This window comes from Lysobacter sp. DMC97, assembly GCF_056313745.1.
The window spans coordinates 56,059-113,502 of record NZ_JBQUZR010000004.1 but is presented as its reverse complement, the minus strand read 5'-3'; the positions used below and the strand labels follow the sequence as shown (position 1 = coordinate 113,502).

The 57,444-nt window shown below is 69.5% G+C and carries 48 protein-coding genes, 1 tRNA gene and 1 pseudogene (2 of these 50 cut by a window edge); 31 read left to right on the top strand and 19 right to left on the bottom strand.

Annotated elements, in window-relative coordinates; genetic code table 11:
• On the bottom strand, positions 1–351 hold the 5' portion of the coding sequence (locus ACT53Q_RS09705; RefSeq protein WP_476186448.1) for an energy transducer TonB. The gene continues 312 nt to the left of window position 1, outside the view; only the first 351 of its 663 coding nucleotides appear in the window; it begins with the start codon at positions 349–351; its stop codon lies off the left edge, out of view.
• Positions 352–485: 134 nt separating this feature from the next.
• On the opposite strand from ACT53Q_RS09705, the gene serS reads away from it, so the two are divergent.
• The 10 genes from serS (at position 486) to ACT53Q_RS09655 (ending at position 12,469) form a co-directional block, all read left to right on the top strand.
• Positions 486–1,886 carry a serine--tRNA ligase gene (gene serS / locus ACT53Q_RS09700; RefSeq protein ID WP_476186447.1) on the top strand — a complete coding sequence of 467 codons (1,401 nt, stop codon included), beginning with the start codon at positions 486–488 and terminating at the stop codon, positions 1,884–1,886.
• A gap of 16 nt (positions 1,887–1,902) precedes the next feature.
• The gene (locus ACT53Q_RS09695) at positions 1,903–2,295 is read left to right on the top strand and encodes a nuclear transport factor 2 family protein (protein WP_476186446.1); all 393 of its coding nucleotides are present in this window, start codon (positions 1,903–1,905) and stop codon (positions 2,293–2,295) included.
• Positions 2,296–2,427: 132 nt separating this feature from the next.
• Positions 2,428–3,450: a LysR family transcriptional regulator gene (locus ACT53Q_RS09690; RefSeq protein ID WP_476186445.1), complete on the top strand. Its 1,023-nt coding sequence runs from the start codon at positions 2,428–2,430 to the stop codon at positions 3,448–3,450.
• 304 nt (positions 3,451–3,754) lie between these two features.
• Positions 3,755–3,844, top strand: a tRNA-Ser gene (locus ACT53Q_RS09685).
• A 50-nt stretch (positions 3,845–3,894) separates the two neighbouring features.
• A complete protein-coding gene (locus ACT53Q_RS09680; RefSeq protein ID WP_476186444.1) occupies positions 3,895–4,830 on the top strand; it encodes a ParA family protein in 936 nt (311 codons plus the stop codon).
• Positions 4,827–5,291 carry a hypothetical protein gene (locus ACT53Q_RS09675; protein ID WP_476186443.1) on the top strand — a complete coding sequence of 155 codons (465 nt, stop codon included), beginning with the start codon at positions 4,827–4,829 and terminating at the stop codon, positions 5,289–5,291. The genes ACT53Q_RS09680 and ACT53Q_RS09675 overlap by 4 nt, the downstream gene beginning before the upstream one ends.
• Before the next feature lie 260 nt (positions 5,292–5,551).
• Positions 5,552–6,742, top strand: coding sequence for a beta-aspartyl-peptidase (iadA, locus tag ACT53Q_RS09670; RefSeq protein ID WP_476186442.1), 1,191 nt, complete (start codon positions 5,552–5,554; stop codon positions 6,740–6,742).
• A 163-nt stretch (positions 6,743–6,905) separates the two neighbouring features.
• Entirely contained in the window at positions 6,906–7,748 is an 843-nt protein-coding gene (locus tag ACT53Q_RS09665) for a cyanophycinase (protein ID WP_476186441.1), read from the top strand.
• Positions 7,749–7,853: 105 nt separating this feature from the next.
• On the top strand, positions 7,854–10,649 hold the full coding sequence (gene cphA / locus ACT53Q_RS09660; protein WP_476186440.1) for a cyanophycin synthetase: 2,796 nt from the start codon (positions 7,854–7,856) through the stop codon (positions 10,647–10,649).
• A 5-nt stretch (positions 10,650–10,654) separates the two neighbouring features.
• Positions 10,655–12,469 (top strand): Mur ligase family protein, encoded by a 1,815-nt coding sequence (locus tag ACT53Q_RS09655; protein ID WP_476186439.1) that lies wholly within the window; start codon positions 10,655–10,657, stop codon positions 12,467–12,469.
• A 6-nt stretch (positions 12,470–12,475) separates the two neighbouring features.
• On the opposite strand, the gene ACT53Q_RS09650 is transcribed toward ACT53Q_RS09655, so the two are convergent.
• A complete protein-coding gene (locus tag ACT53Q_RS09650) occupies positions 12,476–13,384 on the bottom strand; it encodes a M28 family metallopeptidase (RefSeq protein WP_476186438.1) in 909 nt (302 codons plus the stop codon).
• 199 nt (positions 13,385–13,583) lie between these two features.
• On the opposite strand from ACT53Q_RS09650, the gene ACT53Q_RS09645 reads away from it, so the two are divergent.
• Positions 13,584–14,231 (top strand): response regulator, encoded by a 648-nt coding sequence (locus ACT53Q_RS09645; RefSeq protein ID WP_476186437.1) that lies wholly within the window; start codon positions 13,584–13,586, stop codon positions 14,229–14,231.
• 119 nt (positions 14,232–14,350) lie between these two features.
• On the opposite strand, the gene rne is transcribed toward ACT53Q_RS09645, so the two are convergent.
• Positions 14,351–17,626, bottom strand: coding sequence for a ribonuclease E (rne, locus tag ACT53Q_RS09640; protein WP_476186436.1), 3,276 nt, complete (start codon positions 17,624–17,626; stop codon positions 14,351–14,353).
• Between the two features lie 475 nt (positions 17,627–18,101).
• Here rne and ACT53Q_RS09635 point away from each other — a divergent pair, with 475 nt between their 5' ends.
• Positions 18,102–19,079 (top strand): RluA family pseudouridine synthase, encoded by a 978-nt coding sequence (locus tag ACT53Q_RS09635; RefSeq protein WP_476186435.1) that lies wholly within the window; start codon positions 18,102–18,104, stop codon positions 19,077–19,079.
• 33 nt (positions 19,080–19,112) lie between these two features.
• Here the strand turns inward: ACT53Q_RS09635 and ACT53Q_RS09630 are convergent, their stop codons facing one another.
• The gene (locus ACT53Q_RS09630; RefSeq protein ID WP_476186434.1) at positions 19,113–19,523 is read right to left on the bottom strand and encodes a hypothetical protein; all 411 of its coding nucleotides are present in this window, start codon (positions 19,521–19,523) and stop codon (positions 19,113–19,115) included.
• 39 nt (positions 19,524–19,562) lie between these two features.
• Positions 19,563–19,904, bottom strand: a complete 342-nt coding sequence (locus ACT53Q_RS09625) for a 4a-hydroxytetrahydrobiopterin dehydratase (protein ID WP_476186433.1) — start codon at positions 19,902–19,904, stop codon at positions 19,563–19,565.
• A gap of 96 nt (positions 19,905–20,000) precedes the next feature.
• On the opposite strand from ACT53Q_RS09625, the gene ACT53Q_RS09620 reads away from it, so the two are divergent.
• Complete coding sequence (locus tag ACT53Q_RS09620; RefSeq protein ID WP_476186432.1) at positions 20,001–20,594, top strand: NfuA family Fe-S biogenesis protein; 594 nt, start codon at positions 20,001–20,003, stop codon at positions 20,592–20,594.
• 16 nt (positions 20,595–20,610) lie between these two features.
• Positions 20,611–22,380: a hypothetical protein gene (locus tag ACT53Q_RS09615; RefSeq protein WP_476186431.1), complete on the top strand. Its 1,770-nt coding sequence runs from the start codon at positions 20,611–20,613 to the stop codon at positions 22,378–22,380.
• 120 nt (positions 22,381–22,500) lie between these two features.
• Here the strand turns inward: ACT53Q_RS09615 and ACT53Q_RS09610 are convergent, their stop codons facing one another.
• Both ACT53Q_RS09610 and ACT53Q_RS09605 read right to left on the bottom strand, forming a co-directional pair.
• Complete coding sequence (locus ACT53Q_RS09610; protein WP_476186430.1) at positions 22,501–22,950, bottom strand: c-type cytochrome; 450 nt, start codon at positions 22,948–22,950, stop codon at positions 22,501–22,503.
• Positions 22,951–22,960: 10 nt separating this feature from the next.
• Complete coding sequence (locus ACT53Q_RS09605) at positions 22,961–23,302, bottom strand: c-type cytochrome (protein WP_476186429.1); 342 nt, start codon at positions 23,300–23,302, stop codon at positions 22,961–22,963.
• 252 nt (positions 23,303–23,554) lie between these two features.
• On the opposite strand from ACT53Q_RS09605, the gene ACT53Q_RS09600 reads away from it, so the two are divergent.
• From ACT53Q_RS09600 to ACT53Q_RS09585, 4 genes and pseudogenes are all read left to right on the top strand, one after another.
• Positions 23,555–24,718, top strand: coding sequence for an efflux RND transporter periplasmic adaptor subunit (locus ACT53Q_RS09600; protein ID WP_476186428.1), 1,164 nt, complete (start codon positions 23,555–23,557; stop codon positions 24,716–24,718).
• A gap of 86 nt (positions 24,719–24,804) precedes the next feature.
• Positions 24,805–26,334, top strand: a pseudogene (locus ACT53Q_RS09595) (efflux RND transporter permease subunit); the annotation flags it as partial.
• A 15-nt stretch (positions 26,335–26,349) separates the two neighbouring features.
• A complete protein-coding gene (locus ACT53Q_RS09590) occupies positions 26,350–28,284 on the top strand; it encodes an efflux RND transporter permease subunit (protein WP_476186828.1) in 1,935 nt (644 codons plus the stop codon).
• Positions 28,281–31,394, top strand: a complete 3,114-nt coding sequence (locus ACT53Q_RS09585; RefSeq protein WP_476186427.1) for an efflux RND transporter permease subunit — start codon at positions 28,281–28,283, stop codon at positions 31,392–31,394. Before ACT53Q_RS09590 ends, ACT53Q_RS09585 begins: the two co-directional genes overlap by 4 nt.
• 103 nt (positions 31,395–31,497) lie before the next feature.
• Here ACT53Q_RS09585 and ACT53Q_RS09580 read toward each other — a convergent pair whose 3' ends face one another.
• From ACT53Q_RS09580 to ykgO, 9 genes are all read right to left on the bottom strand, one after another.
• On the bottom strand, positions 31,498–32,778 hold the full coding sequence (locus tag ACT53Q_RS09580; protein WP_476186426.1) for a TraB/GumN family protein: 1,281 nt from the start codon (positions 32,776–32,778) through the stop codon (positions 31,498–31,500).
• A gap of 95 nt (positions 32,779–32,873) precedes the next feature.
• Positions 32,874–33,800 (bottom strand): alpha/beta fold hydrolase, encoded by a 927-nt coding sequence (locus tag ACT53Q_RS09575; protein ID WP_476186425.1) that lies wholly within the window; start codon positions 33,798–33,800, stop codon positions 32,874–32,876.
• Between the two features lie 26 nt (positions 33,801–33,826).
• Entirely contained in the window at positions 33,827–34,465 is a 639-nt protein-coding gene (locus ACT53Q_RS09570) for a TetR/AcrR family transcriptional regulator (protein WP_476186424.1), read from the bottom strand.
• 135 nt (positions 34,466–34,600) lie between these two features.
• A complete protein-coding gene (locus ACT53Q_RS09565) occupies positions 34,601–35,017 on the bottom strand; it encodes an N-acetyltransferase family protein (RefSeq protein ID WP_476186423.1) in 417 nt (138 codons plus the stop codon).
• A 3-nt stretch (positions 35,018–35,020) separates the two neighbouring features.
• On the bottom strand, positions 35,021–35,908 hold the full coding sequence (locus tag ACT53Q_RS09560; protein ID WP_476186827.1) for a carbon-nitrogen hydrolase: 888 nt from the start codon (positions 35,906–35,908) through the stop codon (positions 35,021–35,023).
• A 5-nt stretch (positions 35,909–35,913) separates the two neighbouring features.
• The gene (locus ACT53Q_RS09555) at positions 35,914–36,597 is read right to left on the bottom strand and encodes a hypothetical protein (RefSeq protein WP_476186422.1); all 684 of its coding nucleotides are present in this window, start codon (positions 36,595–36,597) and stop codon (positions 35,914–35,916) included.
• Positions 36,598–36,679: 82 nt separating this feature from the next.
• A complete protein-coding gene (locus ACT53Q_RS09550; RefSeq protein ID WP_476186421.1) occupies positions 36,680–37,720 on the bottom strand; it encodes an agmatine deiminase family protein in 1,041 nt (346 codons plus the stop codon).
• Positions 37,721–37,738: 18 nt separating this feature from the next.
• Positions 37,739–38,068: a hypothetical protein gene (locus tag ACT53Q_RS09545; protein ID WP_476186420.1), complete on the bottom strand. Its 330-nt coding sequence runs from the start codon at positions 38,066–38,068 to the stop codon at positions 37,739–37,741.
• 230 nt (positions 38,069–38,298) lie between these two features.
• Complete coding sequence (ykgO, locus tag ACT53Q_RS09540; RefSeq protein WP_010342887.1) at positions 38,299–38,424, bottom strand: type B 50S ribosomal protein L36; 126 nt, start codon at positions 38,422–38,424, stop codon at positions 38,299–38,301.
• A gap of 178 nt (positions 38,425–38,602) precedes the next feature.
• Between ykgO and cmk the strand changes: the two genes are divergently transcribed.
• From cmk to ACT53Q_RS09485, 11 genes are all read left to right on the top strand, one after another.
• On the top strand, positions 38,603–39,295 hold the full coding sequence (cmk, locus tag ACT53Q_RS09535) for a (d)CMP kinase (RefSeq protein ID WP_476186826.1): 693 nt from the start codon (positions 38,603–38,605) through the stop codon (positions 39,293–39,295).
• A 193-nt stretch (positions 39,296–39,488) separates the two neighbouring features.
• Entirely contained in the window at positions 39,489–41,180 is a 1,692-nt protein-coding gene (rpsA, locus tag ACT53Q_RS09530) for a 30S ribosomal protein S1 (protein WP_476186419.1), read from the top strand.
• Positions 41,181–41,269: 89 nt separating this feature from the next.
• The gene (locus ACT53Q_RS09525; protein ID WP_476173082.1) at positions 41,270–41,572 is read left to right on the top strand and encodes an integration host factor subunit beta; all 303 of its coding nucleotides are present in this window, start codon (positions 41,270–41,272) and stop codon (positions 41,570–41,572) included.
• A gap of 201 nt (positions 41,573–41,773) precedes the next feature.
• Complete coding sequence (locus ACT53Q_RS09520) at positions 41,774–42,049, top strand: hypothetical protein (protein ID WP_476186418.1); 276 nt, start codon at positions 41,774–41,776, stop codon at positions 42,047–42,049.
• A gap of 1 nt (position 42,050) precedes the next feature.
• On the top strand, positions 42,051–43,229 hold the full coding sequence (gene lapB / locus ACT53Q_RS09515) for a lipopolysaccharide assembly protein LapB (RefSeq protein ID WP_476186417.1): 1,179 nt from the start codon (positions 42,051–42,053) through the stop codon (positions 43,227–43,229).
• On the top strand, positions 43,229–44,239 hold the full coding sequence (locus ACT53Q_RS09510) for an MraY family glycosyltransferase (RefSeq protein ID WP_476186416.1): 1,011 nt from the start codon (positions 43,229–43,231) through the stop codon (positions 44,237–44,239). The genes lapB and ACT53Q_RS09510 overlap by 1 nt, the downstream gene beginning before the upstream one ends.
• The gene (locus tag ACT53Q_RS09505) at positions 44,236–46,149 is read left to right on the top strand and encodes a polysaccharide biosynthesis protein (protein WP_476186415.1); all 1,914 of its coding nucleotides are present in this window, start codon (positions 44,236–44,238) and stop codon (positions 46,147–46,149) included. The genes ACT53Q_RS09510 and ACT53Q_RS09505 overlap by 4 nt, the downstream gene beginning before the upstream one ends.
• 33 nt (positions 46,150–46,182) lie before the next feature.
• A complete protein-coding gene (gene galU / locus ACT53Q_RS09500) occupies positions 46,183–47,097 on the top strand; it encodes a UTP--glucose-1-phosphate uridylyltransferase GalU (protein WP_476186414.1) in 915 nt (304 codons plus the stop codon).
• 222 nt (positions 47,098–47,319) lie between these two features.
• Entirely contained in the window at positions 47,320–48,177 is an 858-nt protein-coding gene (locus ACT53Q_RS09495; protein WP_476186413.1) for a hypothetical protein, read from the top strand.
• On the top strand, positions 48,174–48,698 hold the full coding sequence (locus ACT53Q_RS09490) for a MauE/DoxX family redox-associated membrane protein (protein ID WP_476186412.1): 525 nt from the start codon (positions 48,174–48,176) through the stop codon (positions 48,696–48,698). Before ACT53Q_RS09495 ends, ACT53Q_RS09490 begins: the two co-directional genes overlap by 4 nt.
• Before the next feature lie 10 nt (positions 48,699–48,708).
• Positions 48,709–49,314 (top strand): TlpA family protein disulfide reductase, encoded by a 606-nt coding sequence (locus tag ACT53Q_RS09485; protein ID WP_476186411.1) that lies wholly within the window; start codon positions 48,709–48,711, stop codon positions 49,312–49,314.
• Between the two features lie 10 nt (positions 49,315–49,324).
• Here the strand turns inward: ACT53Q_RS09485 and ACT53Q_RS09480 are convergent, their stop codons facing one another.
• Positions 49,325–51,088: an ABC transporter transmembrane domain-containing protein gene (locus tag ACT53Q_RS09480; protein WP_476186410.1), complete on the bottom strand. Its 1,764-nt coding sequence runs from the start codon at positions 51,086–51,088 to the stop codon at positions 49,325–49,327.
• A gap of 341 nt (positions 51,089–51,429) precedes the next feature.
• Between ACT53Q_RS09480 and ACT53Q_RS09475 the strand changes: the two genes are divergently transcribed.
• Entirely contained in the window at positions 51,430–52,887 is a 1,458-nt protein-coding gene (locus ACT53Q_RS09475; protein WP_476186409.1) for a GGDEF domain-containing protein, read from the top strand.
• Between the two features lie 656 nt (positions 52,888–53,543).
• A complete protein-coding gene (locus tag ACT53Q_RS09470) occupies positions 53,544–54,521 on the top strand; it encodes a GGDEF domain-containing protein (RefSeq protein WP_476186408.1) in 978 nt (325 codons plus the stop codon).
• Positions 54,522–54,599: 78 nt separating this feature from the next.
• Here the strand turns inward: ACT53Q_RS09470 and ACT53Q_RS09465 are convergent, their stop codons facing one another.
• Positions 54,600–55,808 (bottom strand): acetyl-CoA C-acyltransferase, encoded by a 1,209-nt coding sequence (locus tag ACT53Q_RS09465; protein ID WP_476186407.1) that lies wholly within the window; start codon positions 55,806–55,808, stop codon positions 54,600–54,602.
• 121 nt (positions 55,809–55,929) lie between these two features.
• Positions 55,930–57,444, bottom strand: the 3' portion of a protein-coding gene (locus ACT53Q_RS09460; protein ID WP_476186406.1) for a 3-hydroxyacyl-CoA dehydrogenase/enoyl-CoA hydratase family protein. Its footprint extends 858 nt past the window's final position; 1,515 of the gene's 2,373 nt are visible here — the last part of the coding sequence; its start codon lies off the right edge, out of view — the gene reads right to left on this strand; the stop codon is at positions 55,930–55,932.

Below are 57,444 nucleotides of genomic sequence, written 5' to 3'. Positions count from 1 at the left end.
CGGGGCGCTGGCCTGCGCCGGGGTGGGCGCGGGGGCCTGCGATGCCACCGGCGGCGGTGCCGGGCGCGGGTTGCGCAGCGCGGCCTCGGCGGCTTCGGTCAGGCCGCTGGCGCTCTGGCCGCCGCTGGTTTGCGGGGCGGGCAGGGGCTCGAACACCTGGCCGTCGCCGCCCGCGGGATGGTCCGGCGCGCGGTAGAAATCGCCGTTGTCGCGCATGTCCAGCCACAGCAGGAAGAACAGCAGCAGACCGACGCCGAAGCCGGCGCCGGCGATCCACCAGACGCGGCGCGAGAGACCGAAACGGCGGCCCGGCGACGGGCCCTGCGGCGGAACGGAACCGGCAGTCGACATGCGGAAAGGGGACGTTCGCGGGGGAGCCCGATTGTGGCACACGCCCGCGGCGCGTCATGGCGCAGTGGCTGAACCGCGGATCGCGGCCGGATTCGGGCGATAATCCCGATTCCCTCACGCCGCCACGCCTCCCCATGCTCGATCCTGCCCTGCTGCGCCAACAGCCCGCCGACCTGGCCGCCCGCCTCAAGGACACCCGCGGCTACGACCTCGATGTCGCCGGTCTGATGCTGCTCGAATCCGAGCGCAAGCAGCTGCAGGTGCGCACGCAGGAGCTGCAGAACCTGCGCAACACCCGCAGCAAGCAGATCGGCATGCTCAAGGCCAAGGGCGAGGACGTGTCGGCGGTGATGGCCGAAGTCGCCGGCTTCGGCGACGAACTGAAGGCCAGCGAGGCCCGCCTCGACGAGATCAAGGCCGCGATCGACGCCATTGCCGCGACCTTGCCGAACCTGCCGCACGAATCGGTGCCGCTTGGTGCCGACGAGCACACCAACGTCGAGCAGCACCGTTGGGGCACGCCGCGCACGTTCGACTTCGCGGTGAAGGACCACGTCGAACTCGGTGCCCGCCACGGTTGGCTGGACGCCGAGACCGCCGCCAAGCTCAGCGGCGCCCGCTTCACCGTGCTGCGCGGCCAACTGGCCCGCCTGCATCGCGCGCTGGCCCAGTTCATGCTGGACCTGCACACCAACGCGCACGGCTACGAGGAAACCAACGTCCCGCTGCTGGTGAACGCCGATTCGATGCGCGGCACCGGGCAGTTGCCGAAGTTCGAGGAGGATTTGTTCGCGACGTTCAAGCTTCCCGATGAACATACAAAGGCGCAATTTGTTGCGGATGTAGTTGATTGGGAAGAGCTAAAAAACAAGATCGATTGGAATGAATACGGCGCGATTCTCGCTCTTGAGAAAATTATATCTACGCATAAAGATCGATACCTCATCCCCACCAGCGAAGTCCCGCTCACCAACATCGTCCGCGACGAGATCGTCGACGCCGAGCGCCTGCCGCTGCGGATGACCGCGCATTCGATGTGCTTCCGCGCCGAGGCCGGCAGCGCCGGGCGCGACACCCGCGGCATGATCCGCCAGCACCAGTTCGAGAAGGTCGAACTGGTGTCGATCGCGAAGCCCGACGAGAGCGACGCCGAGCACGAGCGCATGACCCGCTGCGCCGAGACCGTGCTGGAGAAGCTCGGCCTGCCGTACCGCAAGGTGCTGCTGTGCACCGGCGACATGGGTTTCTCGGCGCGCAAGACCTACGACCTCGAAGTCTGGCTGCCGTCGCAGAATACCTACCGCGAGATCTCGTCGTGCTCGAACTGCGGCGATTTCCAGGCGCGGCGCATGCAGGCGCGCTGGCGCAACCCCGCGACCGGCAAGCCGGAGCTGGTGCACACCCTCAACGGGTCGGGCGTGGCCGTCGGCCGCGCGCTGATCGCGGTGATGGAGAACTACCAGAACGCCGACGGCTCGATCACCGTGCCCGAGGCGCTGCGCGGTTACATGGGCGGCGCCGAGCGCATCGCCTGACCGCGGCAAGGCGGCGATGGAGCCCGAGCGCGTCACGCCGCCCGACCTGCGCGCGATCGAAGCGGAACGGATTGCGCGCGAGCCGATCTTCCACCGGCCCGAGTTCGGCACCACGCGTGCCGACTTCGAGCGCATGACCGATCCTGCCTTCTGGGAAGTCGGCGCCTCGGGCCGGCGCTACTCGCGCGCGTTCGTCATCGACACCCTCGTGGCCCGGCACGCGGCGCCGCACGACGATCCGTGGGAAACGAGCGATTTCTGCTGCCAGCGGCTGGCCGACGGCCTCTACCTGCTGACCTACACCCTTGCCCAGGGCCCGCGGATCACCCGGCGGACGACCCTGTGGCGCCGCGACCCGGACGACTGGGTGATCGTCTTCCATCAGGGCACCCTCGTCGACGCTGGCTGAGCCCGCGCCTGCGGCCCCGGCCGATCGTGAATTCCGCCCGAAACGGGGCATTCGGCATTGCATGGGCGCGATAAAGCTGGTTCAATCGCGTCCATCGTTCCATCTCTGGAAAACTCGTCAGGGGGAATCGCCGTGAACGATCTCAACGATCTCTACTACTTCGCGATGGTGGTCGAACACTCCGGGTTCGCCGCCGCCGAGCGCGCGCTGGGCATCCCGAAGTCCCGCCTCAGTCGCCGCATCAGCCAGCTCGAAACCGACCTCGGCGCCCGCCTGCTGCAGCGTTCGACCCGCCGCTTCGCCGTCACCGACGTGGGCCAGAGCGTGTACCGCCACGCGCAGGCGATGCTGGCCGAGGCCGGCGCCGCCCGCGAGGTGGTCGACCGCCTCAGTGCCGAACCGCGCGGTCTGGTCCGCGTGAGCGTGCCGGTCGGCATCGCCCAGCAGCTCATTCCGCAGTTGCTGCCGGATTTCCTGGCCCGCTACCCGAAGGTGCGCGTGCAGTTGCACGTCAGCAACCGCCGGGTGGACGTGATCAACGAAGGCTTCGACGTCGCGATCCGCGTCCGCGCCAAGCTCGACGACGACGGCAGCCTGGTGATGCGCAGCTTCGGCCAGATCCAGGAACTGCTGGTCGCCAGTCCCGGTTATCTCGATCGCGCCGGCCGCCCGCGCGAACCCGAGGATCTCGCCGCCCATACCACGCTCAGCATGAGCGAGGACGAGGCCCGCCAGCGCTGGGAGCTGCAGGGCGAGGGTGGCGAAATCCGCCGCGTCGAACTCAAGCCGCGCATCGCCGGCTTCGACTTCCCGATGCTGATGGCGCTGGCCAAGCAGGGCCTCGGCATCACCCTGCTGCCCGAGACCATCTGCGCCGACGCCGTGCGCAGCCGCGAACTGGAAGTGGTGCTGCCGTCCTGGCGCCTGCCGATGGGCATCTGCCACGCCGTCTTCGCCTCCCGCCGCGGCCTGCTGCCGGCGGTGCGCATGTTCATCGACCACCTCGCCGAACACCTGCCGCCGCTGCTGGAATCCTCGCGCCTGCAGTGCCGCAACTGCCCCGGCGGCATGCCCCCGAAGGACAAGGACTGCGAGCAGGCGAAGGCCAAGGGCAAAGACACGGACAAGAGCGCTAGAATCGCCGAACCGGCGTGAGGGCGGGGCGCGGATCGCCTCCGCGCGATTCCCCGCCGCCCCGACCCTCGCTGCCGTTTCCGATGTCATCCCGAGCGCATGCGAGGGACCTGCTTTTCACCGCGGCTCGAACCGCAAAAAGCAGATCCCTCACCCGATGAAGCCGGGTTCGGGATGACAGGGAAGGGCTTCAGACAACGGAGAGATGGCCGAGTGGTTTAAGGCAGCAGTCTTGACTGCGGAGGCCGAAGGCCGGAGCGAACATCGACCGCAGGTCGATGGTCAAACTGGCGAAACGCGCAAGGCGCGTCGCACGACACACAACGGAGAGATGGCCGAGCGGTTTAAGGCACCGGTCTTGAAAACCGGCGAAGGGTCAAACCTTCCGTGGGTTCGAATCCCACTCTCTCCGCCATATATATATGCAAGTCGCTAGCACGGCGTTGGTTTTTTAGGGGGTTAGGTATGGCGAAGCGAGTTAGTATCATCAATTTTAAGGGTGGTGTCGGAAAAACAACGCTCGCTTTCCAGTTTGCCGCTGGGTTGGTGCGTTATCATGCGCCAGCGAGAGTCCTTGTCGTTGATATGGATCATCAGAGTAGCTTGTCGATTATCTGTCTTGGCCCCCAGGCGTGGAATGCAGCGGTTTCTGAAAACAGGACCGTGAATGAGGTGTTCAAGCCATTCATAGGTCAATCGCAAGTTATGCCTGGAAGTGAGATTATTTCTGGAACTCATCTTGCGCCGCAGCATTATTCGAATTTAAAAATTGTTCCGGCCAGTCTCCAGTTAGATGATATCGAGATTGAGCTTACCGCGTCCCATCACGGCAATGCGATTCAGTCTGAATGGAATAAACGGACACTGATTTGTCGTTGGCTTGAAGAGTCGGGCGTGGATGATGAGTTTGATTACATCATTTTTGATTGCCCGCCCGCGACTAAAATAGTTTCGCAAAATGCCATTGCTGCGAGTCACGGCTATGTCATACCCGTTATCCCGGAAGCGGTCATGGAGCGTGGCGCGCCACATTTGTTTAACATGGTAAAAACTGGCATTGATATGCGCCTGAATGCGTTGGCTGCCATGGGGACCCCTCGTGCGATGCATGTCCCTGATACGAAATTGGCGGGTGTCGCGATAACGCGTATTCAGACTCACGGACCCGCTGCGTCAGGTTATACCGACGATCATACGCAACACCTTGCATCATTGCAGCGTTACTGGAAGAATAATCTGGTCAAGCCTTATATCGAGGCTGGCACTGGCATATCGCAGGCTTTGGCCGAAGGTGTGCCTGTCTACGACCGATCAAATAATCAAAATGTCGGTGGTCGTGGATTCCATGCAATGTATCGTGATTTAACGAGCGCGCTTAAAGTAAGGGTGGATGCTTTATGAGAAGTAAGCTTTCTGCGTCCAAGTCGCGCCGGAGGCATATTACCGCTGCTGACGTGGGGCGCTACCTTAAGCATCTGGCTGCCATCAATCGCGACCCGCTGACTGGTAATGTCGAGATGAGCGATGCGTTAATTGAAATCGCTGCAGTTCTTATGGCTGCGAAATCCGCATCAGCGACCAAGACGCTTGAAGGTTTCATTGAAAAAGGTGGGTTTCATTTTGAGCAAAATCTTGATTTTCAGCTGCTGTCGCTTGACAAGGTTCGCGAATTTATAGCTAGGCCAAGTGTCTCTAAGTCTGAGTTGACCGCCATTGGTACCGAACGCTTCGGTATCGCCAAATCAAGAATGGATCGAGTTGCGCGTGATGAGCTCATCAAGATGATCTCATCAGCTATACAGCATGAAGAGTCACTCAACATCATTTCGGAAGAAGCCCAGCGCCACACTCGTACTTCCTAGCGGCGCATTGTTAGGCCCGGGTGCGCTGCGCTTCCCGGGCTACCGATTCGATCGCGCGCCGAGTCATCCTGCGATGGTGATGTCGGTCATCGTGCGCCGCGCTTGAAAAGCAAAAGCTAGAAGCAGGTCCCTCGCATGCGCTCGGGGTGACGGGTCTGGGGGCGCATCGGGAGGAGCGGGCGGCTTCCTGCGCGGGCGGGCCTGTGGCCCGCCGAGTCCTGCAGGCGGCGCCCACCCACCCCGACCGGCTAAAATGCCGGATGCCCTCGACCCAAGCCGCATCCTTCCCGCCCCCGACGCTCCTGCGCAACGCCCAAGTCTTCGCACCCGAGGACCTCGGCCTGCGGCAGGTGCTGGTCGCCGCCGGGCGGGTGCTGTGGATCGGCGCGCCGGACGATGCGGCGCCGTCGCTGCCGGGTCTGGAAGCCATCGATCTCGGCGGCAAGCGCCTGATTCCCGGGCTGATCGACGCCCACGCCCACGTCACCGGCGGGGGCGGCGAGGGCGGGTTCGCGACGCGGGTGCCGCCGGTGCCGCTGTCGGCGTTCACCGCGGCTGGGGTGACGACCGTGGTCGGGGTGCTGGGCACCGACGACCTCGCGCGCAGTCCGGGCGAACTGCTCGCCTCGGTCCATGCGCTGCGCGAGCAGGGCCTCGGCGCGCACTGCTGGTGCGGCGGCTACCACGTGCCGCCGGTGACGCTGACCGGCAGCGTGCGCGGCGACATCGTCTATCTCGATCCGGTGCTGGGCGTCGGCGAACTGGCGATCAGCGACCACCGCTCCAGCCAGCCGACGTTCGACGAATTCGTGCGCATCGCGTCCGAGTGCCACGTGGCCGGGCTGATGACCGGCAAGGCCGGTGTGCTGCACCTGCATCTCGGCGACGGCGTGCGCGGGCTCGACCTTGTCCGCCGCGCGCTCGACGAGACCGAACTGCCGGCGCGCGTGTTCCATCCGACCCACGTGAACCGGCGCAAGGCGCTGTTCGAGGAAGCGCTGGCGCTGGCGCGACGCGGCTGCACCGTGGACGTCACCGCCTTCCCGGTCGAGGACGGCGAGGACGCGTGGTCGGCCGAGGACGCCTGGGAGCGCTACCGTGACGCGGGCGCGCCGCCGGAGCGGTTGACGATCAGTTCCGATGCCGGCGGCTGCCTGCCGACCTTCGACCACGAGGGCCGCCTGTGCCGCATGGACGTCGGCGCCTCGCGCGCGCTGCCGCAGGCGCTGCGCACGCTGCTCGCGCGCGGACACGCGCTCGATGCCGTGCTGCCGGCCTTCACCTCCAACGTCGCGCGGCTGCTGCGCTTGGCCGGCAAGGGTGTCGTTGCGGCCGGTGGCGTCGCCGACCTGGTCGTGCTCGATGCCGACGGCGGCATCGCCGACGTGATGGCGCAGGGCGCGTGGCACGTGCGCGACGGCGCGATCGTGCGGCGCGGGCTGTTCGAGTGAGCCGCGCGTCACGTGTGCGGGCCCGCATGACGTTGTCATCCCGAGCGCAGCGAGGGATCTGCTTTTCCGCTTGCCACGTGGAAAGCAGGCCCCTCGTTGCTGCGCTCGGGATGACAGTGTTTTCGTGATTTCCCCTTTTCGTTGAGCAACTCCAGGAACATCGATGTGCCCCAGTAAAGTCCCCGACGGGGAAGAGCGCGGCTGGATCATCCCGATCGGCGGTGCGGAAGAGAAAGAGAACGATCGCGCGATCCTCGCCCGGTTCGTCGAACTGTGCGGCGGCGCCGACGCCGACATCGTGGTGATCCCGACCGCGAGCAAGCTGCTGTCCACCGGTCCGCGCTACGTCGAGATCTTCACCGACCTCGGCGTGCGCAGCGTCGAATCCATGGATTTCGACACCCGTCGCGACGCCGAGGAGTCGCGCCGCGTCGATCGCATCGAGCGCGCGACCGGCGTGTTCTTCACCGGCGGCAACCAGTTGCGGCTGGCGACCTACCTCGGGGGCACTGCGGTGGCGAAGGCGATCCGCATCGCCAACGCGCGCGGCATGCACGTCGCCGGCACCAGCGCCGGTGCGTCGTTCCTCAGCGAACACATGATCGCGTTCGGCGAGGAAGGCTCGACCCCGATCGCCGGCATGGTGCGGCTGGCGCCGGGCCTGGGGCTGACCAACCGCTTCATCATCGACCAGCATTTCCGCCAGCGCGATCGGCTGGGCCGGCTGGCGACGTCGCTGGCCTACAACCCGTTCGCCGTGGGCATCGGCCTGGACGAGGACACCGCGGCGTTCATCTCGCCCGACAACACCGTCGAGGTGCTGGGCAGCGGTGGCGTGACCGTGGTCGACGCCGCGGGCCTGCAGTTCTCGTCGATGGCCCAGGTCGACGAGGGCCAGCCGGTGTGCCTGCTGGGCCTGACCTTCCACATCCTCGTCGCCGGTGCTACGTTCAACCTGCACACGCGCAAGGCGTCCGCGGGCGCCCTGCTGGCGCCGAAGGAATAGCCGCCGAAAGGCGCGTCGACCGCCGGGGAATCGGTCGCGCGCGTGTCCCGGGCCCGCGCAGGTGCGCGGCCCGGTCCCATCGACCGCACAGGAGTCAGTCCAGGTATGCGCATTCTCGATCGTTCGGTGTTCGTCGGCCCGTCGCTGTACGCGCATTTCCCGGTGATCCGGCTGGAACTGGACCTCGAACGGCTCGAAGACTGGCCCACCGGGCGGCTCGGGCCGGCGTTCGTCGATGCGCTGGTCGAGGCGGTGCCGGGACTCGCCGAACACGGCTGCTCCTACCGCACGCCGGGCGGGCTGATCCGGCGCATGAAGGAAGGCGAGGGCACGTGGCTGGGCCACGTGCTGGAGCACGTCGCGATCGAGCTGCAGAACATGGCCGGCGAGGACGTGACCTTCGGCAAGACCCGCAGCATCGACGGCCGCCCCGGCGTGTATTCGGTGATCTACGAATACGCGCAGCGCGAGGAAGGCATCGAGGCTGGCGAACTCGCGCTGAAGCTGCTGCGTTCGCTGGTGCCGGCGGAACTGCGCTCGGCCGACGCCGTGCCCGATGACTGGAACTGGCCGGAGGCGCGCGACACCTTCATCCGCTACGCGCAGCGCCGCGCGCTGGGCCCGTCGACCGCGTCGCTGGTGAAGGCCGCGGAAGAGCGCAACATCCCGTGGCTGCGTCTCAACGAGCAGTCGCTGGTGCAGCTCGGCCATGGCCGCTACCAGCAGCGCATCCAGGCGACGGTCACCGGCAAGACCTCGCACATCGCGGTGGAACTCGCCAGCGACAAGGAAGAGACCAACAAGATCCTCGTCTCGCTGGGCCTGCCCGCGCCGCGCCAGGAACTGGTGCAGAGCGAAGGCGCCGCGAAGCGCGCGGCGGCGCGGATCGGCTATCCCGTCGTCACCAAGCCCTACAACGGCAACCACGGCCGCGGCATCTCGATCCGCCTGACCAACGAGGCGGAAGTGGTCGAAGGCTTCCTCAAGGCGCAGGCGATCTCGCGCTCGGTCATCGTCGAGACCTACCTCGAAGGCGACGACCACCGCCTGCTGGTCGTCAACGGCGAACTCGTCGCCGCGACCAAGCGCACGCCGGGCCACGTGGTCGGCGACGGCACGCATACCATCCGCGAACTGGTCGAGATCGTGAATCGCGATCCGCGCCGCGGCGTGGGCCACGAGAAGGTGCTCACGCGCATCGAACTCGACGCACAGGCCGAGATGATGATGGCGCGCGAAGGCGTCGATGCCGACACCGTGCCCGAGGCCGGCCGCATCATCTATCTGCGTTCGACGGCGAACCTGTCCACCGGCGGCACCGCCACCGACGTGACCGACATCATCCATCCCGACAACCGCGAGATGGCGGTGCGCGCGATCAAGGCGATCGGCCTCGACGTGGGCGGCGTGGATTTCCTCAGCACGAACATCGCAGAGAGCTACAAGACCATCGGCGGCGGCATCTGCGAGGTGAACGCCGCGCCGGGCTTCCGCATGCACGTGGCGCCGAGCGAAGGCAAGTCGCGCGACGTCGCCGGCCCGGTGATCGACATGCTGTTCCCGTCGGGCGCGCCGTCACGGGTGCCGATCGCCGCGATCACCGGCACCAACGGCAAGACCACGACGTCGCGCATGCTCGCGCACATCGCGAAGATGACCGGCTACACGCCGGGCCTGACCTCCACCGACGGCGTCTACATCGACGGCCAGCGCACGGTCGAGGGCGACATGACCGGGCCGGTGTCCGCGCGCATGGTGCTGGCCGATCCGCAGATCGATTTCGCGGTGCTGGAGACCGCGCGCGGCGGCCTGCTGCGCGCGGGCATGGGCGTGTCGAAGATCGACGTGGGTGCGGTGCTCAACGTGCAGTCCGACCATCTCGGCATGAAGGGCATCGACACGCTGGAGCAACTCGCCGAGGTCAAGCGCATCGTGGTCGAGGTCGCGCAGGATTGCGCGGTGCTCAACGCCGACGATCCGAACGTGCTGAAGATGGGCGGCTACACCGACGCCAAGGTGATCTGCTACGTCACCATGAACCCGTCGCACGGCCTCGTGCGCGAGCACATCCGCGCCGGCGGCCGTGCCTGCGCGCTGGAGGCGGGCGTCAACGGCCAGATGATCACGCTGTACGACCGCGGCAGCCACATCCCGCTGCTGTGGACGCACCTCATCCCGGCGACGCTGGAAGGCAAGGCGCTGCACAACGTGCAGAACGCGATGTTCGCCGCGGCGATGGCCTTTTCGATGGGCATCAAGCTCGACGCCATCCGCCAGGGCCTGCGCACGTTCGACAGCACGTTCTTCCAGGCGCCGGGCCGCATGAACGTGTTCAACGAGCATCCGTTCAAGGTGCTGTTCGACTACGGCCACAATGCGCACGCCGTCGCCGCGATGGCCGACCTCGCGCAGCGCCTCGACGTGACCGGTCGCCGGCTCGTGGTGGTGGCCGGCCCGGGCGATCGTCGCGACGAGGACCTGCGCGACATCGCGAAGGCCGTGGCCGGTGGCTTCGACCACTACATCTGCCGCCGCGACGACGGCCTGCGCGGCCGCGCGCCTGACGAGGTGCCGAAGCTGATCGCCGCGACCCTGCGCGAGCACGGCGTGCCGGAGGACCGCATCAGCGTGATCCCGGACGAACAGGAGGCGATCGACGCCGGCCTGCGCATGGCGCAGCCGGGCGACGTGCTGCTGATCTTCGCCGACGCGCTGGTGCGCTCGTGGAAGCAGGTGATCAAGTTCAAGCCCGAGGGCGCGCCGGAGAAGGCGCCGGTCGCCGCCGTGGCGCCCGCGGACACCGGCGAGGCCGCCGCGGAACCCGCGTTCTCGCCCGAACAATGGGAAGGCGTGAGCCGCGACGAGCGCGGGATCTTCATCTCGCGGGAGAGCGACGACTGAGCACCGTGTCCGTGTCGCCCGCGTTGCCCGACAGCGAACCGCCGTTCGACGATTCCCGCCGTCTCACCGGCGCCAACCCGTACTTCGCCGGCTGCGGCGCGGCGATGGAGGCGCTGGGTCCGCGCGCGCAGGATCCCGAGGCGCTGCGCAGGTGGCGCACGTGCGTGAACGCGATGCGCGTGCTGCTGTGCTGGCCGCCCGCGGAGGCGCTGGCGCGCGCGCACGCCAGCGGCGCGACGCTGGCGTTCCCGGCGCCGGCCGACCTGCTGTACGCCGCGACCGAACTCAACGAGTGGGCGTGGTGCGTGGCCGCCGGTTACGCCGGTTTCCATGCGCCGGGGCATCCGGCGGCGTTCGATGAAGTGCGCGCGATGGACACCCTGCGCCACTTCGCCGCCGCCGAAGCGCGGCCGGACGTGATCGCGCTGCTCGATGCCGCGGCCGCGCACGGCGTGCCGACGCTGCTGGACGACGACGCGCTGACGCTCGGTCTCGGCGTGCATGGCGTCACCTTCGCGCTCGACGCGTTGCCGCCGTCGCCCGACACCGTGCCGTGGCCGACGCTGGGCAGGATTCCCGCCGCGCTCGTCACCGGCTCCAACGGCAAGACCACGACCGTGCGCCTGATCGCCGCGATGCTGCGCGCGCACGGCCTGCGCACCGCACATTCGTGCACCGACGGCCTGTTCGTCGGCGATACCGCGCAGATCGAACGACTGGAGGCCGGCGACTATTCCGGTCCCGCCGGCGCACGCCAGCTGCTGCGTCGCACCGATGTCGAAGCCGCCGTGCTCGAAACCGCGCGCGGCGGGCTGCTGCGTCGCGGCCTCGCACTGGCGAAGGCCGACGTCGCCGTCGTCACCAACATCAGCGAAGACCATTTCGGCGAATACGGCGTGCATTCGGTCGAGGATCTCGCGTCGGTGAAGCTGACGATCGCGCGCGCGGTGGCGGGCGAGGGCAACGGTCGCCTCGTGCTCAACGCCGAGGACCCGCTGCTGCGCCGGCTGGGCCCGCAGGCGGCGCCGCGACTGGCGTGGTTCGCGGTCGATCCGTCCGCGCTGCCCGACGACGCCTCGACGCCGCACTGCACGGTGCGCGACGGCCGGCTGGTGCTGCACGACGGTGCCGCGTCGCACGATCTCGGCGATGTCGCGGCCATGCCGGTCACGCTCGGCGGCCACGCGCGCTACAACATCGCGAATGCCGCGGGCGCGTCGCTGGCCGCAGCGCAGCTCGGCGTGCCGTCGGCGACGATCCGTGACGTGCTCGCCACGTTCGGGCGCGATCATGCCGACAACCCGGGACGGCTGCAGCGCTGGTCGTTCGCCGGGCTCGAGATCTTCCTCGACTACGCCCACAACCCCGACGGTCTCGCCGGGCTGCTCGACATCGCGCAGGCGTGGCGCGGGCAGGGGCGTCTCGCGCTGCTGCTCGGCCAGGCCGGCAATCGCGAGGACGCGCAGATCCGCGACCTCGCCGCGATCGCCGCGCGTTACGCGCCCGACCTCGTGGTGGTGAAGGACATCGACGGCTACCTGCGCGGCCGCGTCGCGGGCGAGGTGGCGCAGGTCATCCGCGACGAACTGCTGCGTCGCGGCCTGCCGGAATCGGCGCTGCCCGTGCGCCTGCGCGAGGCCGACGCCGCGCGCGAGGCGCTGGCATGGGCGCGCGCGGGCGACGTGCTGGTGCTGCCGGTGCACAGCCTCGCGGCGAAAGCCGAAGTGGCCGCGTTGCTGGACACGCTGGCCGCTGGCGGCTGGCAGCCGGGCGAGCCGCTGCCGCCCGAAGCGCCGTCGTCCGACGCGTCACTCGTCTAGTCGCGCTCAGCCGCCGTTCGCGTCCCAGGCGCGCAGCGCGGCTTCGACGGTGTCGATGCCCCTCGCCGCGGCCGCGGCATCGATCTGCGCGACGGTGTCGTCGGCGGTGTGGATCACCCGCAGCATCTTCGGCCGGGTCATCGAGCGCTTGCCGGAGAACACGGCGATCACGTTCGGGATCTCGTCGCGATCGGCCAGCGTGTACGACACCGCCGGCCAGCCGGCCTTGAGGAAGGCGCGATGGTCCGACGGCGGATACTGCGCGCCCGCGGCCAGCCTCAATCCGTGCGCGGTCGCGGCCTCGCGGCTGGCGGCGACCAGCGGCGCATCGGCTACCGGCGTCATCATCCACAACGTGTCGCCCCAGCCGAACACATCGAAGTTCATATAGAGCGCCGGGCGCTCGCTGCCCGCGGCTTCGACATGGGCCTCGGCGCCGAGCAGGCCGTGTTCCTCCAGGTCCCACAGCGCGATCCGCACCCGGTGGTGCGCCAGCGGCCGCTGGTGGAAGCGTTCGGCCAGCGCCAGCACCACTGCGCTGCCGGAGGCGTTGTCGGTGGCGCCGCGACCGACGTCGACGCGATCGGAATGCGCGCCGATCAGCAGCAGCGGCGCTTCGGCCGGCCCGGCGACATCGGCGAACAGGTTCTCGCCGTGCAGGGATCCAACGTCGAACGGCTGGCGGGTGACCTGCAAGCCGAGCGCGCCGAGGCGATGCGCCAGATGCGCGCGCCGTGCGGCGTTGTCGTGTGCCGCGGCGAGGGCCACCACGTCGCGCGCCCACGCGCTGTCGTCGAGGTGCGCGGCGGTCGCCGGTGTCGCGACGGGTGCCGGTGCCGGCGCGGACGCGCAGGCGACGAGCAGCGAGGCCACCAGTGCCAGTGCAGGCACGGCGTGGCGGAAGGCAGGACGCATCGACACGCACTCCGGGGAAGGAGCCGTGATCGTCGCAGAACCGCGTGACCGTCAGAGGTGTCGGAAGTCATCGCCGGCACGGGGTCGGAATTTTCCGACACGCGCACGCGGCGGATGCCGATTGAGCGCGCGTCGCGGTCTGCCTACGCTGTGTGCATCGGGGCCACGAACCCCACACCATGGACAAGGGAACAGGCCAATGACGATCCGCGTATTTCTGCTCGACGACCACGCGCTGGTGCGCACCGGCATGCGCCTGATGCTGTCGGCCGAGACCGACATCGAGGTGGTCGGCGAGGCCGACAGCGGCGAAACCGGGCTGCCGTTGATCCGCAAGCTGCGGCCGGACGTGGTGCTGTGCGACCTGCACCTGCCCGGCATCAGCGGACTGGAGATCACCGAGCGGCTGGTGAAAGGCGATTACGGCTGCCGCGTGGTCGTGGTGTCGGTGCTGGAGGACGGCCCGATGCCGCGGCGGCTGATCGAAGCCGGGGCCTCCGGCTACGTCGGCAAGGCCGGCGATGCGAGCGAACTGCTGCGCGCGGTCCGCGACGTGGCCCGCGGCAAGCGCTACCTCGCCAACGGCATCGCCCAGCATCTGGCGCTGTCGGGCGTGGACGGCAGCGGCTCGCCGTTCGATGCGCTGTCGCCGCGGGAACTGGAAGTCGCGATGCTGCTGGTGCAGGGCCTGCGCCAGGAAGACATCGCCAAGCGGCTCAGCCTCAGCGCGAAGACGGTGAACACCCACAAGTCGCGGCTGTTCGAGAAGCTGGAGATCCAGGACAGCATCGCACTGGCGCGGATGGCCTCGCGCTACGGCCTGAGCGACCCGGCGCGGGAGCTGTGATCCCGGCGCACGCGCCTGCGTTTCCGTTCCCCTGAAACGACGACGGTCCGGCGCAGGCCGGACCGTGTCGTGTGTTGCCATTCGCCGCGGCGGTGCGCCCGCTGCGGCGAGGGCCGGGGTCAGCCGGCCTGCGGCTTGTCGCCGTCGGCCTTCGCGTCGCGACGCATCAGGTCGGACAGATCGGCGTCCGGCTGGGCGTCGAACAGCGGCAGGCCGATGCCGTACTGCGGCGCGGCAATCTGCGCGTCGATCGCGTCCTCGGCCGAGGCTTCGGCGACGGTCTGCGCTTCGACGGCGGGCGCTTCGACGGCCGGCGTTTCGGCCACGACCGGTTCGGCGACGGGCGCTTCGACCGCCACCGGCGCGGCGATGGTCTCTTCGACCACGGCCTGTTCGACCACCGGCGGCTCGACGACGACGGGCTCGACCACGACCTGTTCGATGACGGGCTGCTCGACGACGGCTTGTTCGACCACCGCTTGTTCGATCACGACCGATCCGGTGACGGCTTCGGCGACGGCTTCGCCTGCAACGGCGACCGGCTCGACGACGGCCGCGTGTTCGACGGCCGGCGTTTCGACCGCGATCGGCTCGGCGGGCGCCGATTCGGGCGTGGCGATCGCGTCCTGCACGACGTCGGCGCGCGCTTCGACGACCGGCGCGGGCGCCGGCGCTTCGCTGGCGAAGAGCGCCGGAGACACCGGGGCGGCCTTGATGGCGGCAGGTGCCGGCGTCGCGGGCGGCGGCAGGTCGTCGAATTCGAATTCCGGCTGGGTGCGGTCGAGCGTCGTCTGCGGCTCGTCGCCGGCGGACAGCGCATCGGCCTCGTCGCCCATGCCTTCGCCGGCGGCCGCGGCGCCTTCGCCGTTGCCGCGGCGACGGCGACGACCGCCGCGACGGCCACGACGACGGCGGCTGGCGCCTTCGCCGTTGGCATCGCCGGCCTCGGAACCGGCCACGCCGTCGGCAGCATCGAATTCGCCCTCGTCATCGCCATCGACGACCTGCGCGGGCACCGGCACGGCCACGGGCGGCTGCACCGGAGCGGCCTGCGTCGGCAGGGCGGTGGTCGTCTCGACGGCGACGGCGGTCGCCGCCACGGCCGTCACGTCGGCGACCGGCGCCTGCGGCTTCTGCGTGTCGGCCGACGCGCGGTCCTCGCGGCGCGGCGCGGGGCCACGCTGGGCGTTCGCGTCGCCCTGCGCGGGCTTCTGCGGCTGCGCGGCGGCCTGCTGCGGCTTCTGCGACGGCTCCTGGCGCTGGTCCTGCCGCTCCTGGCGCGGCGCGTCCTGGCGCTGCTCCTGGCGAGGCTTCTGGTCCTGCTTCTGCTGCTGCGGGCGCGGCTGCTCCTGCTTCTGCGGCTTCTGGCCCTGGCCCTGGCCCTGTTGCGGCTGGCCCGGCTGCGACTGGCCCTGCGGGCCGCCACGACGCGGGTCGTTCTGGCGCTGCTCGTCGCGACGCGGTTCATCACGGCGCTGCGACTTCGGGCCTTGACCCTGGCCGCGCTCGTCGCGACGGCCGTCGCGATCGTTGCGCTGGCCCGGGTGACGGTCGCGGCGCTGTTCGTTGCGGCCCTGGCCTTGACCTTGGCCGGACTGCGGACGCGGCGGTGCGGCGGGCGCCGGAGCCGGTTCGCCGCCGAACAGGCCCTTCAGCCAGCCCATCAGGCCGCCGGGCTTCTGCGCCGGGGCCGGCTGCGCGAACGCCGGCGTCGGCTGCGGGGCCGGCTGCGGCGCGGGGGCGGGGGCCGCGACCGGTGCCGCGGGCGCCGGTGCTTCCTCGCGCAGCGGCGCGGGGCGCGACGGCTTCACGTTGGTGACGGCCGCCGGCGGTGGGACGTTGAGGTTGGCCTTGGTCAGCGCGATCGTCGCCAGCTTGCGCGGCGTGCCGCGCTGGTAGCTCGGCTTCGCGGTTTCCTCGCCCAGCTCGTTCTCGCGCAGGCGGGTGACTTCGTAGTGCGGCGTGTGCAGCGATTCGTCGGCGACGATCACGATCGGCGCGTCGTGGCGCTTCTCGATCTCGCTCAGCGCGCGGCGCTTCTCGTTGAGCAGGTAGTTGGCGATCTCCACCGGGGCCTGCACCAGCACTTGGCCGGTGTTGTCCTTCATCGCATGCTCTTCGGCGATGCGGATGATCGACAGCGACAGCGATTCGATGCTGCGCATGCGGCCGTGGCCGTCGCAGCGCGGGCACACCAGCTGGCTGGATTCGCCGAGGCTGGGACGCAGGCGCTGGCGCGACATCTCCATCAGGCCGAACTTGGAGATGCGGCCGAGCTGCACGCGGGCGCGATCGTGCTTGAGCGCCTGCGCGAGGCGGTTCTCCACGTCGCGCTGGTGCTTGTTCGAGGTCATGTCGATGAAGTCGATCACCACCAGGCCGCCGAGGTCGCGCAGGCGCATCTGGCGGGCCACTTCGTCGGCGGCCTCCAGGTTGGTGTTGAACGCGGTTTCCTCGATGTCGCCGCCCTTGGTGGCGCGCGCCGAGTTGACGTCGACCGCGGTCAGCGCCTCGGTCTGGTCGATCACCAGCGAGCCGCCCGACGGCAGGCGCACGGTGCGCTCGTAGGCGTTCTCGATCTGCGATTCGATCTGGAAGCGGTTGAACAGCGGGGTGTCGTCGGTGTAGTGCTTGAGCTTGCGCAGGTTGTGCGGCATCACCTGCTCGACGAACTCCTTCGCCTCTTCGTACATTTCCGGCGTGTCGACCAGGATCTCGCCGATGTCGGCGCGCATGTAATCGCGCAGGGCGCGGATGATGAGGCGCGATTCCTGGTAGATCAGGAACGGCGAGGTCTTCTTCAGCGCGGCCTCGGCGATCGCGCGCCAGACGCTGAGCAGGTAATCGAGGTCCCACTGCAATTCTTCGGCATCGCGGCCGACGCCGGCGGTGCGGATGATCACCCCCATCTCGTCGGGGATGTCGAGCTTGTCCATCGCTTCCTTCAGCGCGGCGCGGTCGTCTCCCTCGATCCGGCGCGAGACGCCGCCGGCGGTGGGCGAGTTCGGCATCAGCACCATGTAGCGGCCGGCCAGCGAGATGAACGTGGTCAGCGCCGCGCCCTTGTTGCCGCGCTCTTCCTTGTCGACCTGCACCACGACTTCCTGGCCTTCGCGCAGCAGTTCGCGGATGCCGGCCTTGTGGTGGTCGACGCCCGCCTGGAAGTAGTCGCGGGAGATTTCCTTCAGCGGCAGGAAGCCGTGGCGCTCCGCGCCGTATTCGACGAAGGCGGCTTCGAGCGAAGGTTCGAGCCGGGTGATGCGGCCCTTGTAGATGTTCGACTTCTTCTGTTCCTTCGCGGGAATCTCGATGTCGATGTCGTAGAGGGTCTGGCCATCGACGATCGCGACGCGCAGCTCTTCGGCCTGCGTCGCGTTGATCAGCATGCGTTTCATGGTCCTGCGTTCCTTGGCGCCTTGCCCGCTTTCGGTGCGGGCGCGCGGAACGCCGGGGCGTGTTCGCCTCTGGAGACGGCCTGCGACCATGTCGCGCGCCGGACGCCCAGAAGGCGCGCGCGCGGCCGGGGCCGCCAGGTGCATTCCAGCGCTGCAACACCACGGCGTGCCGCGGGAGCGCTTCTGTTTTTCTGTAGCGTGTTGCCGGGCCGGCCGCCGTGGTGGGCGCTGCGAAGCGCGACATCGCGACGGCACGGGACGTGTGGGTTGCCCGGGCGCCAGGCGCCCGGCGACAAGCGGGCCTGCCGACGAGCCGCTAACATGGCCGCCCCGGGGGCGGTGGCCGCGCACTGCATCGGAACTCGCGGGCGAGCTGGGCTTTCGGCCCGGTGGGGTGCAAACGAAACCAACCCCCGACTCCCTGCGAAATCAAACCTTTATATCGCCGAACGAGTGTAGCAGATCAGGACCCCGGATGACCGTAAACGATTCCAGAACCGCGTCATCCGCCCAGGTCCGCCTGGTCCGCGTGGCCGACGACCGCGCCGGCCAGCGGCTCGACAACTTCCTGCTGGGCCAGCTCAAGGGGGCGCCCAAGTCGCTGATCTACAAGTTGGTGCGCAGCGGGCAGGTACGGGTGAACGGCGGGCGGGCCAAGGCCGAGACTCGGCTGGAGGGCGGCGACGAGGTGCGGATCCCGCCGGTCCGGCTGGCCGAGGCCGGCGAGAAGACGCCGCCGCCCAAGGGGCTGCTGGCCGCGATGGAGGCGAGCATCGTGTTCGAGGACGCCCGCCTGCTGGCCATCAACAAGCCGTCGGGGCTGGCCAGCCACGGCGGCAGCGGCATCAGCCACGGTGCGATCGAGACCCTCCGCGCCCTGCGCCCGCGGGAGACGCTGGAACTGGTCCACCGGCTGGACCGCGACACCTCCGGCCTGCTGATCATCGCCAAGAAGCGGTCCGCGCTGACCGAACTGCAGGCATTGATGCGCGAATCCGATGCCGACGACGGCCGCGGCATCGCCAAGCGCTACCTCGCCCTGCTGGTCGGGCGCATGCCGGACGGCACCATGACCGTGGACGCGCCGCTGCACATCGGCCTGCGCCAGGGCGGCGAGCGCCACGTCCAGGTTCACCCGAACGGCAAGCCCTCGCTCAGCCATTTCCGGGTGCTGGAGCGCCGCGGTGGGCATTCCTATTGCGAGGTGCGGATCGAGACCGGCCGCACCCACCAGATCCGCGTCCACGCGAAGCACATCGGCCACCCGGTCGCCGGCGACGACAAGTACGGCGAGCCCGAGGTCAACAAGCGCCTGCGCGACCAGATCGGCCTGCGGCGCCTGTTCCTGCACGCCGCGTCACTGGAATTCGCCCTCGACGGCGGCCGCGCCGAGTACGTGCTCGACGCCCCGCTGGCCCCGGAACTGGTCGAGGTGCTGGACCGGTTGGGGTAGGCGGGGCATGCCGAAGTGCCCGTCGGGTGCGCCTCAGTCCGGTCGTCCGGCAGGCACGCGATGCGTCAGTGCGGTCAGCGAATCGGGCCAGTCGTAACGTTCGATGTCGCTGACGATGCGGCTCCAGGCCTCGAGCCGCGCCATCGCATTCCCGGGGCGACTCGGCACCGTGTCGGCGCTTCCCCAGAATCCGCTTCCGGGTTCCGGTCCCTCCCGCATCGAGGATTTCAGGACCACGAGCGCCGAGAGGGCCGGTGCGCCCGCTCGGGACAACCGCTGGTTCAATGCCCCGAGCGGGATGTCCCAGCTTCCATGGGGACTGAAATGGACGCCCGTCCGCGCTTCGTAATCCTCGGAGAGCTTTGCGTAAGGCTGGTAGCGTGCCTTGCCGTCGACGATCCATCGCACGAGCACGGCGTAGAGTGCGTCGAGGTCCACGTCCATGCTTGAATCCTTTCTCGAGAGCGCATTCCCGGCGGGGAATCAGCCCGCCAGCGCTTCCGCCTTCGCCGCGCAGATGAAGTCGTTCTCGCTCAGTCCGCCGACGTCGTGGGTCGAGAAGCGCACCACGCAGCGGTCGTAGTGCACGCCGAGATCGGGATGGTGGTCTTCGCGATGGGCGATGTAGGCCAGCGCATTCACGAACGCCATCGTGCGGTGGTAGTCGGGGAAGGGGAAGGTCTTCACCAGCGCGTGGCCGTGTTCCGCCAGTTCCCAGCCGGGCAGCTGCGGCATCAGTTCGGCGACCTGCGCCGGCGGGAGGCGGTGCTCGTGGCCGCGGCGCGGCACGCAGTGGGCCTGGGCGAGGGGAATGAGGTCGGACACGGGCGACTCCTTGCGATGCGGGGAAGCTGAACACTGTTCCGTCGGCGTAACGAAACCCTGACGAGCGCACGCCGGACGGGCCGCTAGAATAGCCGGATGATCCAGATTTCCGAATCCGCGCAGTCGCACTTCCGTCGCCTGATCGAACGCGAGGCCCTGCCGGGCCTCGGTGTGCGCCTCAGTGCGGTCCACCCGGGCACGCCCACCGCCGACGTGCGCCTCGAGTTCGCCGAACCCGGCGACCTGCAGGGCGACGAATGGGCGGTGGACTGCGAGGGCTTCACGCTGTGGCTCGATGCCGGCAGCGTGCGCTATCTGGACGGGGCCGAGATCGACTACACCCAGCAGGCCACCGGCGGCCAGTTGCAGATCCGCGCGCCGAAGATCAAGGGCGCCGCGCCGGATGCCTCGGCCTCGCTGGTCGAACGCGTGCAGTGGGTGGTCGAACACGAGATCAATCCCCAGCTCGCCCAGCATCGCGGCCACGTCAGCGTGCAGGAGGTCACCGCCGACGGCGTGGTGATCCTCGGGTTCGGCGGCGGTTGCCACGGCTGCGGCATGGCCGACGTGACCCTGAAGCAGGGCATCGAGAAGACCCTGCTGGAGAAAGTGCCGGGCGTGACCGCGGTGCGGGACGCGACCGACCATGCCAGCGGAACGGCGCCCTACATCGCGCGTTCGTCGACCTGACCGGCCCGGCCTGCGCGTGTTCTCCGCCGGGGAACTGATCGAAGCGCTCCAGTCCCGCGGCGGGCGGCGTTTCCCGCTGCATGCCGATCGGCCGTTCGGCGAATTCCCGCCGACGTGGCGGACGTGGTTCCTGTCGATGCGCGAACGCGCCGGTGCCGTGGTCGGCGCGCCGATGACCGAGATCGTCGCGCTGCTGGCCGCCCGGCCGCCGGCGCCGCCGCCGAGGGCGACGCCGCCGCTGACGCGCACCCAGGCGTGGCGACATCTGCTGCGGCAGCAGTGGGAACGTGCGCCGCGCGACCAGCGCCGGACCCGCCGCTTCGCCATCGTGTTCTCGGCGCTGCTGCACATCGTGTTCGCCGGGCTGCTGTTCTGGATCGGCGTGGTCCAGCTCGGCGACGCGCCGCCCGAAGCCGCGCAGGAAGGTGAGGCGACGATCATCGAATTCATCGGCGAAGGCACGCCGTCCCCCGACACCGGCGGCGCACCGGCCACCGGCGAACAGCCGGCGCCGGCTGCCGCCGCGGCCGCGTCTTCCTCCGCCGCGACCACGGCCGAGAACGCATCGGCCGTCGCGACCGCGACGCCACCGGCGGCGGCCGTACCCCCTGAAGCCGCGTCGGCACCGCCCGGCGACACCGCGCCGCCGACGGCCGTCGAGCAGCCGCTGACCGTCACCCAGACGCCGCAGCCGGACAGCGATTTCACCCTGCCGCCGCCCACGCCGCCGGTGCTGTCGCCGACCTTGCCGCAATTGCAGCCGCAGGTGCCGAAGGTGGCGGCGCGTCCGACCGACGTCGAAACCTTCGAGGCACGCACGTCGGTGCAGGCGCTGGATCGCCCGGTGCCGACGCTGACCGTCCAGCCGACCGTGCCGCGCCTGCGGACGCAGGTCGTCGAGGTCGAGACCCAGCGCGAGACCACGCCGATCGTCGCCCGCACGGCCCCGGCGCTGCCGACCACTGCGCCGCAGTTGCGCATGCCCGCGCTGCGCACGGCACCGCGCGAGGTGCAGCTGCGTGCGCCGCCTGCGCCCGCGCCGGTGCCGGCGGCCACGCCTGCCGCGACGGCGGGCACCAGTACCGCGAGCACGCCGGTACGCACGACCGGGCCGGCGCCGACGCCGTCGCCCACCACCGGCGGCACGCCGCGACCCGCCACCGGCAATGCCCGCCCGGCCGCGAATGCCACCGCGGGTGTCGGTCCGTCGCCGTCGCCGCGTCCCGGCGCCGCCCCGGCGCAGGTGCGCAGCGACGACTGGGGTGCCTCCAACCGCAACGTCCCCGGCAACGCCACCGCCGGGCGATCCAGCGGCTTGCTCAACAGCGACGGCAGCGCCCGCCTGCCGGGCAACGGCCGCGACGTCGGCGGTGGCCTGCCGCCGGGCACGGTGATCGAGGATTTCGAGAAGATCGACCGCATGGGCACGTGGCTGAAGCGGCCGCCGCTGGATTACACGCCGTCGCGGTTCGACAAGTTCTGGATGCCGCGCGAGACGCTGCTGGAGGAATGGGTGCGCCGCGGCGTCCGCACGGTGGCGATCCCGATCCCGGGCACGACCAAGCGGATCATGTGCGCCGTTTCGCTGCTGCAGGCGGGCGGGGGATGCACCATCGAGGATCCGAACATGCAGGACCAGGAGGCGATCGCGCGACCGCCGCCGGACGTGCCGTTCAAGCCGGCACTGCAGGAAGCGAAGGACAGTCTGGCGCGCCCGGGGCAGACCGTGACGCCCGCGCCCGCGCCGACCGGCACGCCGCCGGGATCGACGCCCGGGACGCCATGAGCCTGCCGGCGCCGCAGTGGTTCGCACCGCGACGACGGACATGAAAAAAGACGGGAGCCCTGCGGCTCCCGTCTTCGTCTGTGCTTCCGCGTCCGGCAAGCCGGACGGCGGGCGCGCGGCTTACCGGTCGGACAGGTCGCCGAGCGGGCCGTTCTGCGCGGCGAAGTAGGCCGCGAGGTCGGCGATGCCCTGATCGTCGAGCTTCTTGGCCTTGACCGCGCCCTGGATCTGGTTGTTCATCAGCACCTGCTCGCGCTCGCCGTCGCGATACTCGTGGAGGGCCTGGAACAGGTAGTCCTGGTACTGGCCGGCGAGGACCGGGTAGGTCGGGGCGATCGGCTTGGCGCCGCCCGGGCCGTGGCAGTCGACGCAGGCCTGGCCGTTGCCGGCGAGATCCTTGTCGACGGCGAGGCGCTCGCCGCGGCCGGCGTCACCGTCGAAGGCGCCGATGTGCTTGATTTCGTGTTCCGCGGCCGCGCCGGCTTCGGCGGCGGGTTCGGACTTGCCGCAGGCGGCGAGCGTGGCGCCGATGGCCAGGGCGAGGGCGAGGGTGGAGATGCGCTTCGTCATGGGGCGTCGCTCAATTCTTCTTCAGGCTCGAAAGGTAGGCGGCGATGTCGGCGATGTCCTGCTCCGAGAAACTCTGCGCCTGGGCGCGCATGGTCGGATGCTTGCGCCCGCCGCTGCGGTATTCGTTGAGGGCGGCGGCGAGGTAGTCGGCGCTCTGGCCGGTGATCTTCGGCACGCTGTACGCCGGGTAGGCGTTCTTGTAGCCGGTGACGCCATGGCAGCCCTGGCAGGTGTAGGTCAGTTGCTTGCCGCGCTCGGCGGAACCCGCGGGCGTCTGTGCGAACGCCGGGAGTGCAGCGAGGAGGGCGAGGCCACCGGCGAGCAGCGGAATACGGATCGTCGATCGGGTCATGTCGGGCGTCGTGTGCGTCGGTCTGGGCGAGATGTGCGGCGCGCGTCGACGGATTCCGTGTCCCCGGCCCGGACGGTCGCGCAATCGGGACAGTATAGCCTGACTCGCTAATGCGACGCAGTCAGTGTCATCGCCGGCCGTCGCGTGGGGCTTCGATCGCATGCGTCATATCACCATGACCTCTGGCCGATGGCGCTCCTGAACGGGGTGATATACCTTGATACAACACCTCACGACATCCCCCCACCTCCCATGTCCACCGATTCCCTGTTCCGATTCCCCGCCACACCGGCCCGCGCGCCGTCGCTCGCACGCATCGCCGGCTGGGGGGCCCTGCTGGGCTGCCTCGCGCTGGTCGGCTGCGGACAGAAGGACGGCGATGCCAAGGCCGGCGACAAGGACAAGCCGGCCGTCGAGGAAGCGGTGCCGGTCGAGGCGATGGCGGTCAGCCGTCGGCCGATCGCCGCCAGCTACGCCGGCACGGCGGCGCTGGAAGCGCGCGCCGAGTCGCAGGTGGTCGCCAAAACCTCCGGCGTCGCGCTGCAGGTGATGGCCGAAGTCGGCCAGCAGGTCCGCGCCGGGCAGGTGCTGGTGCGGCTGGATTCGGCCCGCGCCGAGCTGCAGGCCGCGCAGTCCGAGGCCCAGCTGCGGAAGCTCGAGGCCAACTACAACCGCTCGCGCCAGCTCGCTTCGCAGCAGTTGCTCAGCGCCAACGACTTCGACCAGCTGAAGTTCGACCTGGAAAACGCCCGCGCCGTGCATCGCATGGCCCGGCTCGAACTGTCCTACGCCAACGTCGTCGCGCCGATCTCCGGCGTGATCGCCGAGCGCTCGATCAAGCCCGGCAACTTCGTCCAGATCAACACGCCGATCTTCCGCATCGTCGACACCTCGCGACTGGAGGCCACGCTCAACGTGCCCGAGCGCGAACTGGCGACGCTCAAGCCCGGCCTGCCGGTGCAACTGGGCGTCGACGCGCTGCCGGGGCATCCGTTCGTGGGTCGCGTCGATCGCGTCGCGCCGGTGGTCGATTCCGGCAGCGGCACGTTCCGCGTGATCTGCGCTTTCGACAGCGGCGGCCTGCTGCAGCCGGGCATGTTCGGGCGCATGAAGATCGACTACGACCAGCGCGCCGACGCCCTGACCATCCCGCGCAACGCGCTGCTGGAGGACGAGGACGATCCCGCGGTGTACGTCGTCCGCGGCGGCAAGGCGGCGCGCGTGTCGGTGAAGCTGGGCTATTACGACGGTCCGTGGGTGGAAGTGCGCAGCGGCCTGCAGCCGGGTGATCGCGTCGTGACCGCCGGCAAGGTGGCGCTGCGCGAAGGCACGAAGATCCAGGTGCTCGGCGATCCCGTGCCGAAGGCGGCGGACACCAAGCCCGCGGCCGCGAAGCCGGCGGACGCCAAGTCGTGAGCGCGCACATCCCCGAACCGTCGCCGGCCCCGGGCGGAGGCGGCGGACTGGTCGCCTTCTCGACCCGCCGCCGCGTCACCGTCGCGATGTTCTGGCTGACCATGTTCCTGTTCGGCAGCCTCGCGCTGTCGAGCCTGAAGGTGAACCTGCTGCCGGACCTCAGCTATCCCACGCTCACCATCCGCACCGAGTACACCGGCGCCGCGCCGGCCGAGGTCGAGACGCTGATCACCCAGCCGGTGGAGGAAGCGCTGGGCGTGGTGAAGGGCCTGCGCAAGCTCAAGTCGGTCTCCCGCACCGGGCAGAGCGACGTGGTGCTGGAGTTCGCCTGGGGCACCGACATGGACCAGGCCAGCCTGGAGGTGCGCGACAAGATCGAATCGCTGCAACTGCCGCTGGAAGCCAAGGCGCCGGTGCTGCTGCGCTTCAATCCCTCGACCGAGCCGATCATGCGCCTCGTGCTGTCGGGCAAGGCCGCGCCCGCGACCGCGGAGAGCGCCCGCGCCCAGCGCGATCTGGCCGAGCTGCGCCGCTTCGCCGACGAAGACCTGAAGAAGAAGCTCGAACCGGTCGACGGCGTGGCCGCGGTGAAGGTCGGCGGCGGCCTCGAGGACGAGGTGCAGGTCGAGATCGACCAGCAGAAGCTCGCGCAGCTGGGGCTGTCGATCGACACCGTCATCGACCGCCTGCAGCAGGAGAACGTCAACATCTCCGGTGGCCGCCTCGAAGAGGGCAGCCAGCGCTACCTCGTGCGCACGGTCAACCAGTTCGCGAACGTCGACGAGATGCGCGAGATGCTGCTGACCACGCGCACCGCCGGCAACAACGCCGCCAGCAGCGCCGCGCAGCAGATGATGGCGATCGCCGCCACCACCGGTTCGCCGGAAGCGATCGCCGCCGCGAGTTCCGTGCGCAGTGCGTCCTCGGGCAACAGCACGCCCGCCGGCGGCCTGCCGGTGCGCCTGAAGGACGTCGCCGACGTCGTGCAGGGCCACAAGGAACGCGAGGCGATCATCCGTCTCGACGGCCGCGAGGCGGTCGAACTGGCGATCTACAAGGAAGGCGACGCCAACACCGTCGCCACCGCGGACGCGCTCGCCAAGCGGCTCGAAGCCATCAAGAAGGAAATCCCGGCCGGCATCGAGCTGACCGTGGTCGACGACCAGTCGCAGTTCATCCGCAACGCGATCCACGACGTGAAGGTCGACGCGGTCGTGGGCGGCCTGCTCGCGGTGCTGATCATCTTCCTGTTCCTGCGTGATGGCTGGAGCACGTTCGTCATTGCGCTGTCGCTGCCGGCGTCGATCGTCGCGACGTTCTTCTTCATGGGCCGCTTCGGCCTGAGCCTCAACGTCATGTCGCTGGGCGGCCTCGCGCTGGCCACGGGCCTGGTGGTGGACGACTCGATCGTGGTGCTGGAAAGCATCGCCAAGGCGCGCGAACGCGGGCTGGGCGTGCTGGAAGCGGCGATCGAAGGCACCCGCGAAGTGGGCATGGCGGTGGTCGCGTCCACGCTGACCACGATGGCGGTGTTCCTGCCGCTGGTGTTCGTGCAGGGCATCGCCGGCGAACTGTTCCGCGACCAGGCGCTCACCGTCGCCACCGCGATCGGCATCTCGCTGGTCGTGTCGATGACGCTGATCCCGATGCTCAGCGGCCTGCGCGACCGCGCGCCGATGGCGTTCGAGGAAGAGGCGCCGCATCCCGACTGGCATCCCGAGCGCAGCTGGCAGAAGCCGCTGGCGGCGACCGGGCGCGGCCTGGGCATCGCCGGACGCGAGAGCGCCTTCGGCGTGGCGTGGGTCGGCGTGCGCATCTGGCGCGGGATCGGCCGCGTGGTCGGCCCGATCATGCGCGGCCTCAGCGATCTGGCGATGGCGCCGTACCACCGGCTCGAAGCCGCGTACCTGCGGCTGCTGCCCGGCGCCATGCAGCGTCCCGCGCTGGTGCTGGTGCTGGCCGCGGCCGCGTTCGGCGCCAGCCTGCTGGCGGTGCCGATGCTCGGCAGCGACCTCATCCCGCAACTGGCGCAGGACCGCTTCGACATGACCGTGCGCCTGCCGCCCGGCACGCCGTTGCGCGACACCGACCGCGTCGTGCGCGAGCTGCAGCAGGCGCATGCGAAGGACGGCGGCGTGCGCACGCTGTACGGCGTGAGCGGCAGCGGCACGCGGCTGGACGCCAGCCCGACCGAGAGCGGCGAGAACATCGGCAAGCTGACCGTGGTGATGGACAAGAGCGGCGATCGCGAGCGCGAGTCCGAACTCATGGACGGCCTGCGCGCCTCGGTCTCGCGCTACGCCGGCACCCAGGTCGATTTCAGCCGCCCGCAGCTGTTCAGTTTCTCGATGCCGCTGGAAATCGAACTGCGCGGCGACGAGCTGGAGGACATCGAACGCGCCGGACGGCGGATGGCGGGGCTGCTGCGCGCCAACCCGCACTACGCCGACGTGAAGTCGACGGTGGAGCAGGGCTTCCCCGAGATCCAGATCCACTTCGACCAGGAACGCGCCGGTGCGCTGGGCCTCACCACGCGGCAGATCGCCGACGTCGTGGTGAAGAAGGTGCGCGGCGACGTCGCCACGCGCTACAGCTTCCGCAGCCGCAAGATCGACGTGCTGGTGCGCGCCAGCGAACACGATCGCGCGACGGTCGACGACATCCGCCGCCTGATCGTGAACCCGGGCAGCGCCAATCCGGTGACGCTGGATTCGGTGGCCGACGTGGTCGCCACCACCGGCCCCAGCGAGATCCACCGCGCCGACCAGGTGCGGGTGGCGATCGTCTCGGCCAACCTGCGCGACATCGACCTCGGCACCGCGGTGCGCGAAGTGTCGACGATGGTCGCGGAGGACGCGAAGACCTCCAGCGCCCTCGGCCCGGGCATCGGCCTGCACATCGGCGGCCAGGGCGAGGAACTGTCGCAGTCGCTGCGTTCGCTGCTGTTCGCGTTCGGGCTGGCGATCTTCCTCGTCTACCTGGTGATGGCCTCGCAGTTCGAATCGCTGCTGCATCCGTTCGTCATCCTGTTCACCATCCCGCTGGCGCTGGTCGGTGCGATCCTCGCGCTGCTGATCACGCGTTCGACGGTGTCGGTGGTGGTGTTCATCGGCCTGATCCTGCTGGTCGGTCTGGTGGTGAAGAACGCGATCATCCTGATCGACAAGGTCAACCAGGCGCGCGAGGCGGGCATGCCCAAGCGCGAGGCGCTGGTGGAGGGCGCGCGTTCGCGCCTGCGGCCGATCATGATGACCACGCTGTGCACGCTGTTCGGCTTCCTGCCGCTGGCGCTGGCCTTCGGCGAGGGCGCGGAAGTGCGTTCGCCGATGGCGATCACGGTCATCGGCGGCCTGCTGGTGTCGACGCTGCTGACGCTGGTGGTGATCCCGGTCGTGTACGACCTGCTCGATCGCCGCCCGGACGCCGACTACATCGCGCGCGGCCGCCGTGCGCGGGCGAAGCACGTCACCGACTTCGACGACGCCGGTTTCGACAGCACCGACCTCGACGGCGCCGACGGCATGAACGTCGATGGTGAACCACGCACCGGAGGCCACACGCCGTGAGCGTCGCCGAGTTCAGCATCAAGCGCCCCGTCACCACGGTGATGATGTTCGTGTCGCTGTTCGTGATCGGTCTGATCGCGGCAGTGCGGCTGCCGCTGGAGGCACTGCCCTCGGTCACGTTCCCGGGCATCTTCCTGCAGCTGCCGTATTCGGGTTCGACGCCCGACGAGGTGGAGCGCACGGTGCTGCGCCCGGTCGAGGAAGCGGTCTCGACCATGAGCGGCATCAAGCGCATGGACGGCAACGCGCGCGCGGATGGCGCGACGATGTTCATCCAGTTCTCGGACTGGGGGCGCGACGTGTCGATCGCCGCGTCCGAGGCGCGCGAGCGCATCGACGCCATCCGCGACGACCTGCCGGACGACCTGCAGCGCTACTTCGTCATGAAGTTCAGCTCCAGCGACCAGCCGGTGCTGAAGGTCCGCCTCGCCAGCAACCGCGACATGACCCGCGAGTACGCGCTGATCGATCGCGAGTTCAAGCGCAAGCTCGAGCGCCTCCCGGGCGTCGCCCGCGTCGACATCCTCGGTGCGCCGCCGAACGAGGTCGAGATCGCGATCTCGCCGGATCGCCTCAATGCGCACGGCATCGGCCTGAACGAACTGAACACGCGGCTGTCCTCGGCGAACTTCTCGGTGTCGGCCGGCCAGATCGACGACGGCGGCAAGCGGCTGCGCGTGCAGCCGGTCGGCGAGATCGACAACCTCCAGCAGTACCGCGATATGGTGATCGACGGCAAGGGCACGCGGCTCGGCGACGTCGCCGACGTGCGCCTGCAGCCGGCGCGCATCGACTACGGACGCCGCCTCGACGGCCAGCCGGCGGTCGGGCTGGACGTCTTCAAGGAGCGCGGCGCCAACCTGGTGGAGGTGTCGAAGTCGGTGCTGGCCGCCGTCGACGACATCTCCAAGGACCCGGCGCTCAACGGCGTCCAGGTCAAGGTGGTCGACGATCAAGGCGCGACCGTCACCGGTTCGCTGATGGAGCTGGCCGAGGCCGGTCTCGTCGGCCTGCTGCTGTCGGTGATCGTGCTGTACTTCTTCCTGCGCCACTGGCCGTCGACGCTGATGGTCACCACGGCCATCCCGATCTGCTTCGTGATGACCCTCGGCTTCATGTACTTCGCCGGCGTCACCCTCAACATCCTGACGATGATGGGGCTGCTGCTGGCGGTGGGCATGCTGGTCGACAACGCCGTCGTGGTGGTCGAGAGCATCTACCAGGAGCGCGAGCGCTACCCCGACCAGCCGCGGCTGGCGTCGCTGCTGGGCACCCGCAACGTCGCCATCGCGCTGTCCGCTGGCACGCTGTGCCACTGCTTCGTGTTCGTGCCGACGCTGTTCAGCGAGCGCAACATCCTCAGCATCTTCCTGTCGCAGCTCGCGATCACTATCTCGGTTTCGTTGCTGGCGTCGTGGCTGGTCGCGGTGAGCCTGATCCCGATGCTGTCGGCGCGGCTGAAGACGCCGCCGACGGTGCGCGACGAGCGCGGCCTGATCCCGCGCCTGCAGCGCCGCTACGCGCGCTTCCTGCGCTGGACGCTGGATCACCGTGGCCTCAGCCTGCTCGGCATCGCGCTGATCGTGCTGGTGAGCCTGCTGCCCGCGTTCTCGGTCGTGCAGAACACCAACATGTTCGGCGGCGACGACGGCGACGAGGCGAACATCTATTACCAGTGGAACGGCGCCTACACCAAGCAGCAGATGTCCGACGAGGTGCTGAAGGTCGAGAAGTTCCTCGAAGCCAACCGCAAGCGCTTCCACATCGTGCAGATCTACTCGTTCTACAGCGAGCAGGGCTGGGGCGGCACCCAGGTCAAGTTCGACACGGCGCGTCCGGCGGAGACCAAGCAGCTCACCGAGGACCTGCGCGCCGCGCTGCCGAAGTCCGCGCGCGCCAAGCTGGGCATCGGCAACCAGGACGGGCCCGGCGGCGGCACCGGACTGGAGCAGAACGTGCAGGTGCAACTGGTCGGCGATTCCTCGCAGCAGCTGAAGGAACTGGCCAACGAGGTCGTGCCGCTCATGGCGCGGCGCAAGGAACTGCGCGACGTGCGCGTGAACACCGGCGACCAGAACACCGAGCTGTCGATCCAGGTCGATCGCGAGCGTGCCGCGTCGTTCGGCTTCAGCGCGCAACAGGTGTCGCAGTTCGTCGGCCTGGCACTGCGTGGCGCGCCGTTGCGCGAATTCCGCCAGGGCGCCAACGAGGTGCCGGTGTGGATCCGCTTCGAGGGCGCCGAGCACTACGGCGTCGAGGACATCGGCAGTTTCTCGGTGCGCGCGCCCGACGGCACGATGGTGCCGCTGCTGGCGATGGTGGATGCCCGCACCGGCGCGTCGGCGTCCGAAGTCCAGCGCTCGAACCGGCAGACCACGCTCGCGATCCAGGCCAACCTCGCCGACGGCGTCCCCATGCCGAAGGCGCGCGAGGCGATGGAAGAGACGCTGAAGGAATTCCCGTTCCCGGCCGGCTACACCTACACCTTCGACGGCAGCGGCTTCCAGGAAGACGCCGAGGCGGCGGGGCAGATGATGATGAACCTCGTCATCGCGCTGGTCATGATCTACGTGGTCATGGCGTCGGTGTTCGAGTCGCTGCTGTTCCCGGCGGCGATCATGAGCGGCGTGCTGTTCTCGATCTTCGGCGTGTTCTGGCTGTTCTTCATCACCCAGACCCAGTTCAACGTGATGGCCTTCATCGGCATCCTCGTGCTGATGGGCGTGGTGGTGAACAACGGCATCGTGATGGTCGAGCACATCAACAACCTGCGACGACGCGGCATGTCGCGCACCGATGCGCTGGTCGAGGGCAGCCGTGAGCGCCTGCGGCCGATCATGATGACGATGGGCACGGCGATCCTGGCGATGGTGCCGATCGCGCTGGGCCAGACCAAGATGGCCGGCGGCCCGCCGTACTTCCCGATGGCGCGCGCGATCGCCGGCGGCCTCGCGTTCTCGACCGTGGTCAGCCTGCTGTTCCTGCCGACGATCTACGCGGTGCTGGACGACCTGAGCACCGGCACGGCGCGCATCCTGCGCCGTGCGCGCGGCAAGCCGGTGGAACAGCCGGTGTCCGCCGCCACGGTGACGGCGCTGTCGGCCGAGTGAGGCCTTCCGGATCGGGCCCCGCGTGGATGCGGGGCGCGGTTGCGTCGGGCGATCGCGAGCGATCGACCCCGGATCGAGCGTCGATCGGTTGCCGGTCAGCCGGTCAGCCGATCACCTTGCCCACGATGCGCGCCCCGGCGATCCACACGCCGATGGCGCTGCCGAGGTTGGTGGCGAGGAAGTTCAGCAGCACCCGCGAGACGCGGTTGCGATACCAGCCGCGCACGTGCTGCACGTCGTCGCGCAGGGCCATGAAATCGGCGTAGGTCGGCTTGCGCAGCCGCGCTTCCATCAGCGCGGTGAAGGTGCCGGTGGGCACGCCCATGCGGAACGGCTTCAGCGGCGCCAGCACCGCGGCGGTGACGATGCTCAGCGGATGGCCGCCGGCGATCAGGCAGCCCAGCGCCGCCAGCGACGAGGTGAACATCACCCATTGCTTCAGCAGGTCGGCGCCCATCGCGAAACCGCCGCGCCAGAAGCCGAAACCGATGCCGCCGGCGATGATCGCGGTCAGCGCGATCTTGAACCACGGAACGTTGCGGGTCTTCTTCAGCGCTTCCAGCGACGCGCGGATCGCGTCGGGCGCTTCGTCCGATTCGCGCAGGTGCTTCGCCAGCCCCTGCAGGTGGCCGGCACCGACCACCGCCAGCACTTCGGTGCCGGCGCCCTGCGTGCGGATCTCGCGCAGGCGCGCGGCCATGTAGGCGTCGCGCTCGGCGATCACGGTCTCGTACAGCGCCGGGCTGTCGGCGGCGAATTCGCTGAAGCTCGCCTCCAGCATGTCGCCTTCCTTCAGGCCCTCGATCTGCTCGTGGGTCACTTCCTCGTCGCCGAACAGCGACATCATCAGGCCGCTGGCGACCTTCATCCGGCCCCACCAGCCGAGGCGCTGCATCGCGCGGCGGAAGGTCAGGCCGACGTCGCGGTCGATCAGGTGCAGCGACAGGTCGCGCTCGCGCGCATCGAGCACCGCGGCCTTGAGTTCGGCGCCCGGATCGATGCCGAGCTGCTCGGCGAGCCGGCGCTGGTAGGCGGCGAGGGCGAGGTTCGCGGCGAACACCGCGGTCTTGCCTTCCTTCAGCACTTTCACCAGGTCCAGCCGCGCCAGCGCGTCGGGATCGGTCAGCGCCTGCGCGCGCTGCGCGTCGAGTTCGACCGCCACGGTGTCGTAGGCGCCGCCGGCGATCGCCGCGCGCACGGCGTCGACGCTGGCCTTCGAGACGTGCGCCGTGCCCAGCAGGGTGTAGCGCACGCCGTCGCGTTCGACGATGACGTGCGGCTGGTCATGGAGTGCGTCGTGGAGCGGGTCGTGCGCCGGTTCCTGCGACGGGTCCCCGGAGGACGTGGCGGGGGTGGAGGGCGGGGTCTCGTCGGAGTGGGTCATCGGCACGGGCGTCGGGGGCGGGACCGCGTCGCCCGGAGGCGACAGCGGCGGATCGCGCAGGATAGTCGCTCGCCCGCGCCCTGTCTGCGCCGCGCTCAGGCAAGGCCGAACGGCAGATTCGGCGAGGACACGATCCGTTCGCCCACCGTCTCGCCGCGCAGGAACCGCAGCGTCGCGGCGATCACGCCCGGGTCCTCGGCGATGCGGCTGTGGCCGCAGCCGCGGGTGCTGATCATCCGCGCGCCCGGCCACAGCCGCGCGTAGCGCTCGCCCTCGTGCCACGGCACTTCGCGGTCCTCCAGATCGTGGACGATCAGTGCCGGATGGCCGATCAGCGGCGCATTGCGATGTGCCTGCAGGCTGTCGATCGGCACCCGGGTCGTGCGCTCGAAGAACGCCGCCATGCGCGCGCCGAAGCCGGTCCCCAGCCACACGAAGCGGCTGAAGCGCTCCATCGCCGCCAGCGGGTCGGCGGCCGGCGCGATCAGCACCGCGCGCTCCGCTGCCATGCCGCGCGCCAGGGCGACCGCGGTCGCGGCACCGCCCAGCGAGTGGCCGATCACCGCCGCCGCCGGGCCGAACCGATGCGCGACGGCCATCAGGTGGCAGGCGAAGTCGGGCAGGGTGCTGCGGTCGCCGCCGCTCTTGCCGTGGCCGGCCTGGTCGAAGGCGACCACCGCGTAGCCGGCCGCGCGCAACGGCGCCACCCACGGTGCGATCCGGGTGCCGTGGCTGGACCAGCCATGGCTGAAGAGCACGTAGGGCTCGCGCTGCGGGTCGCCCCAGCGGTAGAGCGCGAGGTCGAGACCGTCGACCGACAGGCGTTCCTCCACGGCGCCGGCATCCGGTGCGTCCGCGGCGCGCCGGCGGCTGGACGCGAACGGCGTGCAGAACAGATCCGCCGCCGCCTGCACCGCGCGCTCCGGCGACAGCCGGGCGCCGAGCAGGAACCGCAGCCGCGTGAGGTAGAGCTTTGAGATATTACGAACGGTCGTGCTAATTTTGGGCGTGGGACGAGGCATCGGCAGGCTCCTGTGGGGGAGAACGCTCAGGCGCCGCGCGGGGCGGCGGTTTGTGGGTCGGTCCTGGGGGCGTAGTAGTCGAGCAGGTGTTCCAGCATCCGCTGGCCGCGCTGCATGGCGCTGTCGAGGTCGCTGATCGCCATGTCGTGCTGGACCGACAGCGCGATCGTGCTCAGCTCGAATGCGGCCTGGTCGGCATCGAGATCCGGGCGCAGCTCGCCGGTCTCGACCGCCATGTGCACCGCACGCGCCAGCATCTGCCGCAGGCGCAGGTGATGGTGGATCATCCGGTCGCGGAGCGGGCCGGGACGGTCGTCGTATTCGCTGGCGGCGGTCAGCACCAGGCAGCCGCCGCGGTCGCGGCGCAGCCAGTCCAGCCAGTTCGCCAGCAGCGCATGCAGCCGCGGGAGGCCGCGCGGGAAGGTCAGGGCCGGCAGCAGGGTGTGCTCGCCGAAGCGGTCCGCGGCCAGATCCAGCACCGCCAGCTGCAATTCCTCGCGCGAGCCGAAATGGGCGAACACGCCGCTCTTCGACATGTCCACGGCGTCGGCCAGCGGGCCGATCGACAGGCCTTCCAGCCCCGCCGAGGCGGCGATCATGTAGGCCCGGTCGAGGATCGCCTCGCGGGTCGCGGCGCCCTTGCTGGTGGCGGGTTGCGGAACCATGGTCGCTTGAATAGCACGACCGTTCGTTTCAGGCCAGCGGCGGCCGACGAGCGGCGGCGGGCGGTCCGGTCAGACCCCGTCGGGCGGTCGCGTGTCGCCATCGCCGAGGCGACGTTGCATCTGCACGCCGTCCAGTCAGCGGCCCGGCGCACCGCCCACGGCCTTCCAGTCGATCCCGCGGAAGGTCGCGACGTGGTCGAAGCCGAGCGCCGCATGCAGGCGGATCGAGGCGAGGTTCCCGGCATCGCCGATCACCGCGATCATCTGCCGGAAGCCCAGCGCCTCGCAGCGGGCGATCAGCGCCGACAGCAACTGCCTGCCTATGCCGCGCCCGGCGAAGGCCGGCGCGACGTAGACGCTGTCCTCGACCGTCCAGCGATAACCGGCGCGTGGCCGGTCGCCCGAGGTATACGCATGGACGGCGCCGTCATGCAGCGCGACGGTCTCGTAACTGGCGCAGGCGGTTTCGACCGCGTGGGCGTAGATCGCCCGCACGTCGGCGGCATCGGCCGGGGTGGCGTCGCGGATCGAGCAGATGCCGTCCGCGGCCATGACTCAGTCGCGGAAGCGCTTGAGCAGGTCGTCGTAGGCGTCGATCCGGCGGTCGCGCAGGAACGGCCAGATGCGGCGGACGTGTTCGCTGCGGCCGAGGTCGACTTCGGCCATCAGGATCGAGGGCGCGGTGCCGGCTTCGGCCACGAACTCGCCCTGCGGGCCAAGCACATGGCTGTTGCCCCAGAAGTCGATGCCGGACGCGCCCAGTGGTGAGGGCTCGTGGCCGACGCGGTTGCAGCTGAGCACCGGCAGGCCGTTGGCGACGGCATGGCCGCGGTGGCTGAGGATCCACGCGCCGCGCTGGCGATCCTTCTCGGCCTGGTCGTCGGACGGGTCCCAGCCGATCGCGGTCGGGTACAGCAGCAGCTCCGCGCCGGCCAGCGCCATCAGCCGCGCGGCCTCGGGATACCACTGGTCCCAGCACACCAGCACGCCGAGCCGGCCCACCGAGGTGTCGATCGGCGTGAAGCCGAGATCGCCCGGCGTGAAATAGAACTTCTCGTAGAAGCCCGGGTCGTCCGGGATGTGCATCTTGCGGTACTTGCCGGCGATCGAACCGTCGGCGTCGTAGACCACCGCGGTGTTGTGGTACAGCCCCGCCGCGCGGCGCTCGAACAGCGAACTCACCAGCACCACGCCGTGCGCCTTCGCCAGCGCCGACAGGCGCGCGGTGCTCGGGCCCGGGATCGGTTCGGCGAGGTCGAATTCGTCGACCGATTCGTGCTGGCAGAAGTAGGCGCCGTTGTGCAGTTCCTGCAGCAGCACCAGCTTCGCGCCGCGCTTCGCGGCCTCGGCCACGCGGTCCTCGATGACGGCGAGATTCGCCGCCGCATCGCCGTGGTTTTGTTCCTGGATCAGCGCGACGGGCAGGGTCTTGTTGTTTTTCACGACTTTCACATGCCTTTGTTGGCGTTGTGCGCATTGTAGATGCGCGTCTCGATCAGGGATTTGTATTCCTGATCCGTTTCATCCAGGTGATGCGCCCAGTGATCTGCTGATGCTGCGCAGTCTTTTGATACGAGGAATGCAATCTTGTTTTGAATTAAAAATTCAGGAAAGTATTCATAAGGTTCGGTGTCTTCGTTATAGTCGATCGCGTAGAGGCCCCAGCACTGGTTTATGAAAGGGTCAATGCAATCAAATATGAATTTGATTGATTCCGCGCCGGGATCGCTCGCGGACGATATGCCAAAATGTTGCAGGCCATTACGCAGCCTGCCGAAATGCTCGTAACTGCTCTTGTTGGGAAGGTTGATTCCCGTTGTTGCCCAAAGCCGCTCGGGTAGGTCGCTCCATTGAGTCGTTCTGCCATTCTTGAGCAGAGCGTCAACGTCAAGTTTTCCGTTCTTGGTTTGAGTTGATTTCGGTAGTTGCTCAAATAGGAGAAGCGGGTGTTCTTGCGAGATTCTTGCTTTTATCAAAAGCTCAGCGGCATGGGCCGCCTGTAAAACAGATAACTCAGGCCATCTTGACTGCGGATCCATCCAGAGCACGCTAGCGTGGTGGTTCGCATGAGCAAGCGCCCCTAAGCCGATGTCTCGTATGTGTATCCATGTCTCGAATAAATCGGGATGCATAGCTGCCGATCCTTTCAGTGCTCATGGAACATCATGATGCTATGCGGCATTCGGACCAATGCGTGATGGTTAGCGTCTCAGTTCAGCCCACCACGCCCGCCGGCAACTGCATCGTGATGCAGTGCAGGCTGCCGTTCTGCCAGATCAGCGGGCGGCACGGGATCGGCACGATCTCGCGGCCCGGGAAGGCTTCGGCCATCACTTCCTGCGCGCGCGCATCGGCGGGATCGCCGTAGGCCGGCATCAGCACGGCGCCGTCGACGATCAGGAAATTGGCGTAACTCGCGGCGAGGCGGCGGCCTTCGTCGAAGACCGGCTTCGGCCACGGCAGCGCGAACAGGCGATACGGCTTGCCCGCGCGCGCGCGCAGCGCGACCAGTTCCGCGGCCATCGCCTGCAGCTCGGGATAGTGGGTGTCGCTGACGTCGTCGCAGCCCTGGTAGACGATCGCGTCCTCGGCGGCGAAGCGGGCGAGGGTGTCGATGTGGGCGTCGGTGTCGTCGCCTTCCAGATAGCCGTGGTCCAGCCACAGGATGCGGTCCTGCTGCAGCCAGCCGGCCAGCTTCGCGGTGAGTTCGGCGCGGCTGGTGTCCGGATGGCGCTCGTGCAGGCAGCGCCACGTCGTGAGCAGCGTGCCGGCACCGTCGGTCTCGATCGCACCGCCTTCCAGCGCGAAGTCGATCTCGTTGCGTTCGGCCTCCGCGAACAGGCCCCGCGCCGCGAGCGCTTCGATCAGGCGATCGTCGCGGCTGGCCTCGAACTTGCCGCCCCAGCCGGTGAAGCGGAAATCGAGCAGGCGGAAGCCGGCGGCGTCACCCGTGCCCGTCAGCGTGATCGGGCCGGAATCGCGCAGCCAGGTGTCGTCGTACTCGACCACGATGAAACGCACGCGGGCCATGTCGGCGCGCGCCGAGCGCAGTCGCGCCTCGGCATAGGTCTGCAGATCGTCGTCGGCGACGCAGATCACCGCGTGCCCGAACTGTGCGATCGCGGTGACCAGGGCGATGTAGGTTTCCTCGACATCGACCAGGCGCGGACCCCAGTCGGTGTCGAAATGCGGCCAAGCGACGAGAATCGCGGATTGGGGTTCCCATTCCGCGGGAAAGCGGTACGTCTGCGACATCGGGGTGGGGGATCGGGATTACTGGATCGGAGGCTTGGGACCGACTTCGCTGCCGCCGGCGCGGATGAGGACGGCGTCGATCACGCGGTCCTTCTCGAAGTACACGACGAAGTTCGGGTAGGTCCAGCGGTTGATGCGGGGCCAGGCGCGCTTCTGGCCGCCACGCGGGTCGAGGCGTTCGCTCGGCGCACCGAAGCGGCGTTCGACATCGGCCATGCGCATGCCGCGGGCGGGCAGGGCGGCGCCGGTTTCCTGCTGGACGCGATCGACCAGCAGCGTTTCGGCGAAGGCGTGCGGCGCGGCGGCCAGCAGCGCGGCCGCGACGAGGGCGGCGGAGAGACGGCGCATGGGGGAACCTCCTCGGTCTGATGCGGATGACGCGACCGGACACGTTCGGCCGGCGAAGGCTTCGATTGTAAGCACATCGCGATGTGCGGCGCGATCCTGCGCAATCGATGCCGACATCATGGCATCGCCATGCAGCGCGACTTTTCCGGCGCCCGGATGCGACGAAGGCCGCGCGAGGCGGCCTTCGTGCGGAACTGCGGCGGCGCGTGCGGCGCGGCCGTCGATCCGGCTCAGCGCTGGCGCGCCTTGAAACGCGGGTTCGACTTGCAGATCACGAAGACCTTGCCACGGCGGCGGACGACCTTGCAGTCGCGGTGACGGGCCTTCGCCGACTTCAGGGAGGACAGGACCTTCATGTGGAGCCTCGGCGATAACGCGGTTGGATGGGAGGAAACGCGCCATCGCGGCGCGCGGACGTTCAAACAGCCCGCTATTCTGCCGGCAAATCGTTTCGCATTCAAGTGGTTGCATCCCCGGGGCGCGCGGGGCGCCGGCCGCTACAATGACGCCTCCCCACGCCGCCGCGAGTTCCGCATGTCCGATGCCGTTTCCGCCCCCGTCGAGGTCCTCACCATCGACGGTCCTTCCGGGTCCGGCAAGGGCACGATCAGCCGGCTCGTGGCGACGCGGCTGGGCTGGCATTACCTCGATTCCGGCGCCCTGTACCGGGCGGTCGGCGTCGCCGCCGGCTGGGCCGACCTCGATCTGGCCGACCCCGCGGCCCTGGTCCGCTGCGCCTTCGACACCCGGATCGGCTTCGTCGAGCGCGACGACGGCGAACTGCGCGTGATCGTCAATGATCTCGACGCCACCGACGAGCTTCGCACCGAAACCGCCGGGGCCGCGGCCTCGGCGATCGCCGCCGTGCCCGAGGTCCGGGCCGCCCTGCGCGACCGCCAGCGCGCCTTCCGGCGTGCGCCGGGGCTGGTCGCCGACGGCCGCGACATGGGCACGGTCATCTTCCCGGACGCCCGCTACAAGGTCTTTCTCACCGCCAGCCCGGAGGAACGGGCGCAGAGGCGGTATAAGCAGTTGAAAGACAAGGGGGTTTCGGTTACGCTGGACGACCTGCTGCGGGAAATCCTCGCCCGCGACGCCCGCGACGCCAACCGCGCCGTGGCGCCCCTGCGGCCGGCGGAAGACGCCGTCTGCATCGACACCACGGGGCTCGGCATCGAAGCGGTCGTCGAACGCGTGCTGGCCCTCGTGCCGGTGCGGCACGACTGACCGCATCGCCGCGCGCGAAGTTCCACCGCAGCAGGACAGGCCGACGGGGCGCACATGCGCCGCGTCGTCGTTTCTCCATCCAACACACTCATCACGGCCAACGGCAATCCCGCCAGGCCCGCAACGGGTGGATCGCGCCTCGTGTCCTTCCACGCACGCCGCCGATCTGTGTCATCAACCGAGCAATCAACTCATGACCGAATCATTCGCAGAACTGTTCGAACAGAGCGCGGCCGCCAATCTGGCCAAGCTCAAGCCCGGCTCCATCGTCACCGGCACCGTCGTCGACGTGCGCAACGACGTGGTGGTCATCAACGCCGGCCTGAAGTCCGAGGGCATCGTGCCCATCGAACAGTTCCGTAACGACGCCGGCGAGATCGACGTGGGCATCGGCGACATCGTCAAGGTGGCGCTGGACTCCCTCGAGAACGGTTTCGGCGAAACCATCCTCTCCCGCGACAAGGCCAAGCGCGCCATGGTGTGGGACGAGCTCGAGCAGGCGCTCGAGAAGAACGAGACCATCACTGGCCGCATCAGCGGCAAGGTCAAGGGCGGCTTCACCGTCGACATCAAGGACGTCCGCGCGTTCCTGCCGGGCTCGCTGGTCGACGTGCGCCCGGTCCGCGACCCGGTGTACCTGGAAGGCAAGGAACTCGAGTTCAAGCTCATCAAGCTGGACCGCAAGCGCAACAATGTCGTCGTCTCCCGCCGCGCGGTGGTCGAGAGCGAGCATTCGGAAGAGCGCGAGCAACTGCTCGAGAAGCTGGTCGAGGGCGCCAAGCTCAAGGGCGTCGTCAAGAACCTCACCGACTACGGCGCGTTCGTGGACCTCGGCGGCATCGACGGCCTGCTGCACATCACCGACATGGCGTGGAAGCGCGTCCGTCATCCGTCCGAAGTGGTCGAAGTCGGCCAGGAACTCGAAGTCCGCGTGCTGAAGTACGACCGCGAGCGCAACCGCGTCAGCCTCGGCCTCAAGCAGCTGGGCGAGGATCCGTGGGACAACATCGCGCGCCGCTACCCGGCCAACATGCGCATGTTCGGCAAGGTCTCCAACGTCACCGATTACGGCGCGTTCGTCGAGATCGAGCCGGGCGTCGAAGGCCTGGTGCACGTCTCCGAGATGGACTGGACCAACAAGAACGTCAACCCGTCCAAGGTCGTGCAGGTCGGCGATGAAGTCGAAGTGATGATCCTCGACGTGGATGAAGAGCGTCGCCGCATCTCGCTGGGCATGAAGCAGTGCACCCAGAACCCGTGGGAAGTGTTCGCCGCGACCCACAAGAAGAACGACAAGGTGTCGGGCCAGATCAAGTCGATCACCGACTTCGGCATCTTCATCGGTCTGGACGGCGGCATCGACGGCCTCATCCATCTGTCCGACCTCAGCTGGAACACCACCGGCGAGGACGTGGTCCGCAACTTCAAGAAGGGCGACACGCTGGACGCCGTGGTCCTCGCCGTCGATCCGGAACGCGAGCGCATCAGCCTCGGCGTGAAGCAGCTGGAGCAGGATCCGTTCGGCCAGTTCATGGCCGGCCATCCGAAGGGCTCGAAGGTCGCCGGCACCGTGAAGGACGTCGACGCGAAGGGCGCGACGATCGACCTGGGCGACGGCATCGAAGGCTACGTGTCGGCCCGCGACATCAGCTACGACCGCGTCGACGACGCCACCCAGCACCTGCGGGTCGGCGACGCCGTCGAGGCGAAGCTGGTCGGTATGGACCGCAAGGGCCGCACGCTGCAGCTGTCGATCAAGGCGAAGGACGAAGCCGAGACGCAGGAAGCGCTGGCCGAGTACAACAAGACCTCCGCCGACGCTGCCAGCGGCACCACCAAGCTGGGCGCGCTGCTGCGCGAGCAGCTGGAAAACCGCTCCGAGTGATCCGCACCACGCATCGCGACGGCCCGGGAGTTTCCCGGGCCGTCGTGGTGTGAACCGGCTGCGCCCGCCCGTCCCGACCGCGAACGCCCATGACCAAATCCGAACTGATCGAGATCCTGTCCCAGCGTCAGGGACATCTGAAGGCCGACGACGTCGACCTCGCGGTCAAGTCGTTGCTGGAAATGATGGGCGCCTCGCTGTCGCAGGGCGACCGGATCGAGATCCGCGGGTTCGGCAGTTTCTCCCTGCATTACCGCCCGCCGCGCACCGGCCGCAATCCCAAGACCGGCGATGCCGTGGCGCTGCCCGGCAAGCACGTGCCGCACTTCAAGCCGGGCAAGGAGCTGCGCGACCGCGTCAGCGACGTCGTGCCGCTGCCGCCCGAAGACTGATCCCGGCACTCCCGCCGGCGGATGCCTCGCATCCGGCCTGGCTCGCCTTTCCGTTCCTCCCGCCTCTTCTCGACATACCCGACCGGCTACGGTCCCGGGCTTCCGGGCGTACGTCCGTCGAGCGGCGGTCGTCGCCATCGGTCGCGATCCGGTGGGCAACGGCATACACTGATCCCCGTTCAGGTCCCCCGACCCACGCCCATGCGATTCCTGCGCGCCCTGTTCGCCCTCGCATTCCTCGCTGCCGGCGTGACGCTGGGCGTGCTCAACGCCGGCGTCGCGACGGTGGACCTCGGCGTGGTCCGCCTGCATGCCGGGCTGGGCGTGATCCTGCTGTGCACGCTGCTGGCTGGCGTGCTGCTGGGGGGGCTGGCGATCGTGGTCTCGGTCGTGCTGCCCCTGCGTCGCGCGCAGCGCACGGCCCCCGTGGCCCCGCCGCCGGCGACGTCTTCCCTTTCTCCGACCACGGAGCCTTGAGATGGCCTTCATCTCCGAGTGGTTCTGGTATTTCCTGCTGATCCCGCTGGCGGCCGTCATTGGCTGGGTGATCGGCCGTCGCGGCGGCGAGCGCCACAGCGACCATCAGGTCAGCCGACTGTCGACGACCTATTTCCGCGGCCTCAACTACCTGCTCAACGAGCAGCCGGACAAGGCGATCGAGCTGTTCCTGCACGTTGCCGAACTGGACAAGGACACCTTCGAGACCCAGGTCGCGCTGGGCCACCTGTTCCGCCGCCGCGGCGAGGTCGATCGCGCGATCCGTCTCCACCAGGGACTGGTGCAGCGTTCCGACCTGAGCGACCAGCAGCGCGTGCAGGCGCTGCTGGCGCTGGGCGAGGACTACATGCGTTCGGGCCTGCTCGATCGGGCGGAAACCGTGTTCACCGATCTGGCGAAGCTCGACGATCGCGCGCCGCAGGCGCTGCGCCACCTGATCGGCATCTACCAGGCCGAGCGCGACTGGTCGCAGGCGATCGAAAAGGCGTCGCGCTACGAAACGGTGACCGGCGAGCCCATGGGCAAGCTGATCGCGCAGTTCGAATGCGAACTGGCCGAACGCCATCGCGCGGCGGGTGAAGTCGACGCCGCGCGCGCCGCGATCGCCCGTGCCTACGCCGCCGACTCCACCGCCGTGCGCGCCGGCATGCTGGAAGGGCGCATCGAATTCGAGGCCGGCCAGCACGCTGCCGCGATCCGTGCCTACGAGCGTGCGGCGCGGCACGATCCCGACTATCTCCCCGAAGTGCTGCCGAACCTGCTCGTCTGCTACGAGAAGGTCGGCGATCCCAGCGGCGCGCGTACGTTCCTCACCGAGATGTGCGAGCACTACCGCGGCATCGCGCCGGTGCTGGCGCTGACCCGGCTGGTCGAGGCGGGCGAGGGCGTGCATGCCGCGCGCGACTACCTCGCACGCCAGCTGAAGGAGCGGCCGTCGGTACGCGGCGAGGCGGCGCTGATCGACCTCAGCCTGGCCGACGAAACCGATCCCGTCGCGACGCTGCACGACCTCAAGCTCGTCACCGAACAGTTGCTGGTGCGCAATCCCAGCTACCGCTGTAACCGTTGCGGTTTCGGTGCGCGCAGCCATCATTGGCAATGCCCGAGCTGCAAGGAGTGGGGCACGGTCAAGCCGCTGCTGAACTACGCCGTCGTCTGATGACGTTGCCGCTCGGCACCTTGCTGTGGTGCGCGCTGTTCGCGGCCTTCGGTGCCGCGGGCACGTGGGCGGCGCGGATGTACGCGCTGCGCATGCGCCTGCTCGACGAACCCGGCGAACGCCGCAGCCACGCCGTGGCGACGCCGCGCGGCGGCGGCATCGCGGTCGTGCTCGCCGTGCTGGTGGCGATCGTCGCGCTGATCCTGCGCCTGCCGCGCGAGTTCGTGCTGCTGGCCTGCGGCGGCATCGGCCTGCTGCTGGTCGCGGGCATCGGCTGGCTCGACGATCACCGCCCGCTGTCGCCGTGGCCCAAGCTCGCGGTGCACGTGTTGTCGGCCGGCTGGCTCGCGGCGGGTTTCTATCTTTCCGGTGCCGAGCCGCGCGTCGCGGGACTGGTGTTCGGCATCGCGCTGGTGCTCGTCAACGTCTGGAATTTCATGGACGGCATCGACGGACTCGCGTCCACGCAGGCGATCCTGGTCGCGGCGGCGTTCGTCTGGCTGGCCGGCGATGCGTCCGCGGTTCATGTCGGGTTGGCGTTGATCGCGGCACTCTTCGGTTTCCTGCCGTTCAATTTCCCGAGGGCGCGGATCTTCCTCGGGGACGTGGGCAGCGGGGCGTTGGGATATCTCCTGGCGTGGCTGGCCGGCGTCGTGCTGCAGACCTTGCCGTCCGCGGCGTGGCCGCTGGCCCTGCTGCCACCGTCGGCCTTCCTGCTCGATGCAGGACTGACGCTGGTGCAGCGGACGCTGCGGGGAGAGCGCTGGTGGACGCCGCATGTCGGCCATGCCTACCAGCGCTGGGCGCGGCGGGCCGGGAGCCACATTCCGGTCACGCTGTCATATGCGGCATGGACAATGGCCGGGTGCGCGCTGATGGCGTGGCTGGCGATGCGGCAGGGGAGAGGACTCGCGATGGCGGTTGCGCTGTGGATGACGATCGGATGCGTGCTGTGGGCCTGGCTTCGCCGGGCGCCGGAGGCATCGTCCGTCGTCGGGGACGGCGCTTGAACGCCCTGCACGAACGCTTCGCCGGCGCGATGCCGCGGGCGGCGATCGTCGTCCACGACCTGTGCATGGTCTGGCTGTGCTGGACCGGTCTGCTGCAGTTCCGCTATGCGATCGTCGATCAGGCCGCACGCCCGCTGCTGTGGAGCACCGAGTCGCTGCTGGTGCTGGTCGCGCAGGGTCTCGTCTTCTGGCAGGTGGGCCTGTACCGCGGCGTGTGGCGTTTCGCCAGCGTCCCCGACCTGCTGAACATCCTCAAGGCGAGCATGTTCGGCCTGCTCGCCATCCTCTTCGTCCTCTTCATCTACAACCGCCTGGGCGTGGTGCCGCGCTCGGTGCTGGTGATGTATCCGTTCGTGCTGACGCTGATGCTCGGCGCGCCGCGGCTGCTGTACCGCTCGTGGAAGGACCACGGCCGGATCAACAGCGACAAGGCGGCGGTGCGGGTGCTGATCCTCGGCGCCGGCCGCGCCGGCGAGGCGCTGGTGCGCGACCTGCGCCGCACCGGCGCGTACCAGCCGGTCGGCATCCTCGATGATGCCGCGAAGCTGCGCGGCAGCCACCTGCACGGCGTGCCGGTGCTGGGCCGGATCGACGAGGTGGTGCGCATCGCGCCCGAGACCGCGGCCAAGCTGCTGGTCATCGCGATGCCGTCGCTGGAAGCGCGGCGCATGCGCGAGGTCATCGAGATCTGCGAACAGACCGGCATCCCGTTCCGCATGGTGCCACGCCTCAACGACATCCTCGAAGGCCGCTCGCTGCCGGGCGAACTGAAGGAAGTCGCGATCGAGGACCTGCTCGGCCGCGCGCCGGTGGTGCCCGACTGGAAGGCGATGCGCGACTGGCTGGGTGGCCGCAGCGTGCTGGTCACCGGTGCCGGCGGCTCGATCGGGTCCGAACTCTGCCGCCAGTGCGCGCGCCACGGTGCCCGCCGGATCGCGCTGGTCGAGATCGACGAGCTGTCGCTGATCACCACCGAGATGCGGTTGCGCCGCGACTTCCCCGAGATCGAACTCGTCCCGCTGCTGGGCGATTGCGGCGACCCGGCGGTGATCCGCCACGCGCTGTCGCTGACGGGGCCCGATGCCGTCTTCCACGCCGCCGCGTACAAGCAGGTGCCGCTACTCGAAGCGCAACTGCGCGAGGCGGTGCGCAACAACGTGCTGGCGACCGAGACCGTGGCCCGCGCCAGCGCCGCGGCGGGCGTCGGTACCTTCGTGCTGATCTCCACCGACAAGGCGGTGGACCCGGTGAACGTGCTCGGCGCGACCAAGCGCCTGGCCGAGATGCTGTGCCAGTCGCTGGCCGATCCGCGCTCCACGCGCTTCGTGACCGTGCGTTTCGGCAACGTGCTGGATTCCGCCGGCAGCGTGGTGCCGCTGTTCCGCGAACAGATCCGCAGCGGCGGCCCGGTCACCGTGACCGACCCCGACGTCACCCGCTTCTTCATGACCATTCCCGAGGCCTGCCAGCTGATCCTGCAGGCGTCGGCGATCGGCGCGCAGCAGGCGGTCTACACCCTCGACATGGGCGAACCGGTGTCGATCCGCGTGCTCGCCGAGCAGATGATCCGCCTCGCCGGCAAGCAGCCGGGGCGCGACATCGCGATCGTCTACACCGGGCTGCGTCCCGGCGAGAAGCTGCACGAGACGCTGTTCCACGCCGACGAGCGCTATCGCCCGACCTCGCATCCGAAGATCCTGCAGGCGGCCGCGCGGCAGGTGCCCGCAGACGCCATCGCCGAGGCGTTGCTGCGCCTGCGCGAGGCGACGACGGCGTACGATCTCGACGCACTGGCCGCGACCCTGCGCGAAGCCGTGCCCGACTTCGTGCCGCAGGCCGCGCCCGAGCCGTCCGCATCGCCCGCGGCCACCGTCGTTCCCTTTCCTGCCCGCCATGCGCGCAGGACCTGACCGCCACCGCATCGCAACCGTGATCCGCCGCGCATGACCCCCATCCGCAAAGCCGCCCGCATTCGCAAGGCCGTGTTCCCGGTGGCCGGCCTCGGCACCCGCTTCCTGCCCGCCACCAAGACCGTGCCCAAGGAGATGCTGCCGATCGTCGACCGGCCGCTGATCCAGTACGCCGTGGACGAAGCGATCGAGGCCGGTTGCGACACGCTGATCTTCGTCACCAATCGCTACAAGCACGCGGTGGCCGACTATTTCGACAAGGCCTACGAGCTGGAGCAGAAACTGGAGAAATCCGGCAAGACCGAACAGCTCGACCTGGTCCGCAACATCCTGCCGCCTCATGTGCGTGCGGTGTTCGTGACCCAGGCCGAGGCGCTGGGGCTGGGCCATGCGGTGCTGTGCGCGAAGCCCATCGTCGGCGACGAACCGTTCGCGGTGCTGCTGCCGGACGACCTGATCTGGAACCGCGGCCCCGGCGCGCTGCGCCAGATGGCCGACGTGGCCGAAGCGACCGGCGCCAGCGTGATCGCGGTGCAGGACGTGCCGCACGACAAGACCGGCAGCTACGGCATCGTGGCGACCGGCGAGTTCTCGGGCCGCAGCGCGCCGATCCACGCGATCGTCGAGAAGCCGAAACCCGAGGTCGCGCCCAGCAATCTCGCGGTGGTCGGCCGCTACGTGCTCGACGGCAGCATCTTCGGATTGCTGGAGAACACCACGCCGGGCAACGGCGGCGAGATCCAGCTCACCGATGCCATCGCCACGCTGCTGGCGCAGCGTCCGGTGCACGCCTACCGCTTCCAGGGCACGCGCTTCGACTGCGGTACGCACCTCGGCCTGATCGAGGCGACGATCCGCTACGCGCTGGATCACGAAAAACTGAGCGACGCCGCGCGCGGCATGATGCAGGACGCGCTCAGCGAGATGGGCGTGGTCGACTTGGCCTGACCGGCCCGAATGCGGGCCGGCGCGTCGTCCGCGCGACGCTGGTATACACTCGATCCGCGTTCCGCCCTGCGTCGCCTCGCGTCATCCTGGCGCCGCGCAGGGCCGGCAGGATCGGGCGCGGGACGCGCCGTCGCGGTTCATGACCGCATCGAGATCGCGACGATCACAGGGACGATCGCGTGGTCGCCGGCGCCCGGTCGCTCGCGCCGCAGGAGCCCGAAGATGTCGTTGCAGACCCGCATCCGCGCACTGGAGACGCTCGGCGCCGGCCGGGTGCTGGTGCTGTCGGCCGCGTCGCTGACGCTCGACCTGCTGCCGATGCTCCACGACACGCTGCGCGTGCTCGGTCACAGCGAGCGCCTCTCCGTGCTGCTGCAGTCCGAGGGCGGTGACGCCGACGCCGCGCGGCGGATCGCGCTGCGGCTGCACGCCAGCACCGATCGCCTCGTGCTGCTGGTGCCGGAGCGCTGCGGAGCCGCAGGCACGCTGCTGGCGCTGGCGGCGCACGAGATCGTCGTCGGCCCGATGGCGCGCTTCGCGCCGATCGCGCCGTCGCTGCCGCTCGAAGGCCCCGACGGTCCCGCGATGCTGTCGGCCCGTGACCTGCGCGAAGGCTGGCGGGTCGTGCGCGACGACCACGGTCTCGACGAGACCGCGGCGCGGACGCAGGCGCTGCACTGGCTGACCGCGCACGTCTTCCCGACCACGCTGACCGCCTTCCATCGCCACACGCTGGAACTGGCGCGGATCGGCGATGCGCTGCTGTCGCTGGCCGATGCCGGCAGGCCGGCGGATGCCCGCGCGGCCCTCATGCAGGCCTTGCTGCAGGTCGACGAGGCGGCGGTCCCCGCACTGACTGCGGACGATCTGCGCCGCATCGGGTTGCCGGTGGTCGATGCCACCGCGTTGGCAGCACCGATGCAGGACGTGCTGCAGGCGCTGCAATCGCTCCTCGAACCGGCATCGCAGGGCTCCGGGGATGACGCCGCCTGCGATGCCCTGATCGCCACCGCCGACGGCGTGCAACGGCGTCGGCAGCGCCCGCACGCCCCGGCGGGCATCTGGGAGCAGGCGGCATGAGCGGCCTCGACGCCATCGCCGAAGCCTGTCGCTGGTACGTGCTGCTGGCGTTGCTGGCCGCGGTGGCCGGCAAAGCTTCCGGTTTCGCCGAATTCCGGCACAGCCTGGCGCGCGCGGTGCCGTCGCTCGCCCGGTTCGACGGCCTGCTCGCGTGGGGCATCGTGTCGGCGGAAGCGGCGATCGCGATCGCGCTGCTGGTCGGCGGCACGGCGGGCCGCGTCGGCATGGGTGCGGCGCTGGCGATGTTCGTCGTCTTCACCGCGGTGGTCGCCACCTCCATCGCCCGCGGCCGGGCGATCGTCTGCAACTGCTTCGGCACGTCGACGCATCGCGTCGGCAACCTCGATGTCGCCCGCAATCTGGTGCTGATCGCCGCGGCCGCGCTGGTCGTGACGCATGGCGCGGTGCCGATGCCGTGGCCGGTCGAATGGCTCCTGGCCGGGCTGGCCGCCATCGGCGTGGCCGCCTCGGTCTGGCTGCGCGAACTGGCCTGGCTGCTGCGCGCGAAGCCGACGACGTGAGCCCGCCACGATGACCCTCGATCCCGCCTTCCTCGCCGTTGCCATGGGCATCCTCGCCCTGTCGGTTGCGCTGAACTTCGTGCTGACCCTGCGCCTGGCCGCGATCGTGCGCGAGCATGCGCAGGATCGCCTGCCGAACTCGCTGCCGATCGGCATGCCGCTACCGGCGTTCTCGGCACGCGCCGTCGACGGCACTCCGGTCGCGTCCTCGACGCTGCGCGGCGCGCCCGCGGTGCTGGTGTTCCTGTCCCCGGGCTGCGGCGAGTGCAAGGCGCGGCGCGAGGAACTGATCGACATGCATCCGGCGATCCGGCGCGCGGGCATCGCGCTGTGGGTCTTCGTCAACGCGAAGCCGGCGCAGGCGCGGGAGTACCTGCGCGACACGCCGCTGGCGCCGCACGCGATGCGCATCGACAAGGCGGTGGCCGAGCAGCTCAACCCGCGCACGGCGGCGCCGTTCTACCTGTTCGTCGATCCCGACGGCCGGGTGATCGCCAGCCATTTCGCCGGCGATGCGGACTGGCGCAGTTTCCGCGAGCAGATGCGCGAGTACGACGCCCCGGCCGACGGCGCGGGCGAGGGCGCGGCCGACACCGCCGACGACACCGCCGCTTGAGCGCCGCGGTTCACGACAGCAACTGCAGCCGCGCCAGATCCGCGTAGAGCCCGCCTTCCGCGAGCAGGCTGGCGTGGGTGCCTTCGGCGACGATGCGGCCGCGATCCATCACCACGATGCGGTCGGCCTTCTTCACCGTCGCCAGGCGATGGGCCACGATCAGCGTCGTGCGCCCGCGCATCAGCGTGTCGAGCGCGTCCTGGATCGCGCGCTCGCTCTGCGCGTCGAGCGCGCTGGTCGCTTCGTCCAGCAGCAGCACCGGCGCGTTCGCCAGCACCGCACGCGCGATCGCGATGCGCTGGCGCTGGCCGCCGGACAGCCGCACGCCGCGTTCACCGAGCGGGGTGTCCAGGCCCTGCGGCATGTCGTCGACGAAGGCGAGCGCATGCGCCGCGCGCAGGGCGTCGCGCAGCGCCGCGTCATCGGCGTCTAGGCGTGCGTAGCGCAGGTTGTCGGCGACCGTGGCGGCGAACAGCGTCGGCGACTGCGGCACCAGCGCGAGCGCGCTGCGCCAGTCGGCGGGATCGAACGCGCGCAGGTCGATGCCATCGGCCGTCACGCGGCCCGAGGACGGATCGTGGAAGCGCAGCAGCATCGACAGCACGGTGCTCTTGCCGGCGCCGGACGGCCCGACCAGCGCCACGGTCTCGCCGGGGCGGACATGCAGGTCGAAGCCGTCGAGCGCGGGCGCGTCGGGCCGCTGCGGGTAGTGGAACACCACCTGCTCGAAGCGCAGGCCGTCGTGCATCGGCCGCGGCACCGGCACCGGCTGCGCCGGGGGCGTGGGCGGCAGGATCGCCGGTGCCCGCGCCAGCAGGTCGCCGATGCGGCCCATGCCGCCGGCGGCGCGCTGGACGTCGTTCCAGACTTCCGCGAGGTCGCCGACCGACATCGCGCAGACCATCGCATAGGCCGCGAACTGGCCGAGGCCGCCGACGCTGAGGTCGTGGTCGAGCACGCCGCGCACGCCGCGCCAGAGGATGATCAGCAGCACCGCGAACACCAGCGCGATCGCGGCGAACGTGATCAGCGCCTGGACGAGGATGCGGCGATCGGCGGCGGCCACCGCGCGCCGCAGCGCGGCGGCGTAGCGGGTGCGTTCGTGGCGCTCGCGGGCGTGGGCACGCACGGTGTCGGCCGCGGCCAGCGATTCGGTGGCCCCGGCATTCGCTTCGGCCAGTCGGTCCTGCGCATTGCGCGAGATCGCGGCTAGGCGCCGGCTGTTCATCACGACCGGGACGACCGCCAGCGGGATCGCCAGCAGCGACCACGCCGCGAGCCGCGGGCTGGTGGCGATCAACAGCCACGCACTGCCGATGCCGGCGATGCCGCTGCCGATGGCGGAGGGAAGGGACGTGCCGATCACGTGGCGCAGGAGTTCGGCGTCGGTGCCCAGTCGCGACAGCAGTTCGCCGCTGCGGTTGGCGTCGTGGAAGCCGGCGTCCAGGCCGATGAGATGGCCGTAGAGCCGGGCGCGCAGATCGCCGACCACGCGTTCGCCGAGGTACGACACGCTCCAGAACTGCACCGCGGCGCTGATCCCGAACGCCACCGAGACCAGCAGCATCAGCGTGAAGGCGTGGTCGATCGTGGCGCCATGGCGGAAGCCCTCGTCGATCATCACGCCGAGGGCCTTCGGGATCGCCAGCGTCGCCGCGCTGGAGGCCGCGAGGCTCGCCAGCCACAGGGCGAGCAGCCAGCCCTGCCGGCGCAGGAAGGGCCAGAGGTGGCGGAGCGCGAGGAGAGAGAGACGGGCTGGGGAGGGATCGGGCATCGGCTGTGCGCAGGGCGAGCGAGCCCGACGACCGCCGTCCCTGGCCCGTGACGAAGGATCGCCGGCGGCGATCCGAAGCCGCAGTCTATCGGGTTTGCGGGCGTCACCGGCCGCGCGATCGCGCCCGTGCGGCGCCTCCGGCTTTCCTGAACGGCCCATCCGCAGGGCGGGCGGCGCGGTCGTTCCTGTCGGGTGCGCTGGGCTATGCTCCGGCGACCGGGCAGGGGAGGCCCGCGGACACGCGATTGGCCGGGACGCCGCGAACGATCATGGGCGGGCAGCGGGGGCGGCATCGGATGGGGGAAACGAAGCGGTACGACGGCAGCGCGCGCTGGCGGGGCATGCTCTCGAGCGTCGCGTGGATCACGGGCATCGTCGGCGCGTGCTGGTTGCTGGCTTTCCAGGCCGCGGCGCTGCTCGAATATCGCGGCAACTCCAGTCTCTGGTATCCGCCCGCCGCGGTGAGTTTCGCCGCCTTCGTGGTCTTCCGCTGGCGGGCGTGGCCGGCCGTGCTGCTGGCGAACCTGTGGGTCTGCCGGCAGACGCTGATCGACGACGGCGTCGGCTTCGGGGCCATGCACACCCTCGCCGCCGGCTTGGGCTACGCACTGGCCCACGGCCTGCCGTACTGGGCGCTCGGCGAAATCGTGCTGCATTCGATCCCGCGCAACCATGCCGCGCCGTCGCTGCCGCGCACGGTGGCGACGTTCCTGATCGCCGGCCTGCTGGCGGCCGCGACCGCGGCCGGGAGCGCGGCCGGCCTGACCTGGGCGCTGGGCCTGCTGGGGCCGGACGGCATCTGGCCGCTGACGCTGCCGCTGCTGGTCGGTGATTACGCCGGCCTGGTGGCGGTCGGGCCGCTGCTGGTGCTGGCCTTCCGCACCCTCGCCGATCGCCTGGGCATCCGCTGCCCGCATCGCCTGCATGCCTTCGACGACGTGCCGCGGCCGCTGCGCGACCCGCTCGGGCTGGTGATGAAGCTGCTGCTGGTGCTGGCCGCCTGCGCGCTGTCGCTGCTGGCGATGGCGGCGATGCCGACCAATCAGCCGCTGCTGTTCCTGATCTCCGTGGCGATCGTGCTGCAGCTGTGGATCGTGCACACCCAGGGCGCCACGGAATCGCTGATCTCGGTCGCGGTGTTCAGCCTGATGCTGGTGGTGCTGGTGCGGGTGCTGCAGCTCATCGACTACGCGCTGGTGCTGCAGTTCGCGATGGTCACCCTGGCCGCCGGCAGCTATTTCGGGCTGGCCGTGCCCAACCTCTACGCCGACAACGCGCGGCTGCGCCGGCTGCTGATACAAGATGCGCTGACCGGCGCGTACAACCGGCATTTCTTCGTCGAGATGTCGCAGAAGGCGATCGAGCAGTCGCGGGCACGCGGCGAGCCGGTCTCGATGCTGATGATCGATCTGGACAATCTGAAGGACATCAACGATCGCCACGGGCACGCCGCCGGCGACGCCGCGCTGTCGCTGGTCGTGCGTGTGTGCATGGGCGCGCTGGGCGGCAAGGACCTGCTCGGGCGCCTTGGCGGCGACGAATTCTGCACCCTGCTGCCGGGCAGCGACGCGCGGCAGGCCGCGCACACGGCCGAGCGGCTGCTCGCCGCCGTGCGCATGGCGCAGTACCCGTTCGCCACCGAACTGCGGCCCAGCCTGAGCATCGGCGTGGCGACGGTGCAGGACGCCGGCGAGGACTACGAAAGCCTGTGGCTGCGCGCCGACTCGGCGCTGTATGTGGCCAAGCGCGGCGGCCGCGACCGCATCGCCCAGGAGGAGGGCGCGCTCGAAGCGGGCTGAGGCCGCGGCGCAATGCTTGACGGCCGTCACGCTCCGGCAGAGGATGCGTCTCGTTGCGACCGACCGGCGCGCTGCCCGCGGCGGTCGGCGATACCTCCCCTCGACGGCGTCCCGCGACGAGGATCCCCTCTCAAGGAGTTGGATGGCCGCCGGATCGAACGACATGCAGGCGATATCGCTCCGCTCGATGCGTGTCCGCGGGTGGGCGGTCTGTCTGGTGGCGGTGCTCCTGCTGCGCTTCGGTGCCTACTACGCCTCCCGGCTGCTCGAATACGCGCCCTACGCCAGCCTCTGGTTCCCGGCGGCGGCGGTCACGTTCGCCGCGTTCGCGGTCTTCGGCTGGCGCGCGCTGCCATCGCTGGTCGCGGCGAACCTGCTGGGGGCGTTCGCGGCCGCCGGGCGCGACGGTGCCGATGTGTCCTCCGGCCGCGTCCTGGTCGAGGGGCTCGTCTACTCCGCCGTCCATTGCCTGGCCTACTGCGCGCTGGCCGCCGCGGTGATGCGCAGCGCGGCGGCGAACGGGCGGCCCTCGCTGCCGGCCACGATCAACGTCTTCCTGCTGGCCGGACTGGGCGCCGCGACGGTCGCAGCGCTGGGCGGGCAGCCTTGCGCTCTACCTCGGCGGCACGCTGTCGGCGGGCGAAGCCGGGCGCGCGGTGCTGCCCTGGATGATCGGCGACTACACCGGGCTGGTGTCGCTGGGCCCGCTGGTGCTGTTCGCGCTGCGCGGACTCGCCGTGCGCCTGCGCGTGCCGGTGTCCGATGCCCTGTTCGCGCTGGACGATCTGCCGCAACGGTCACCCGCCGGTGCCCGCGTCTACGCGCTGATGCTGCCGGCGATCCTGCTCGTCACCGTCGCCGGGCTGTGGGCGATTTCGCACGATCCGACCTATGCCCCGCTGATGCTGCTGGTGTTCGTGCCGATCGTGCTGCATTTCTGGCTGGTCCACAGCCAGAGCGCGAAGCAGTCGCTGATCTCGATCGCGCTGTTCGACGTGGCGCTGGTGGTTGCGACCCGGTTCCTCGATCTGGGCGGGATCGCGGCCACCCTACAGTGCGCGATGATCACGCTCGCCGCCGGCAGTTACTTCAGCATGGCGGTGCCGATGCTGTACGCGCGCAGCGAGGAACTGCGCACGCTGCTTACCCACGACAGCCTGACCGGCGCGCACACCCGCCGCTATTTCGTCGAGCTGGCCGAGCGAGCGCTGCGCCAGAGCCGCACGCAGGCCTGGCCGGTGTCGATGCTGATGATCGACCTCGACCACCTCAAGCACGTCAACGACCGCGAAGGCCATGCCGCCGGCGATCGCGCGCTGTCGCTGGTGGTGCGGATCTGCCGCAAGTCGCTGCGCGAGGACGATCTGCTGGGCCGCCTGGGCGGCGACGAATTCTGCGCGATCCTCGCCGGCCGCGATGCGGAAGAGGCCGCGCAGTGCGCGCAGCGGATGGTCGAGGCGGTGCGCGAGGCGGCGCGGGTGTTCCCGGGCGAACTGAAGCCCAGCCTCAGCATCGGCGTCGCCACCGCGAAGGCCGACGACGACTACGAAAGCCTGTGGTTGCGCGCGGACACCGCGCTGTACGTGGCCAAGCGCGGCGGCCGCAACCGCATCGCGCAGGAAGAGGGCGGCTGACGGCATCCGGAGATGCGCATGAACGCGACGGGGCGCCGAAGCGCCCCGTCGCGATGCAGCCGATGCGGCGCCTGCCGATCAGAGCGCTTCGAAGATGCCCGCCGCGCCCATGCCGGTGCCGATGCACATCGTCACCATGCCGTACTTCTGCTGGCGGCGGCGCAGGCCGTGCACGATCGTCGCGGTGCGGATCGCGCCGGTGGCGCCCAGCGGGTGGCCGAGGGCGATCGCGCCGCCCAGCGGATTGACCTTCGACGGATCGAGGCCGAGATCGCGGATCACCGCCAGCGCCTGCGCGGCGAAGGCTTCGTTGAGCTCGATCCAGTCGATCTGGTCCTTCGTCAGGCCGGCCTGCTTCAGCGCCTTCGGGATCGCGGCGATCGGGCCGATGCCCATCACTTCCGGACGCACGCCGGCGACCGAGAAGCTGACGAAGCGGGCGAGCGGGGTGAGGCCGTAGTCCTTGATCGCCTGCTCGGAGGCCAGCAGCACCGCGGCGGCGCCGTCGCTCATCTGCGACGCGTTGCCGGCGGTGACGGTGCCGCCGAACATACCGTTGCGGAAGACGGGCTTGAGCTTGGCGAGGCCTTCGATCGACGAATCCTGGCGCGGACCCTCGTCGATCTCGACCAGCGTCTTCTTCACCTTCACCGCGTTGCCGGCGAGATCCGGGATGCGGGCGATGACTTCATACGGCGAGATTTCGGACTTGAACTCGCCGGCCTGGATCGCGGCGATCGCCTTCTGGTGCGAGGCGAGGGCGAACGCGTCCTGGTCCTCGCGCGAGATCTTCCACTCCTCGGCGACCTTCTCGGCGGTGATGCCCATGCCGTAGGCGATGGCGACGTTCTCGTTCTTCGCGAACACTTCGGGGCTGAGCGCCACCTTGTTGCCCATCATCGGCACCATCGACATCGATTCGGTGCCGCCGGCGAGCATGAGGTCGGCCTGGCCGAGGCGGATCTGGTCGGCGGCCAGCGCCACGGCCTGCAGGCCGGACGAGCAGAAGCGGTTGATGGTCTGCGCGGCGACGGTGTTCGGCAGGCCGGCGAGCAGCGCGCCGATGCGGGCGACGTTCATGCCCTGTTCGCCCTCGGGCATCGCGCAGCCGATGATGGCGTCGTCGATGCGCGAGGTGTCGATGCCCGGGGCCTGGGCGACGACGTTGCGCAGCACGTGCGCGAGCATTTCGTCGGGACGGGTGTTGCGGAAGACGCCCTTGGGGGCCTTGCCGACCGGCGTGCGGGTGGCGGCGACGATGTAGGCGTCCTGGATGATCTTGGTCATGGTCTCGTGTCCTCGATGGTCTCCTTCCCCCGCGTGCGGAGGAAGGTCGGGATGGGGGCGGCGCCTGCGGCAACGGCCCCCACCTCAATCCTCCCCGCGAGCGGGGAGGAGGATGGGGTCGTCAGTTGCGGAGGGGCTTGCCCGTCTCGAGCATGTGCTTGATGCGGGCCTGCGTCTTCGGCATCTGCGCCAGCGCGACGAAGTGCTCGCGCTCCAGGCGGATCAGCCACTCTTCGTCGACGATCGCGCCGCGGTCGACCTCGCCGCCGCACACCACGGTGGCGATGCGCGAGGCGATCTCGTAGTCGTGCTCGGAGATGAAGCGGCCTTCCAGCATGTTCACCAGCATCATCTTGAAGGTGGCGATGCCGACGTTGCCGGCGACCTGCACGCGGCGCGCGGGCAGGGGCGGGCGGTAGCCGGATTCGGCCAGCGCCAGCGCCTGCTGCTTCGCGATGTGCAGCAGCTCGTAGGCGTTGAACGCGATCACGTCGTCCTTGCGCAGCAGGCCCAGTTCCTTCGCTTCCAGCGCAGACGCCGAGACCTTGGCCATCGCCACGTTCTCGAACAGCGGCTTGAGCTGGGCGAACACGTCGCCGCCCGGACCGGCGGCCTGCGAGGCGCGCACCGCGAATTCCTTGAGACCGCCGCCGGCCGGCAGCAGGCCCACGCCCGCTTCGACCAGACCGATGTAGCTTTCCAGGTGCGCGACGGTGCGGGCGGTGTGCATCTGGAACTCGCAGCCGCCGCCGAGCGCGAGGCCGCGCACCGCGCCGACCACCGGCACCAGCGCGTACTTGATGCGTTGGCTGGTCGCCTGGAAGTTGGCGACCATCGCCTCGAAGCCCTTCAGGTCGCCGGCCTGCAGCAGACCCAGCGCGCCGGAGAGGTCGGCACCGGCCGAGAACGGCTCCTTCGGCTGCCAGATCACCATGCCGCGGAAGTCGCGCTCCGCAATCCCGATGGCTTCCTGCAGGCCATTGAGGACGTGGTCGTTGACGGTGTGCATCTTGGTCTTGAAGGACGCCACGGCGATGCCGTCGCCGTCGTGCCACAGGCGGATGCCGTCGTTCTCGTACACGGTCTCCCCCGGGGCGAAGCGCTCGCCCAGCAGCGGATCGGGGAAGCGCTGGCGCAGGTAGACCGGGTTGGACGAACGCGGCACGTCCGCGCCCTTGCCCGGGCTGTAACTGCCGGCCGCGCCGTGCACGCCGTCGCGGCCGTCGGTGACCCACGCCGGCAGCGGGGCGTCGCTCATGGCCTTGCCCGCGGCGATGTCTTCGGCGATCCACGCTGCGACCTGCTTCCAGCCGGCGGCCTGCCAGGTCTCGAACGGGCCCAGCGACCAGCCGTAGCCCCAGCGGATGGCGAGGTCGACGTCGCGCGCGGTGTCGGCGATGTCGGCCAGGTGGTAGGCGCTGTAATGGAACAGGTCGCGGAACATCGCCCACAGGAACTTCGCCTGCGGATGCTCGCTGGCGCGCAGCTTGGCGAACTTCTCGGCCGGGTTCTTCGTCTTGAGGATCTCGACCACCTCCGGCGCCGCGCCGCGGTCGGCCGGGCGGTAGTCCTGCTTCTCCAGATCGACGACGACGATGTCCTTGCCGACCTTGCGGAAGATGCCGGCGCCGGTCTT

What these genes read in the sequence shown, in the direction of transcription:
- ykgO (WP_010342887.1), bottom strand. Translation starts at nt 38,424, where the DNA reads ATGAAGGTCCTGTCCTCCCTGAAGTCGGCGAAGGCCCGTCACCGCGAC.
- ACT53Q_RS09635 (WP_476186435.1), top strand. Translation starts at nt 18,102, where the DNA reads ATGACCGTAAACGATTCCAGAACCGCGTCATCCGCCCAGGTCCGCCTG.
- ACT53Q_RS09545 (WP_476186420.1), bottom strand. Translation starts at nt 38,068, where the DNA reads ATGCGCCGTCTCTCCGCCGCCCTCGTCGCGGCCGCGCTGCTGGCCGCC.
- ACT53Q_RS09610 (WP_476186430.1), bottom strand. Translation starts at nt 22,950, where the DNA reads ATGACGAAGCGCATCTCCACCCTCGCCCTCGCCCTGGCCATCGGCGCC.
- ACT53Q_RS09490 (WP_476186412.1), top strand. Translation starts at nt 48,174, where the DNA reads ATGAGCGGCCTCGACGCCATCGCCGAAGCCTGTCGCTGGTACGTGCTG.
- ACT53Q_RS09580 (WP_476186426.1), bottom strand. Translation starts at nt 32,778, where the DNA reads ATGACCCACTCCGACGAGACCCCGCCCTCCACCCCCGCCACGTCCTCC.
- lapB (WP_476186417.1), top strand. Translation starts at nt 42,051, where the DNA reads ATGGCCTTCATCTCCGAGTGGTTCTGGTATTTCCTGCTGATCCCGCTG.
- cmk (WP_476186826.1), top strand. Translation starts at nt 38,603, where the DNA reads ATGTCCGATGCCGTTTCCGCCCCCGTCGAGGTCCTCACCATCGACGGT.
- ACT53Q_RS09605 (WP_476186429.1), bottom strand. Translation starts at nt 23,302, where the DNA reads ATGACCCGATCGACGATCCGTATTCCGCTGCTCGCCGGTGGCCTCGCC.
- ACT53Q_RS09565 (WP_476186423.1), bottom strand. Translation starts at nt 35,017, where the DNA reads ATGGCCGCGGACGGCATCTGCTCGATCCGCGACGCCACCCCGGCCGAT.
- ACT53Q_RS09665 (WP_476186441.1), top strand. Translation starts at nt 6,906, where the DNA reads ATGTGCCCCAGTAAAGTCCCCGACGGGGAAGAGCGCGGCTGGATCATC.
- iadA (WP_476186442.1), top strand. Translation starts at nt 5,552, where the DNA reads ATGCCCTCGACCCAAGCCGCATCCTTCCCGCCCCCGACGCTCCTGCGC.
- ACT53Q_RS09480 (WP_476186410.1), bottom strand. Translation starts at nt 51,088, where the DNA reads ATGCCCGATCCCTCCCCAGCCCGTCTCTCTCTCCTCGCGCTCCGCCAC.
- ACT53Q_RS09485 (WP_476186411.1), top strand. Translation starts at nt 48,709, where the DNA reads ATGACCCTCGATCCCGCCTTCCTCGCCGTTGCCATGGGCATCCTCGCC.
- ACT53Q_RS09520 (WP_476186418.1), top strand. Translation starts at nt 41,774, where the DNA reads ATGCGATTCCTGCGCGCCCTGTTCGCCCTCGCATTCCTCGCTGCCGGC.
- ACT53Q_RS09600 (WP_476186428.1), top strand. Translation starts at nt 23,555, where the DNA reads ATGTCCACCGATTCCCTGTTCCGATTCCCCGCCACACCGGCCCGCGCG.
- serS (WP_476186447.1), top strand. Translation starts at nt 486, where the DNA reads ATGCTCGATCCTGCCCTGCTGCGCCAACAGCCCGCCGACCTGGCCGCC.
- ACT53Q_RS09495 (WP_476186413.1), top strand. Translation starts at nt 47,320, where the DNA reads ATGTCGTTGCAGACCCGCATCCGCGCACTGGAGACGCTCGGCGCCGGC.
- rpsA (WP_476186419.1), top strand. Translation starts at nt 39,489, where the DNA reads ATGACCGAATCATTCGCAGAACTGTTCGAACAGAGCGCGGCCGCCAAT.
- ACT53Q_RS09680 (WP_476186444.1), top strand. Translation starts at nt 3,895, where the DNA reads ATGGCGAAGCGAGTTAGTATCATCAATTTTAAGGGTGGTGTCGGAAAA.
- ACT53Q_RS09620 (WP_476186432.1), top strand. Translation starts at nt 20,001, where the DNA reads ATGATCCAGATTTCCGAATCCGCGCAGTCGCACTTCCGTCGCCTGATC.
- ACT53Q_RS09590 (WP_476186828.1), top strand. Translation starts at nt 26,350, where the DNA reads ATGACGCTGATCCCGATGCTCAGCGGCCTGCGCGACCGCGCGCCGATG.
- galU (WP_476186414.1), top strand. Translation starts at nt 46,183, where the DNA reads ATGACCCCCATCCGCAAAGCCGCCCGCATTCGCAAGGCCGTGTTCCCG.
- ACT53Q_RS09645 (WP_476186437.1), top strand. Translation starts at nt 13,584, where the DNA reads ATGACGATCCGCGTATTTCTGCTCGACGACCACGCGCTGGTGCGCACC.
- ACT53Q_RS09550 (WP_476186421.1), bottom strand. Translation starts at nt 37,720, where the DNA reads ATGTCGCAGACGTACCGCTTTCCCGCGGAATGGGAACCCCAATCCGCG.
- ACT53Q_RS09695 (WP_476186446.1), top strand. Translation starts at nt 1,903, where the DNA reads ATGGAGCCCGAGCGCGTCACGCCGCCCGACCTGCGCGCGATCGAAGCG.
- ACT53Q_RS09525 (WP_476173082.1), top strand. Translation starts at nt 41,270, where the DNA reads ATGACCAAATCCGAACTGATCGAGATCCTGTCCCAGCGTCAGGGACAT.
- ACT53Q_RS09575 (WP_476186425.1), bottom strand. Translation starts at nt 33,800, where the DNA reads ATGCCTCGTCCCACGCCCAAAATTAGCACGACCGTTCGTAATATCTCA.
- ACT53Q_RS09650 (WP_476186438.1), bottom strand. Translation starts at nt 13,384, where the DNA reads ATGCGTCCTGCCTTCCGCCACGCCGTGCCTGCACTGGCACTGGTGGCC.
- rne (WP_476186436.1), bottom strand. Translation starts at nt 17,626, where the DNA reads ATGAAACGCATGCTGATCAACGCGACGCAGGCCGAAGAGCTGCGCGTC.
- ACT53Q_RS09465 (WP_476186407.1), bottom strand. Translation starts at nt 55,808, where the DNA reads ATGACCAAGATCATCCAGGACGCCTACATCGTCGCCGCCACCCGCACG.
- ACT53Q_RS09675 (WP_476186443.1), top strand. Translation starts at nt 4,827, where the DNA reads ATGAGAAGTAAGCTTTCTGCGTCCAAGTCGCGCCGGAGGCATATTACC.
- cphA (WP_476186440.1), top strand. Translation starts at nt 7,854, where the DNA reads ATGCGCATTCTCGATCGTTCGGTGTTCGTCGGCCCGTCGCTGTACGCG.
- ACT53Q_RS09555 (WP_476186422.1), bottom strand. Translation starts at nt 36,597, where the DNA reads ATGCATCCCGATTTATTCGAGACATGGATACACATACGAGACATCGGC.
- ACT53Q_RS09630 (WP_476186434.1), bottom strand. Translation starts at nt 19,523, where the DNA reads ATGGACGTGGACCTCGACGCACTCTACGCCGTGCTCGTGCGATGGATC.
- ACT53Q_RS09475 (WP_476186409.1), top strand. Translation starts at nt 51,430, where the DNA reads ATGCTCTCGAGCGTCGCGTGGATCACGGGCATCGTCGGCGCGTGCTGG.
- ACT53Q_RS09570 (WP_476186424.1), bottom strand. Translation starts at nt 34,465, where the DNA reads ATGGTTCCGCAACCCGCCACCAGCAAGGGCGCCGCGACCCGCGAGGCG.
- ACT53Q_RS09510 (WP_476186416.1), top strand. Translation starts at nt 43,229, where the DNA reads ATGACGTTGCCGCTCGGCACCTTGCTGTGGTGCGCGCTGTTCGCGGCC.